This is a genomic window from Brevibacillus fluminis, assembly GCF_003710825.1.
In the GTDB taxonomy this organism is placed as follows: Bacteria; Bacillota; Bacilli; order Brevibacillales; family Brevibacillaceae; genus Brevibacillus_D; species Brevibacillus_D fluminis.
The window spans coordinates 57,672-115,342 of the sequence record NZ_RHHQ01000021.1 but is presented as its reverse complement, the minus strand read 5'-3'; the positions used below and the strand labels follow the sequence as shown (position 1 = coordinate 115,342).

General features: G+C 51.3%; 59 protein-coding genes (2 of these 59 cut by a window edge). All 59 read right to left on the bottom strand.

What is annotated here, in order from left to right:
- Positions 1-151: the start of a M23 family metallopeptidase gene (locus tag EDM56_RS24690; protein ID WP_122920597.1), read on the bottom strand. The gene continues 578 nt to the left of window position 1, outside the view; only the first 151 of its 729 coding nucleotides appear in the window; it begins with the start codon at positions 149-151; its stop codon lies beyond the left edge, outside the window.
- Between the two features lie 77 nt (positions 152-228).
- Entirely contained in the window at positions 229-1,239 is a 1,011-nt protein-coding gene (spoIID, locus tag EDM56_RS24685) for a stage II sporulation protein D (RefSeq protein ID WP_122920627.1), read from the bottom strand.
- 110 nt (positions 1,240-1,349) lie between these two features.
- Positions 1,350-2,528, bottom strand: a complete 1,179-nt coding sequence (locus EDM56_RS24680) for an aminotransferase (RefSeq protein WP_122920596.1) — start codon at positions 2,526-2,528, stop codon at positions 1,350-1,352.
- Positions 2,528-3,028, bottom strand: a complete 501-nt coding sequence (locus tag EDM56_RS24675; protein ID WP_122920626.1) for an Lrp/AsnC family transcriptional regulator — start codon at positions 3,026-3,028, stop codon at positions 2,528-2,530. Before EDM56_RS24675 ends, EDM56_RS24680 begins: the two co-directional genes overlap by 1 nt.
- A 78-nt stretch (positions 3,029-3,106) precedes the next feature.
- Positions 3,107-4,438 (bottom strand): UDP-N-acetylglucosamine 1-carboxyvinyltransferase, encoded by a 1,332-nt coding sequence (gene murA, locus EDM56_RS24670; RefSeq protein WP_122920595.1) that lies wholly within the window; start codon positions 4,436-4,438, stop codon positions 3,107-3,109.
- A 25-nt stretch (positions 4,439-4,463) separates the two neighbouring features.
- Positions 4,464-5,213 (bottom strand): YwmB family TATA-box binding protein, encoded by a 750-nt coding sequence (locus EDM56_RS24665; protein ID WP_183192580.1) that lies wholly within the window; start codon positions 5,211-5,213, stop codon positions 4,464-4,466.
- Positions 5,214-5,326: 113 nt separating this feature from the next.
- Positions 5,327-5,557 (bottom strand): DUF1146 family protein, encoded by a 231-nt coding sequence (locus EDM56_RS24660; protein WP_122920593.1) that lies wholly within the window; start codon positions 5,555-5,557, stop codon positions 5,327-5,329.
- 108 nt (positions 5,558-5,665) lie between these two features.
- Entirely contained in the window at positions 5,666-7,195 is a 1,530-nt protein-coding gene (nuoN, locus tag EDM56_RS24655) for an NADH-quinone oxidoreductase subunit NuoN (protein ID WP_122920592.1), read from the bottom strand.
- 3 nt (positions 7,196-7,198) lie between these two features.
- Complete coding sequence (locus EDM56_RS24650) at positions 7,199-8,740, bottom strand: complex I subunit 4 family protein (RefSeq protein ID WP_122920625.1); 1,542 nt, start codon at positions 8,738-8,740, stop codon at positions 7,199-7,201.
- A gap of 1 nt (position 8,741) precedes the next feature.
- Positions 8,742-10,658, bottom strand: coding sequence for an NADH-quinone oxidoreductase subunit L (gene nuoL / locus EDM56_RS24645; RefSeq protein WP_122920591.1), 1,917 nt, complete (start codon positions 10,656-10,658; stop codon positions 8,742-8,744).
- Positions 10,659-10,679: 21 nt separating this feature from the next.
- A complete protein-coding gene (nuoK, locus tag EDM56_RS24640) occupies positions 10,680-10,991 on the bottom strand; it encodes an NADH-quinone oxidoreductase subunit NuoK (protein ID WP_122920624.1) in 312 nt (103 codons plus the stop codon).
- Positions 10,991-11,503: an NADH-quinone oxidoreductase subunit J gene (locus tag EDM56_RS24635; RefSeq protein WP_122920590.1), complete on the bottom strand. Its 513-nt coding sequence runs from the start codon at positions 11,501-11,503 to the stop codon at positions 10,991-10,993. The genes nuoK and EDM56_RS24635 overlap by 1 nt, the downstream gene beginning before the upstream one ends.
- Positions 11,504-11,505: 2 nt before the next feature.
- Positions 11,506-11,919: an NADH-quinone oxidoreductase subunit NuoI gene (gene nuoI / locus EDM56_RS24630; RefSeq protein WP_122920589.1), complete on the bottom strand. Its 414-nt coding sequence runs from the start codon at positions 11,917-11,919 to the stop codon at positions 11,506-11,508.
- Between the two features lie 43 nt (positions 11,920-11,962).
- Positions 11,963-12,973: an NADH-quinone oxidoreductase subunit NuoH gene (gene nuoH / locus EDM56_RS24625; RefSeq protein ID WP_122920588.1), complete on the bottom strand. Its 1,011-nt coding sequence runs from the start codon at positions 12,971-12,973 to the stop codon at positions 11,963-11,965.
- The gene (locus tag EDM56_RS24620; protein ID WP_122920587.1) at positions 12,973-14,121 is read right to left on the bottom strand and encodes an NADH-quinone oxidoreductase subunit D; all 1,149 of its coding nucleotides are present in this window, start codon (positions 14,119-14,121) and stop codon (positions 12,973-12,975) included. The genes nuoH and EDM56_RS24620 overlap by 1 nt, the downstream gene beginning before the upstream one ends.
- A 3-nt stretch (positions 14,122-14,124) precedes the next feature.
- Positions 14,125-15,387, bottom strand: a complete 1,263-nt coding sequence (locus EDM56_RS24615; RefSeq protein WP_122920586.1) for an NADH-quinone oxidoreductase subunit C — start codon at positions 15,385-15,387, stop codon at positions 14,125-14,127.
- Positions 15,384-15,902: a NuoB/complex I 20 kDa subunit family protein gene (locus EDM56_RS24610; RefSeq protein ID WP_122920585.1), complete on the bottom strand. Its 519-nt coding sequence runs from the start codon at positions 15,900-15,902 to the stop codon at positions 15,384-15,386. The genes EDM56_RS24615 and EDM56_RS24610 overlap by 4 nt, the downstream gene beginning before the upstream one ends.
- Positions 15,893-16,264, bottom strand: coding sequence for an NADH-quinone oxidoreductase subunit A (locus EDM56_RS24605; protein ID WP_122920584.1), 372 nt, complete (start codon positions 16,262-16,264; stop codon positions 15,893-15,895). The genes EDM56_RS24610 and EDM56_RS24605 overlap by 10 nt, the downstream gene beginning before the upstream one ends.
- A gap of 179 nt (positions 16,265-16,443) precedes the next feature.
- Positions 16,444-17,184 carry a DUF6042 family protein gene (locus EDM56_RS24600; protein WP_122920583.1) on the bottom strand — a complete coding sequence of 247 codons (741 nt, stop codon included), beginning with the start codon at positions 17,182-17,184 and terminating at the stop codon, positions 16,444-16,446.
- 183 nt (positions 17,185-17,367) lie between these two features.
- Positions 17,368-17,772 carry a F0F1 ATP synthase subunit epsilon gene (locus EDM56_RS24595; protein ID WP_122920582.1) on the bottom strand — a complete coding sequence of 135 codons (405 nt, stop codon included), beginning with the start codon at positions 17,770-17,772 and terminating at the stop codon, positions 17,368-17,370.
- Positions 17,773-17,799: 27 nt separating this feature from the next.
- Positions 17,800-19,209, bottom strand: a complete 1,410-nt coding sequence (gene atpD, locus EDM56_RS24590) for a F0F1 ATP synthase subunit beta (protein ID WP_122920581.1) — start codon at positions 19,207-19,209, stop codon at positions 17,800-17,802.
- 51 nt (positions 19,210-19,260) lie between these two features.
- Positions 19,261-20,121, bottom strand: a complete 861-nt coding sequence (atpG, locus tag EDM56_RS24585) for an ATP synthase F1 subunit gamma (RefSeq protein WP_122920580.1) — start codon at positions 20,119-20,121, stop codon at positions 19,261-19,263.
- Between the two features lie 76 nt (positions 20,122-20,197).
- Entirely contained in the window at positions 20,198-21,709 is a 1,512-nt protein-coding gene (gene atpA / locus EDM56_RS24580) for a F0F1 ATP synthase subunit alpha (RefSeq protein WP_122920579.1), read from the bottom strand.
- 33 nt (positions 21,710-21,742) lie between these two features.
- Entirely contained in the window at positions 21,743-22,267 is a 525-nt protein-coding gene (locus tag EDM56_RS24575) for a F0F1 ATP synthase subunit delta (protein WP_122920578.1), read from the bottom strand.
- The gene (gene atpF, locus EDM56_RS24570) at positions 22,264-22,767 is read right to left on the bottom strand and encodes a F0F1 ATP synthase subunit B (protein ID WP_122920577.1); all 504 of its coding nucleotides are present in this window, start codon (positions 22,765-22,767) and stop codon (positions 22,264-22,266) included. Before atpF ends, EDM56_RS24575 begins: the two co-directional genes overlap by 4 nt.
- A 176-nt stretch (positions 22,768-22,943) precedes the next feature.
- Positions 22,944-23,159, bottom strand: a complete 216-nt coding sequence (gene atpE / locus EDM56_RS24565; protein ID WP_122920576.1) for a F0F1 ATP synthase subunit C — start codon at positions 23,157-23,159, stop codon at positions 22,944-22,946.
- Positions 23,160-23,228: 69 nt separating this feature from the next.
- Positions 23,229-24,038 carry a F0F1 ATP synthase subunit A gene (atpB, locus tag EDM56_RS24560; protein WP_122920575.1) on the bottom strand — a complete coding sequence of 270 codons (810 nt, stop codon included), beginning with the start codon at positions 24,036-24,038 and terminating at the stop codon, positions 23,229-23,231.
- A 77-nt stretch (positions 24,039-24,115) separates the two neighbouring features.
- Positions 24,116-24,472, bottom strand: a complete 357-nt coding sequence (locus EDM56_RS24555; RefSeq protein WP_122920574.1) for an ATP synthase subunit I — start codon at positions 24,470-24,472, stop codon at positions 24,116-24,118.
- 22 nt (positions 24,473-24,494) lie between these two features.
- Positions 24,495-24,704: an AtpZ/AtpI family protein gene (locus tag EDM56_RS24550; RefSeq protein ID WP_122920573.1), complete on the bottom strand. Its 210-nt coding sequence runs from the start codon at positions 24,702-24,704 to the stop codon at positions 24,495-24,497.
- Positions 24,705-24,832: 128 nt separating this feature from the next.
- A complete protein-coding gene (locus tag EDM56_RS24545) occupies positions 24,833-26,020 on the bottom strand; it encodes an acetyl-CoA C-acetyltransferase (RefSeq protein WP_122920572.1) in 1,188 nt (395 codons plus the stop codon).
- A 206-nt stretch (positions 26,021-26,226) separates the two neighbouring features.
- Positions 26,227-29,391: a phosphodiester glycosidase family protein gene (locus EDM56_RS24540; protein ID WP_122920571.1), complete on the bottom strand. Its 3,165-nt coding sequence runs from the start codon at positions 29,389-29,391 to the stop codon at positions 26,227-26,229.
- A gap of 252 nt (positions 29,392-29,643) precedes the next feature.
- The gene (gene wecB / locus EDM56_RS24535; protein ID WP_425456358.1) at positions 29,644-30,810 is read right to left on the bottom strand and encodes a non-hydrolyzing UDP-N-acetylglucosamine 2-epimerase; all 1,167 of its coding nucleotides are present in this window, start codon (positions 30,808-30,810) and stop codon (positions 29,644-29,646) included.
- Positions 30,811-30,818: 8 nt separating this feature from the next.
- A complete protein-coding gene (gene upp, locus EDM56_RS24530; protein ID WP_122920569.1) occupies positions 30,819-31,448 on the bottom strand; it encodes a uracil phosphoribosyltransferase in 630 nt (209 codons plus the stop codon).
- Between the two features lie 128 nt (positions 31,449-31,576).
- On the bottom strand, positions 31,577-32,827 hold the full coding sequence (locus EDM56_RS24525; protein ID WP_122920568.1) for a serine hydroxymethyltransferase: 1,251 nt from the start codon (positions 32,825-32,827) through the stop codon (positions 31,577-31,579).
- 41 nt (positions 32,828-32,868) lie between these two features.
- Complete coding sequence (locus EDM56_RS24520) at positions 32,869-33,438, bottom strand: TIGR01440 family protein (RefSeq protein WP_122920567.1); 570 nt, start codon at positions 33,436-33,438, stop codon at positions 32,869-32,871.
- A gap of 1 nt (position 33,439) precedes the next feature.
- Entirely contained in the window at positions 33,440-33,895 is a 456-nt protein-coding gene (rpiB, locus tag EDM56_RS24515) for a ribose 5-phosphate isomerase B (RefSeq protein ID WP_122920566.1), read from the bottom strand.
- A gap of 225 nt (positions 33,896-34,120) precedes the next feature.
- The gene (locus EDM56_RS24510) at positions 34,121-34,558 is read right to left on the bottom strand and encodes a low molecular weight protein arginine phosphatase (protein WP_122920565.1); all 438 of its coding nucleotides are present in this window, start codon (positions 34,556-34,558) and stop codon (positions 34,121-34,123) included.
- A 57-nt stretch (positions 34,559-34,615) separates the two neighbouring features.
- The gene (locus EDM56_RS24505; RefSeq protein ID WP_122920564.1) at positions 34,616-35,176 is read right to left on the bottom strand and encodes a manganese efflux pump MntP; all 561 of its coding nucleotides are present in this window, start codon (positions 35,174-35,176) and stop codon (positions 34,616-34,618) included.
- A gap of 56 nt (positions 35,177-35,232) precedes the next feature.
- Positions 35,233-36,312, bottom strand: a complete 1,080-nt coding sequence (locus tag EDM56_RS24500; protein ID WP_122920563.1) for an L-threonylcarbamoyladenylate synthase — start codon at positions 36,310-36,312, stop codon at positions 35,233-35,235.
- Between the two features lie 160 nt (positions 36,313-36,472).
- A complete protein-coding gene (spoIIR, locus tag EDM56_RS24495) occupies positions 36,473-37,318 on the bottom strand; it encodes a stage II sporulation protein R (RefSeq protein ID WP_122920562.1) in 846 nt (281 codons plus the stop codon).
- A gap of 101 nt (positions 37,319-37,419) precedes the next feature.
- Positions 37,420-38,307 (bottom strand): peptide chain release factor N(5)-glutamine methyltransferase, encoded by an 888-nt coding sequence (prmC, locus tag EDM56_RS24490; protein ID WP_122920561.1) that lies wholly within the window; start codon positions 38,305-38,307, stop codon positions 37,420-37,422.
- A gap of 1 nt (position 38,308) precedes the next feature.
- Entirely contained in the window at positions 38,309-39,382 is a 1,074-nt protein-coding gene (prfA, locus tag EDM56_RS24485; RefSeq protein ID WP_122920560.1) for a peptide chain release factor 1, read from the bottom strand.
- Positions 39,383-39,501: 119 nt separating this feature from the next.
- Positions 39,502-39,933 (bottom strand): sporulation protein, encoded by a 432-nt coding sequence (locus EDM56_RS24480; RefSeq protein ID WP_122920559.1) that lies wholly within the window; start codon positions 39,931-39,933, stop codon positions 39,502-39,504.
- A gap of 93 nt (positions 39,934-40,026) precedes the next feature.
- Positions 40,027-40,638, bottom strand: a complete 612-nt coding sequence (locus EDM56_RS24475; protein ID WP_122920558.1) for a thymidine kinase — start codon at positions 40,636-40,638, stop codon at positions 40,027-40,029.
- Between the two features lie 221 nt (positions 40,639-40,859).
- On the bottom strand, positions 40,860-41,060 hold the full coding sequence (gene rpmE, locus EDM56_RS24470; protein ID WP_122920557.1) for a 50S ribosomal protein L31: 201 nt from the start codon (positions 41,058-41,060) through the stop codon (positions 40,860-40,862).
- A 105-nt stretch (positions 41,061-41,165) separates the two neighbouring features.
- Positions 41,166-42,431 (bottom strand): radical SAM family protein, encoded by a 1,266-nt coding sequence (locus EDM56_RS24465; protein ID WP_122920556.1) that lies wholly within the window; start codon positions 42,429-42,431, stop codon positions 41,166-41,168.
- Positions 42,432-42,530: 99 nt separating this feature from the next.
- Positions 42,531-43,442 (bottom strand): peptidoglycan DD-metalloendopeptidase family protein, encoded by a 912-nt coding sequence (locus EDM56_RS24460; protein ID WP_122920555.1) that lies wholly within the window; start codon positions 43,440-43,442, stop codon positions 42,531-42,533.
- Positions 43,443-43,511: 69 nt separating this feature from the next.
- On the bottom strand, positions 43,512-44,795 hold the full coding sequence (gene rho / locus EDM56_RS24455) for a transcription termination factor Rho (protein ID WP_122920554.1): 1,284 nt from the start codon (positions 44,793-44,795) through the stop codon (positions 43,512-43,514).
- 16 nt (positions 44,796-44,811) lie between these two features.
- The gene (glpX, locus tag EDM56_RS24450; RefSeq protein ID WP_122920553.1) at positions 44,812-45,774 is read right to left on the bottom strand and encodes a class II fructose-bisphosphatase; all 963 of its coding nucleotides are present in this window, start codon (positions 45,772-45,774) and stop codon (positions 44,812-44,814) included.
- Between the two features lie 26 nt (positions 45,775-45,800).
- On the bottom strand, positions 45,801-47,075 hold the full coding sequence (locus tag EDM56_RS24445) for a UDP-N-acetylglucosamine 1-carboxyvinyltransferase (RefSeq protein ID WP_122920552.1): 1,275 nt from the start codon (positions 47,073-47,075) through the stop codon (positions 45,801-45,803).
- A gap of 222 nt (positions 47,076-47,297) precedes the next feature.
- Entirely contained in the window at positions 47,298-47,942 is a 645-nt protein-coding gene (gene fsa, locus EDM56_RS24440; RefSeq protein WP_122920551.1) for a fructose-6-phosphate aldolase, read from the bottom strand.
- A 14-nt stretch (positions 47,943-47,956) separates the two neighbouring features.
- Positions 47,957-48,811: a class II fructose-1,6-bisphosphate aldolase gene (fba, locus tag EDM56_RS24435; protein ID WP_122920550.1), complete on the bottom strand. Its 855-nt coding sequence runs from the start codon at positions 48,809-48,811 to the stop codon at positions 47,957-47,959.
- Positions 48,812-48,894: 83 nt separating this feature from the next.
- Positions 48,895-49,260 carry a response regulator gene (locus tag EDM56_RS24430; RefSeq protein WP_122920549.1) on the bottom strand — a complete coding sequence of 122 codons (366 nt, stop codon included), beginning with the start codon at positions 49,258-49,260 and terminating at the stop codon, positions 48,895-48,897.
- Positions 49,261-49,442: 182 nt separating this feature from the next.
- On the bottom strand, positions 49,443-51,047 hold the full coding sequence (locus EDM56_RS24425) for a CTP synthase (protein ID WP_122920548.1): 1,605 nt from the start codon (positions 51,045-51,047) through the stop codon (positions 49,443-49,445).
- Between the two features lie 219 nt (positions 51,048-51,266).
- Positions 51,267-51,809: a DNA-directed RNA polymerase subunit delta gene (rpoE, locus tag EDM56_RS24420; protein WP_122920547.1), complete on the bottom strand. Its 543-nt coding sequence runs from the start codon at positions 51,807-51,809 to the stop codon at positions 51,267-51,269.
- Between the two features lie 106 nt (positions 51,810-51,915).
- A complete protein-coding gene (icmF, locus tag EDM56_RS24415) occupies positions 51,916-55,170 on the bottom strand; it encodes a fused isobutyryl-CoA mutase/GTPase IcmF (protein ID WP_122920546.1) in 3,255 nt (1,084 codons plus the stop codon).
- Positions 55,171-55,228: 58 nt separating this feature from the next.
- On the bottom strand, positions 55,229-55,861 hold the full coding sequence (locus tag EDM56_RS24410) for a TetR/AcrR family transcriptional regulator (RefSeq protein WP_122920545.1): 633 nt from the start codon (positions 55,859-55,861) through the stop codon (positions 55,229-55,231).
- Positions 55,862-56,040: 179 nt separating this feature from the next.
- Positions 56,041-57,183, bottom strand: a complete 1,143-nt coding sequence (locus EDM56_RS24405) for an acyl-CoA dehydrogenase (RefSeq protein WP_122920544.1) — start codon at positions 57,181-57,183, stop codon at positions 56,041-56,043.
- Positions 57,184-57,213: 30 nt separating this feature from the next.
- Positions 57,214-57,671, bottom strand: the end of a protein-coding gene (locus EDM56_RS24400) for an acyl-CoA dehydrogenase (RefSeq protein WP_122920543.1). The gene runs 682 nt beyond the window's last position; 458 of the gene's 1,140 nt are visible here — the last part of the coding sequence; its start codon lies off the right edge, out of view; the stop codon is at positions 57,214-57,216.

The following is a 57,671-nucleotide window of genomic DNA, read 5'->3' as shown; positions in this document are numbered from 1 at the left end:
CGTTACCCTGATACCACATCACGAATGCGAGGATGATTGCTGCTAAGCCGATGTAGATTGCGGGAAACGCCCACTTCTTCCCCAGAAAGTTTTTCCAGGATTTTGACTTCTTCAAAGGAATCGGTTGATTTGGATTTTTTTGATCTTCCATTTTTTATCACCTCATCCACCAGTATCACCACTTTTTCGGTGCATAAACCTGATGGAATGGGGAAAAGTAAAAATTTGTTAACTTTTGAGCATTTTCCCGTAGTTTTCTAACGCAATCCCTTGATAGAAGTACTTTACGATCTGCTCGGCGCTCTTGCCTGCCTTAGCCATTCCGTTCGCCCCCCACTGGCTCATCCCCACGCCGTGACCATAGCCATTCGTGGTGATTTCCACGCCATTGCTTTTCAGCTGCATGGAAAATGCGGTTGAATTCAGCCCCAGTCGTTCCCTTAATTCCCGCCCGGAAAACTCCTTGTCGCCGACACGTACTTTCCCTACACGTTTGCCCGTTGTCTCGCTGAGAACGGTGTACCACCTGCCGCTATTTCCCTGCATCGCTGGCGTATCGAGTCGCACCCCGAGCTTCTGTTCGAATTCCACCAGCGGGATCGTCGTTTTTTGCAAATATCGCGGCGATTCACTGTCCCAGGGACTCGGGACGCTTTTGAGGTAAGGAATTTTCTCCGCCCAGTATTCATCCGCATTTTCGGTATAGCCATTGCTCGTCGAAAAAAACGTCGCATCGATCGGCTTGCCGCCATAGGTCAGCACTTCTCCCGCTGTCGCCAGCACAGCCTGCTGGATCTTTTTGCTTTTCCAGGCGTATTGCTCTCCCCAGCGCTCCCGCTGCTGTTTATCGTCGATAAAGACTTGATGCTGAACGGTATCTAACACCACCGCCCCCTTTGGCACATCGTTGAAAGCTCTTTCCTGCAAACGTCTGACGATGTAGGTCCGTGCGGCAAGCGCCTGTGCCTTCAATGCTTCCAGCTCGAACTCCGCCGGCATCTCGGCTGCCACCACGCCTTCGATATACGATTCGATGGGAAGTGTTTCAATCGTTTTCGTCGCGGTTCGGTACACGTTGATGGGGATTTGGGATGCTACGTTAATCGTAGTCGGAGTCACCTGCGGACTGGCAGGCTTGGGCGTGGGTGCAAATGTAGGCGCGTACTTGACGAGAAGGGCCGGAATTGCGACGATCACAAGCGGAATCGCAACTAGAAGAACAATCAGATAGTTTCGCATGCGCATATGCAAAAATCCTCCCCGATGCGTACTGGACAACTTAGACGATTACAGTCTATGTCCGCGTCGAGGAGGATAGAACGATAGAAACGAATTGCTATGTTTGCAAATTAAGAGAGGCGAGAGACAAAGCGGCCGATCCGCTCCATCGCTCTCTCCAGCTGTTCAAGCGAGGTCGCATACGAGCAGCGGATATGACCATAGCCGCTTTCACCGAATACATCGCCCGGCACGACAGCCACTTTCTCTTCCATCAGCAGTTGCTCGGCGAAATCAGCGGCAGTCAAGCCCGTCGATTTGACGGAAGGGAATGCGTAGAAAGCACCCTCCGGTTCGTGGCAGGCAAGACCCACTTGCTTGAACGCATGCACAATATAGTTGCGGCGTTGGCGATAGCTCTCTACCATCCGGTCCACTTCGCCTTGTCCATTTTTCATGGCTTCCAGCGCAGCCATCTGCGCCATTGTCGGCGCGCACAGCATGGTGTACTGGTGGATTTTGAGCATTCCTGCCAGCAGGTCAGGCGAGGCACACACATACCCCAAACGCCAGCCGGTCATCGCAAACGCCTTGGAGAATCCGGAAATCAGAATTGTGCGATCCTTCATCCCCGGCAGGGCAGCAAAGCTATAGTGGGAGCTGTCATACGTAAGCTCCGCATAAATCTCGTCGGAAATGACAAGAAGATCATGTTTTTCCAGGATCGGCGTGATTTTGAGCCATTCTTCCTTGCTCATCGTACTGCCGGTCGGGTTATTCGGATAGCAGAAAATCACCGCTTTGGTGCGGGAGGTGATTTTGGCCGACAGCTCTTCCGGAGTCAGCTTGAAGCTGTTTTCCGCTTTTGTCGTCAAAAAGACAGGGACGCCGCCCGCCAGTCTCACGATCGGTTCATAGGAGACATAACACGGTTCGACGATCAGCACCTCATCGCCAGGATTCAGCACCGCGCGCAAGGCGATGTCGATTGCTTCCGACGCGCCTACCGTGATTAAAATCTCCGTTTCCGGATGATAGGACACTTGATAACGCGTTTCGAGATAGTTGTTAATTTCTCTGCGAAGCTCGAGCAGACCGGCATTAGATGTGTACGCCGTATGGCCGCGCTCCAGCGAGGAGATGGACGCTTCGCGGAAACGCCATGGCGTGACGAAATCCGGTTCGCCCACACCGAGGGAAATTACCCCTTCCATCGAGGCCGCCAAATCAAAAAAACGGCGGATTCCCGACGGCTTTAGTTCTGCGACTGTCTTTGCTAGTCTTGTATTGGTTGCTGTCGCTTGCTTCATCACGGGGTCACCACCATCCGATGGTCGTCATCGCGCTCTTCGAACGAGATGCCATCATGTTTGTATCGTTTTAAAATAAAGTGTGTGGCTGTGGAAATGACCCCTTCAAAAGTGGCCAGCTTCTGTGAAACGAAATCCGCTACTTCGCGCATCGATTTGCCTTCCATCACGACAGACAAGTCGTAATTGGCGCCGGACATCAGATAGACCGCCTCCACTTCGGGAAAACGGGAGATTCGCTCCGCCACTTCGTTAAAGCCCACTTCGCGCTTCGGTGCAACTTTTACATCGATCATTGCTGTTACAAACGGATTGTCATTTACGCGTTCCCAGTTTACCAGGGCCGGAAATTTGACGATGATCTTCTCGTCGATCAACCGCTTGATTTCGTTCGCTACCTCTTCCGCTGCAACGCCCAATAGCGTCCCCATTTGTTCGTTGGTCAGACGGCTGTCTTCCTCTAACAAACGCAGGAGCTCTCTTTGTTTCTCTCTGTTCACAAGCCCCACTCCCTTCATTTTCTCCCCCATGATACCACACCGATTCTAAAAAAGAAAAAGACTTCCTGAATGGAAGTCTTAGGCAAAATTCGGTGATAGATTTACTTTTATGGGCTGATGCTTCGCTTCCATTTCCAATGCAGACTGCTTTTCTACGTTGATTCGCTCCACGTCCGCACCCAGCTTTTTCAGCTTCTCCGTAAAGTTGACATAGCCACGGTCCAGATGGTGCAGACCGGAAACCTCTGTGTCTCCTTCCGCAATCAGGCCAGCGAGTACCAATGCAGCACCTGCGCGCAAATCGGTTGCCGTAACTTTGCTTCCCGTCAGCTTCACGCCGCCTTCCACAATTGCGCTGCGACCCTCGATTTTGATGTTGGCGCTCATGCGGCGGAATTCTTCCACGTGCATAAAGCGGTTTTCGAAAACCGTTTCCGTCACAATGCTTGTCCCTTCCGAGGCCAACAGCAACGCCATCATCTGCGATTGCATGTCAGTTGGGAAACCCGGGTGCGGCAACGTTTTGACGTCCACCGTCTTCAGCGGCCCTTTGCGCCAAACGCGAATGCCGTTTTCCTGCTCATCGATGCCGACATTCATTTCGCGCAGCTTGGCCGAAACGGATTTCACATGGTCACAAATCGCGCCTTCAACGAACACGTCACCGCCTGTAATCGCAGCGGCAATCATGAAGGTTCCCGCTTCGATCCGGTCAGGAATCACATAGTGAACACAGCCGCGCATGCGCTCCACGCCTTCAATCCGAATGGAGCCTGTCCCTGCGCCGCGAATTTTCGCACCCATGCTGTTGAGGAAATTCGCCAGATCGACAATCTCCGGCTCTTCCGCAGCGTTTTCGATTACAGTCGTTCCTTCCGCCAATGCGGCGGCCATCATGATGTTTTCCGTAGCGCCCACACTTGGAATGTCCAAATAGATTTTGGCGCCCTTCAGACGGCCATCTACCGTCGCTTCAATAAAGCCCTGTCCGATCTCGATCTTGGCGCCCATTGCCTCGAACCCTTTCAGGTGCTGATCAATCGGGCGAGTTCCAATTGCACAACCTCCAGGCAATGCTACCCGCGCTCTGCCTTTTCGAGCAAGCAGTGGTCCCATGACCAAAAACGATGCGCGCATCTTGCGAACCAGATCATAAGAAGCTTCAATGCCCTTCAAACCGGTCGCGTCAACTGTCAACGTTTCATTATCATATGTAACGTTTACCTGTAATGATCGTATCAATTCACATATGGTATGGACATCATCCAAACCAGGAACTTCATGAATCAGGCATGTGCCTTCTTCAGCCAATATCGATGCCGCAATAATGGGAAGAACTGCGTTTTTTGCGCCCGATACTTTCACATTTCCCGCTAATGCCCTACCACCGCGGACAACGATTTTATCCAATGTGTACCCCTCCGCGTGCCAATGCTTAATATTCCGCTGTAATAATGGGGGTCCCGACCGTGAATCGAGTCAGTTTTTGCTCGACGTCACGATGGGCAGCCACCTGCAGATTCATTTTTTGATTATGAGAAAGAATTGCTTGATCCCACAAGCGAGTATAACCGGAGATACTGACCACCGTTTCGTCTTTGAGACGCTCTATCTCGCTTGCTTGGAGAGAGCGGAATAAGGAAAATATCCGTTCCTCCTGCTGATCAACACTCAGTGTATCATTGTATATTCCGGCAATACAAGTGCTAATTTGCGGAATCAAGGCTTGTCTTTGCAACAGTTTGATGACGTTTTGCTGTTTTTCCACTATATCTTGTAAATGGTTGCGTTTTCCCTTGACTGTCACCACAAGATATGCGTTCAGCTTCCCAGAATTGGGAACACCCACCAGCCGATATTGTAGCTCTTGGGCCGCGAAAACCGCAGTATTTTGATAAACAAACACACCGTTTTCCCTTTCCGCTGCTGGGTCGGGCGAAATCTGCAACGCAGCCGCCCACGCTTCGTTTTGCTCCGCTAGTTCTTTGGTACCAGAGAGCTTTGGCAAGGTTACCGACATGCGAACAGTCGCGTCCGTCACTGCTATGCTGTTTTGCTCAAGTTTTTCCGTGATGCTTGCAACTACCTCCGCTTCTTGCGTTTTCGCAGAAACGTTTCCGTAATAAGCCACCGCCGAAACCAGACAAACAAACAGCAAGCCGTACGTCCGCCAACCTCTCCTCATTTGGTACCTCCCCATATCAACACGCTTTTTCTATATAAGCTTAGTTTGCACAAAATACTGGAGGGATATACCAAATTTCACCTGCCGTTTTCCTGGCATTTCATACAACAATCTTAGAACAAGTCCCGCAGCAATAGGGATGAAGCGAGATATTCCATCAGAAACCGCGCCACACCGCTGCCAATTACGATGGAGAGCAGGATTTGGAGCAGCTTGGACTGTGCGCTATTCGCTTTTTTCACAAAGAGATCAAAGCGGAAAGACTGCAAAGCCCACCAGCTCGCCGCAATGCAGATGATGGAGACGATGATGTTGAGCAGGCCAGTCGTCGCGAGTGAACCCATGATTTTACCTCCTTTTAAAGTTGGTCACTGCCGAAGAAAAAAGGGAGGCGTCTGCGCCATCCCTTTTCTTTCTTTCGCAAACCTGTTTTCACTTTTTCCACCATTTGCTTATTTACTTGGCATTTGCATCCCGCCGAAATCAAAATTCGGATTGAAGTGCGTATGCAAGAAATCAAGCGCCACGCCAGGAACGATCCCAAATACGATGGTCGCCAGGACAGCGATGACGATGACCACGCCTGCGGTTCCCGGCACCTTCAGCTTGGCTTCCGTCAAGCCTGGGCGCATGTACATTTGGCGGATGAACCCAAAGTAATAAAAATACGATATCACACTGGTCGCGATCATGATACCCGAAAGCACGTAGCTGCTATGGAATATCGCGCTCATGAACAGATAAAATTTGCCGAAAAATCCGGCGCTGATCGGAATCCCGGCCAGTGACAAGAGGAAGAAGGTCATCGCAATCGCCACGAACGGCGCACGATGGTACAGACCGGCAAATGCCTTGATGTCCTCTGTCTTCTGGTCTTTCGTCACAATCATGATCACCGCAAAGGCCCCAAAGCTAACCAAAAGATATGCAAAGAGATAGAACAAGCTTTGCTCAAAGAAAAGCTGTGTCAGCGTCACAAACGGAACCAGAAGATAACCTGCTTGCGCCACGCCCGAGTAAGCCATCATTCTCTTCACGTTCGTCTGGCGCAGCGCCATGGTATTCCCGATGATCATGGAGAGTCCGGCGATGATCGACAGATACCAGCTCATCTCTGACATGAAGACGCGCTCGCCATTTGGACCGACCAAACCGATGTAAGCCGTGAACAAGAAGCGGAACACCAAGGCAAACCCTGCTGCTTTGGAGACAACCGCCAGGAATGCGGTCACCGGAGTCGGAGCGCCTTGATACACGTCAGGCGTCCACAGATGGTTCGGCACGACGGAAATTTTGAACGCCAGGCCAGCCACGATGAAGACAAACGAAAGAATGACCAGGAAGCTGTAGCCCGATGAATACGCCTCTGTTACCCGTTGGGAGATCTCAAACAGGTTGGTCGCCCCTGTTAAACCGTACAGATACGACATCCCGAACAGCGTGACAGCGGTGGCGATCCCGCCGGAAACGACATATTTCATCGCCGATTCGTTGCTTTGAATCGACTGCTTCCGCAAACCGACCAGGACGTAGGACGACAGCGAGAGCAATTCGAGCCCGACGAACAACGTGATCATGTCAGCGGAAGACGCCATCACCATCGCCCCGAGCAAGCCGGTCAGCAGCAAATAGTAATATTCGCTCTGATGGCTGACCTCATCGTTGTCCCGATTATTGGCAAGCGAGAGCAGCAAGGTGAACGCCATACCGCCCAAAAAGATGAGCTTGAAAGCATTGCCGAAATGATCGACGCGGAACATGTCGGCCATATAAGACACCGGATCTTTGACCGTCATTACATTATGAATGACAAAATATCCGGCAAGCAAAATGCCGATGAGAGACAGCCAGCCGATCAACGACCGTTTGACATGCTTCCCTAAAAAGAGATCCAGCAGCGACAGCACTGTCGCAAAGCCGAGCACCGTGAATTCAGGCAGAAGGTAGCTCCAGTTATATGAAAAAATCGTAATCGCGCCCATCGCTTACCCCCCTATCCCGGTGACGATTGGGACAATTGTTTTCAACGTTTGCTGCAGCGGGTCTGCCAGCACAGCTGGGTAAATCCCGATCAGAAGGATGAAGCCGAGCAGGATGACCATCGGAATGACTTCCATCGGCTGTGCATCAGCAGCGCCTTTCAACCGTTCTGCCGTCGGTCCGAAAGTGGTTTTGAGCACAGCGCGCAGCAGGTAGACTGCTGTCAAAATAATTCCCAGCGCTCCGATTGCCGCGATGACCGGCATCGAACCGAACAAGCCGAGGAAGGCGAGGAACTCGCTGATAAAGCCGGACATGCCTGGTAAGCCCAGCGACGCCATCGCGACCGTCAAGAAGATGCCGCTAGCAAATGGCATCGATTTGGCCATGCCGCCCAGCTCGCTGATCGTTGAGGTGCCGACCCGTTCCCAGATAACCCCGATGAGGAAGAACATCAGTGCAGAGATGAAACCGTGCGAGACAACCTGGAAGATCGCTCCCTGGAAGCCGATTGTATTCATCGCCGCGAACCCGAGCAAGACGATACCCATGTGGCTGATACTGGAGTAGGCCATAACCATTTTCATGTCCTTCTGTACAAAAGCAAGTACAGCGCCGTACAAAATGTTGATCACACCGAGCACAGCCATCCATGTCGCGAATTTATAGGCTTGTTCTGGAAAGAAGCCGATTCCCATGCGCAGTAAACCGTACGCACCCATTTTCAGCAAGATCCCGGAGTGGATCATAACGATCGCTGGCGGAGCCTGCACGTGCACCTTGAGCATCCACGTATGGAACGGGAAGATCGGGAGCTTGATTCCAAATGCGATGAAAAGTGCAAGGAACAGCCCGAATTTAAAACTTTCCGGTAGCTGAGCCAGCATCTGATTGTTCGGAGAAGTGAGCGCTTCCGTCAGCTGACTCATATTCATCGTCGGGTTGCCATCGACTCCAGGAATGGTCAGATAGATGATCAAAAAGGCGATCAGCATGATGGCCGAGCCGACCCCGTTATAAATCAGGAACTTGTTTGCCGCTTTTTCACGTTCGCCATATCCCCAAATGCCGATCAAAAAGAACATCGGCACAAGCGTCATCTCAAAGAAGATGAAAAACTGGAACAGGTTTTGCGAAGCGAATACGCCAAACATCCCGATCAACAGCACATTGAACAAAATGAAGTATTCCTTAAGGCGCTTCTTCATGCTCCAGGAAGCCACAGCGGCAAGCGTCGCGATTACTGCCGTCAAGACGATGAGCGGCATCGACAAACCGTCGACTCCCATCTCATACCCGATCTTGAACTCGAACACTTGCCCCGCCTGATCCGTGCCGACAGGTATAGAAATCCAGTCATGGTGCTCCGCATACTGCATGCCAGGCTGCTGATAATGAAAATTCGTAAACAGCATCAGCGACATGATGAGCGGCAAAAGCGTTCCGAGAATCCCAATCTGTTTGATTACGCCGCCCTGCTGCTTCGGAATGAACGCCAGGACGATAATCGCCAGAAGCGGCGAAAACGTAATCAACGATAGCAGCATATTATTTCCCAAGCGGAACACCTCCTTTTACCGTGAAGCCAATCAGGAGCAGCACGATGCCCACTAAGACGATGAGTCCGTATGTTTGCATCTGTCCGCTTTGCAGGCGCGCATGAACCGCACCGATTGCCTGCGTGAGTTTTGCGACCAAGCTCACCAAGCCGTCAACGATATAGCGGTCGAACGCATCAAGGACGTATCCAAGCCCTGCGAGTGGGCGAACAAACACAAAATGATAGAATTCATCGATGTAGTACTTGCGGTAGGACATTTGGTACGCCCAAGGGAAAGCGTCCTTGATGCTTGCAGGAGACACCGATTTTTTCGCATACATCAGGTAAGCGAGCCAGATACCCAAGAGCGAGACCAGGATCGCGACGATTTGCACCCATGCCGCGGCATGGCCTTCAGCATCGCCGAATACGCTTTTGATCGCTTCGCCCGTTGTTCCGCTCATCATCCATTCCTGCAGCACCGGCCCAAATGGCGTATTGATAAAACCGGCGACAATCGCGAGAATCGACAGCAAGATCATCGGCAGCGTCATGGTGCCAGGTGATTCATGCACATGCACGCTCTCCTTCACGTTCGACTTGCCGACAAAGGTAAGGAAGAAAAGACGGAACATATAAAACGCGGTGAAAAACGCCGCGATCAGCGCGAGTGCTAGCAAATCATAGCGATGGGCTGACGCGACTGCGCCCAAAATCGCTTCTTTCGACCAGAAACCGGCAAATGGCGGAATCCCGGCAATCGCCAGACAGCCGATCAAGAAAACCCAGCCAGTCACCTTCATTTTTTTCCACAAGCCGCCCATTTCGAAAATGTCTTGCGTATGTGCGGCATGAATCACGCTGCCCGCCGCGAGGAAAAGCAACGCCTTGAAGAACGCGTGTGTCATCAGATGGAATGTGCCTGCCACATAGCCAGCAGCGCCCGCTACGCCCAAAGCAAGCATCATGTACCCGAGCTGACTCACGGTCGAGTACGCCAACACGCGCTTGATATCGCGCTGGGTCAATCCGATGGAGGCGGCAAAAATCGCTGTGAAGCCGCCGACATAGGCAACGACAGTCAACGCCATAGTAGAAGCGATAAACAAAGGATACGCAGCTGCAACCAAGTACACGCCCGCCGCTACCATCGTCGCCGCGTGGATCAAGGCCGAAACCGGAGTCGGGCCTTCCATTGCGTCAGGCAACCAGGTGTGCAGTGGAAACTGACCTGATTTCCCCATCGCACCGATAAAAATCAGAATGGCCGCCAAGGTAATCATCCAAGGCTCCAACTTGCCAAGGGAAATGGCGTTAAAAATCTCCGTATATTCAAAGCTGCCCGTCCACCAGAAAAGGAGCGCAATCCCGATGAACAGCCCCACGTCCCCAATCCGAGTGACGATGAATGCCTTTTTAGCAGCCGCTTTGGCTTCCGGCTTGAAATAGTAGTAACCGACGAGCAGGAACGAACAAACCCCTACTAGTTCCCAGAAGATGTAGACCTGCAGCAGGTTCGGCGAAATGACCAAACCCAGCATCGAAAACGTAAACAGCGACAAATACTGATAAAAGACAGGGAACCGTTCGTCCCCATGCATATAGCCGCGGGAATAAATTTGCACCAGCAAGCTGACAAATGTAACGATCAACAGCATCATCGCATTGAGCTGGTTCACCTCAAAGCCCATGCGGACGACGATGTCGCCCATATGCAGCCATTCGATCGGGTATTTCACATCGACTGCGCCCTCTTGAAACCGGGCCATAAAGGTCATGAGCGCCAGCACGAACGAAGCACCTACCGCGAAAATTCCGACCCAGGCTGCTCCCTCTTTCAATTGTTTGCCGAACGAGACAATCAAAATGAACGCCAACAGCGGGAAAAGAGGGACGAGCCAAGCGTATTGCATGATTGTATCCATATGTTCACCTTTCCCTTTCCTCTAGCGTTTCATCGAGTCCATCTCATCGACATTGACCGTATCGCGATTGCGGTACAGAGCGATCAGCACCGCCAAACCGACGGCAACCTCAGCCGCAGCGATCGTCATGGTAAACAAGGTGAAAATTTGGCCGGTCAGCGCAGGGTGAAGCCCCATTTTGGCGAAGGCGACCAAGTTGATATTGACGGCATTGAGCATCAGCTCGATGGACAGCAGTACGATAACGGTGTTGCGCTTCGTCAAGGCGCCATACATGCCGACGCAAAAGAGAATCAAAGCCACAAGCAAATAGGAGGAGACCGGTACAGCTATCATTCTTTGCCCCCCTCTTTCTTGGCCATGATGATCGCGCCCACCAATGCGACAAGCAGCAACACAGACAACAGCTCAAACGGAATCACATAATTGGTGAAGACTGCCATACCGATCTGCTTGGCGTTGCTCACGTCAGTAGCAGCTTCCTGCGGCACATTCGGCCACACGGTGTTTTGAATGCCCCAGAAAACGATGATGAAAAAGACCGCTACGAACAATAAGCTCACATACTGTCTCTTTTTCAAGCTGCGGGAGCCCTCTTCCTTATCATCATGCTTGGTGAGCATGATCCCGAACAGCATCAGGATCGAAATCGCACCGGAGTAAACGAGAATTTGCGATACCGCAACAAACTCGGCCCCCAGCAGAATAAACAGACCTGCGATGGAGAGGAAGGAGATCCCGAGCGAGATGACCATATGTACGACTCGGTTAAAGCTGATCATGAAGACCGCTCCCCCGATCGTCAGGAGAGACAGGATAAAAAATGCAACAAACGAACCGCTCATCGCTAGTTCTCCTCCCTGACGTTCGTATTGTTGTCATCCAACCATTTCAAGTTCTTGTACAGCTCGTCGCGGCTGTAAGTCGCCAACTCGAAATTGTTGGTCATGACGATCGCCTCTGTCGGGCATACCTCTGTACAGAGATCGCACAGAATGCAGATCTCAAAGTTAATGTCGTACGTATCGATAATTTTACCTTTTTTCTCCGGGTCTGGATGGGGTCTGCCCGTAAGCTGGATGCATTCGGTCGGACAGATGCGCGCACACTGGTTGCACACAATGCATTTCTCCGGAGAAAAGTGCTGGATTCCGCGAAAACGCGGCGGCATTGGGAACGGCACATCCGGATAGAAGTGGGTCACTTTTTTCTCCGTGAGCTTTTTGAAGGTAAAGCCCAATCCTTTTGCCAAACCTAGCATATGTTTCACCCCTTTGGTGGTCGTTGGTTTTACTCAGGCGCGTTTACTGAAACATGCCGTGCTGGTACGAAATCACGACGGCGGTCAGCAAAATATTGAAAAGCGCCAGCGGCAACAAGCATTTCCATGCGAACGACATCAGTTGGTCGACACGCAGACGAGGCATTGTTGCACGAACCCAGAATTGGAAGAAGACGTAGAGTGAAAATTTGAGAATAAACCAAACGATGCCAGGGATGAACCCGAGCGCCGGATGAATCGGCAGCCAGCCACCAAGGAACAGAATCGTCACCAAGGAACCCATGCCGAACATATACACATACTCGGAGAGCATGAACATGGCAAAACGGAAACCCGAGTACTCGACATGGTAGCCCGCGACGAGCTCGGATTCGGCCTCCGGCAAGTCAAATGGCGAACGGTTCAGCTCGGCTTGCGCAGCAATGATGAAAACGACGAATCCGAGGAACTGCGGAATGATGTTCCACATGTCGGTCTGTGCTTCGACAATCTCACGCAAATTCATGCTGCCGGTCAAAAGCACGACGCCAACGATCGACATGACCAGTGGCACTTCATAGCTGATCATTTGCGCCGCTGCGCGCAAGCCACCGATCAGCGAGTATTTGTTATTGGAGGCCCAGCCTGCTGTGATGACGCCGAGCACCGTAATCCCTGACAAGGCTACATAGTACAAAACACCGATCCCGATGTCTGCAAACTGGATTTTGTCAGTGAACGGCATGATCGCCAGAACGGCAAAAGAAGGTGCATATGCCAGTACCGGAGCCAACGCGAACAAGGCTTTGTCAGCATGCTTGGGACGCGTGTCCTCTTTCAGCAAAAGCTTTGCTACGTCCGCGACCGTTTGCAAGAGACCAAGCGGGCCAACGCGGTTTGGACCGATCCGCAGCTGCATCCATCCAATGACTTTGCGTTCGAAATAGATGGCATATGTCACGAAGCCCAACACGACAAGGAGCAAAACGACAGCGGCAATCACAAACAGCGAAACGTTCCACAGGGATGTCGTCTGTTGCAGCAATTCTCTCACTACGCGTCAACCTCCCCGAGCACGATATCGATGCTGCCCAATATCGCCACCATGTTGGCGATGTTTGCGCCTTCAAGCAGCTTGGGCAAAATTTGCAGGTTATTAAACGATGGGCGGCGCAGCTTCAAGCGCCACGGCTTATCTTTGCCTTGGCTCGCGATGTACACGCCGATCTCGCCGCGCGGTGCTTCGATTCGCACGTATGTTTCGCCGACTGGTGGACGAATGACCCGAGGCACCTTGCCTAAGATCTCGCCCTCACTTGGGAATTGCTCGAGCGCTTGCTCCAAAATGCGGAGCGATTGTTCGATCTCTGCCATGCGCAGGTGATAGCGGGACATGCAGTCTCCTTCAGTAGCAACCGGCACATCAAACTCAAAACGGTCATAAATCGAATATGGCTCATCCTTACGCAAGTCCCACTTGATGCCTGTACTCCGCAGCATGACGCCGGAAAGCGAATAGTCGAGTGCCGTCTTCGCGTCAAACTTGCCGATTCCCTTGAGGCGGCTGATGAAAATTTCATTGCCAGTCACAAGATTGTGGTAGTTTTTCAGTTCTTTTTTCATGTATTGGACGAACTCTTTCACGCGATCGATCCAGCCTGGCGGAACATCCCATTTGACGCCGCCCACACGCATGTAGTTGAACGTCATCCGGGCGCCGCACAGCTCATTGAAGAAATCGAGGATTTTCTCGCGGTCGCGGAACGCATACAGGAACGGCCCCATTGCCCCGATATCAAGCAGGTACGTCCCCCACCAGACAAGGTGGCTGGCGACGCGGTTCAGCTCCATCGCGATCAAACGGATGAATTCAGCCCGCTCAGGAATTTGCAAGCCCAGCATGGTTTCAACTGCGTGGCAGAGCACATAGTTGTTTGTCATGGCCGAAACATAATCAAGACGGTCCGTATACGGGATGATTTGCGTGTAGTTTAAGTTTTCCGCCAATTTTTCTGTGCCGCGGTGCAGGTAGCCCATAACCGGAATCGCTTCCGTCACGGTCTCGCCATCGATCTTTACTACCAAACGGAACACACCGTGCGTGCTCGGATGCTGCGGTCCGACATTGAGCAGCATTTCTTCTGTGCGAATGCCCGTATCCGGGGAGGTATATGAATTGGTTGACGTGACTTCCAAGCTCATACCCTACACCTCCTCATCGTACTGTACATAGTCTTTGCGGAGCGGATACCCGACCCAGTCGTCTGGCAATAGGATGCGCGTCAGGTTGGTATGGCCCGGGAACTGGATACCCAGCAGGTCGTAGGTTTCCCGTTCGTTCCAGTCTGCGCCTTTCCACAAGTCCATTACGGATTGAACAGTCGGCTGCTCTCGGTTTGTTTTCACTTTCACTGCAAGGCTTTGACGATTTTTATAGGAGTAAAAATGATAGTAGACTTCCATCCGATCTTCATAGTCGACGCCATGCAAATTGGACAGGTAGTCAAAATGAAGCTGCTCGTCCGCCTTTAAATAATGGGCTACTTCATGCCAGCGTTCATTTTGAATCGTTAAGGTAGGTACGTCTTTCGCTAACTCGTTGATGTACGACGCCTCAATTACTTCGGCGCCAAACTTGTCGGCGATTGCTTTGACATATTTATCGAGGTACGGTTGGTTTTTTGATGGCTCTTTCGGCGCTTCCGGCGCTTCCGGCTCGGCTGCTCCTGCGTCCGCTGCGCCTCCAGCTGCTTTTGCCTTGGCTGCTGCTGCAGCTGCTGCTTTTGCCTTAGCCGCTGCTGCGGCTTTCGCTTTGGCATCATCGGCATCGGCGACTTCCGTGCCGTCTGTGCCTGCCGCTTCCCTGGCTGCTTTGGCTTTCGCTGCAGCTGCCGCTGCGGCTTTTGCTTTAGCTGCTGCTGCCGCCTTGGCTTTCGCGTCTGCATCAGCGCCTTCTGCCGCTGGCGTCGCCACTTCCCCCGCGCCCGCTTCTTGTGCTGCTTTGGCTTTTGCCGCTGCGGCCGCTGCGGCCTTGGCTTTAGCAGCTGCTGCCGCTTTTGCTTTGGCTAGCGCGAGATCATCATCTGCTGGCACTGCCTTTGCCTCACTATCGGCTTCCTCGGCGCTCGGTTCTGCCTTAGCGCTTTCAGCTTCTTTTTCCGCTTTTGCCTTTGCCGCCGCTGCTGCCGCGGCTTTTGCTTTGGCTGCTGCTGCGGCTTTTGCCTTGGCCAACGCAAGATCATCTTGCTGCGGAGCCTCTTTTGCCTCTTCAACTTTATTTTGGATGGAATCGCTTGATTCGTTGTTTTCTGTCGTCTCTGCGACCGGCGATGGCGCCTCTTCCGCTTGCTTTGGCGTCTCAAGCTCCTTTTGTTCTTTTAGCCGGCGCGCTTCCTCCGCTTTTGCGCGAGCTGCCGCTGCTGCTGCCGCCTTCTCTTCTGGCGTCGGCTTGCGTTTTTCATCGCTCATTGACTGGTCACCCGCTTTCCAGTCTTCGCTTCATACCGGATTTTTTCCTGCAGCTTGTTGATCCCATAGATGAGTGCCGCAGGGTTCGGCGGACAGCCTGGAATGTAAACGTCTACCGGCACGATTTGGTCTACACCCTTTACAACACTGTACGATTTCACATAAGGTCCGCCTGCAGTCGCACATGAACCCATGGCAATCACCCATTTCGGTTCTGCCATTTGATCATAAAGGCGACGAAGCAGAGGTGCCATTTTTTTCGTTACGGTTCCTGCCACAATCATCACGTCAGATTGACGAGGCGATGCACGGAAAATCACGCCGAAGCGGTCAAGGTCATAGTTGGCTCCACCGGTGCCCATCATTTCAATGGCGCAACAGGCCAAGCCAAACGTCAGCGGCCAAAGCGAGTTGCTGCGCACCCAGCCTTTCACGGTCTCCAGCGTGGTAAACATGACATTACGATTCAGCTCTTCTTGCAAATCAGGCGCAACGTTTCTGAGATCTAGTTCCATTCCAGCACCTTCTTTCTCCATGCATAGACAAGACCGATAACTAACAAAACAATGAAAATAACCATTTCAACCAGCGCAAAGAGGCCGAGCTGGTTATAGGCAACGGCCCATGGGTAAAGGAACAAGGTTTCTACATCAAAAATAACGAATAACAAGGCAAAGATGTAATACTTGACATTGAATCGAACCCAGCTATCCCCGACCGGAATGTTACCGCTCTCATAAGTGGTCGTCTTCTCAGCAGAAGGGTTACTGGGGCGTACGAGTGGCCCGATGATGCTTACGGTCGCAACCGGGAGCAGGACACCGAGCAGGATGAAGATGGCCACAATCACGTAATTGTTCGTGTAGATTGCACTCATCACCGTTACCTCCATTAAGCTGAAGTTATGTGGCACAAAGTCGAATTATGTCAAATTCGACACAGGAAAATACCTTCACCATTATAACAAATTGGTAAATATGTGTCTAACGATTGACAAAGGAAAAAGCCTAGAGAAGTCTTCTCTAAGCTGTCAATTTCACATGGTTGCACGGTGTCTTATTGTACGTTTTGTTGGTAGGTGCCGCCGAGGAAATCCTCGTATACTTTTTCCCACTCGACCGTGAACTCCATCGGGTCTGTATCGGAAAGATCCTGGAGATTTTCGATTGGTGCCTTCAAGTATGGAATCAATTTAACCAAGACTTCCATAAGCAGTGTATCTTCGATATCCAGCAGCTTTTTCATTTCTGCTTTTGTCATGCTGAAATGATTATCATCCTGTTCATGAAGATGCAGAATCAGCTTGCTGAAAATCGGATGAATCAGTGACTCCAGTTTCAGGTGATCCAACGCGAATTTCTCGCGTTCATTCAGAACAAAAATGTCCTGTGCTTCCGGGAATGGATGTACAGGCACGTCCCAAACATCGCCTTGATCCAGAACGAGACCCCACTTGATCATAAGCTCAATTGCTTCTTCTTTCGTTTGCGGGTACTCGTAGTTGGAACGCTTCAGAAATTCCTTATGGGTTTCCAATAGGTTTATGTAATTTTCATAGGACTCTTCTGATTTGAATTTTGCTTTATCCAACGTATCAAAGGTTCCGTTCAAAGCATTGATTTCACGGAATCCCTGAATCATCTCTTCCTTGCTGTCATACTTTGCTACCAGGTAGCATAAAGCATGAAACAACACGTTCATTTCATGCGGTAGTACACTGGACCAGCCATTGGCACGGTATCCGCCAGGTATAACCGTTTCTCCATTGTGTGTGCGCATTAGTCGAATCGTTTGCATGAGCTCACTCCCCTTCAGCCTTATTATATACATAAACAAGGGAATCTTTCCAAACAAAAACGGTCAGGTTCATTTTCTTGGAAAAATGTTGACCATAACCTTTTTATCCGGCGATCAAAAAAATTTATGTTGGAGTAGTATAAAAAATCCCCGCGCCTTGCCAGCTGCGGGGATTTTTTGACTTTAGATGTTTTTGGTGGCTTCGAGTCGCGAAATCGCACGTTGCAGCGCGCGTTCAGCGCGACGAATGTCGAGGTCAGGATGCTTTTCGTTCAAACGTTGCTCAGCGCGGCCTTTTGACTGCTTGGCACGTTCGACATCAATATCCTCAGGCAGTTCAGCGGACTCGGCCAAAATAGCCACTTGTGTACCGCGAACTTCCATGAAACCTCCGCTTACAGCGATTACCGTCTCTTTGTCGCCTACCGTTTTAATCCGAACAGGCGCAATTTTCAGCGGGGTAACGAGCGGCATGTGGTTCGGCATGATACCGACATCACCTTCAACGCCGCGCGCAATTACCATTGTTGCTTCACCGCTATAGACAACCCGTTCAGGAGTAACGACTTCAATTGTCAATTTGCTCACTTTCAGTCTCCCCCTTCAAGGGTTGTCTTACGCCATTTTCTTCGCTTTTTCTACTGCTTCTTCAATGGTTCCAACATAGAGGAACGCTGCTTCAGGCAGAGTGTCGTGTTTGCCATCGAGGATCTCTTTGAAGCTGCGAACTGTTTCTTTCAGTGGAACGTATTGACCTGGGTTACCAGTAAACTGTTCAGCAACGTGGAACGACTGGGACAGGAAACGTTGAATACGGCGTGCACGTGCTACAGACAATTTATCTTCATCGGACAACTCGTCCATACCAAGGATTGCGATGATATCTTGCAATTCTTTGTAGCGTTGCAGAACTTTTTGTACGCCGCGCGCTACATCATAGTGTTCTTGCCCGACAACTGCCGGAGACAGTGCGCGGGAAGTGGAAGCCAACGGGTCAACCGCTGGGAAGATACCCAACGACGCGATATCGCGGTCCAGGTTAGTTGTTGCGTCCAAGTGAGCGAACGTAGTCGCTGGAGCCGGGTCCGTGTAGTCATCCGCAGGAACGTAGATCGCCTGGATGGATGTTACAGAACCTTTTTTAGTGGAAGTGATACGCTCTTGCAATTGGCCCATCTCAGTTGCCAATGTTGGTTGGTAACCTACCGCGGACGGCATACGGCCCAAGAGAGCGGATACTTCAGAACCCGCTTGGGTAAAGCGGAAGATGTTGTCGATGAACAGCAGAACGTCGCGGCCTTCTTCATCACGGAAATATTCCGCCATGGTCAAACCGGTCAACGCTACGCGAAGACGCGCACCTGGTGGTTCGTTCATTTGTCCGAATACCATCGCTGTTTTTGGCAATACGCCAGCATCTTTCATCTCGTGGTACAGGTCGTTACCTTCACGGGTACGCTCACCTACACCAGCGAATACAGAGATACCGCCGTGCTCTTGTGCGATGTTGTTGATCAATTCCTGGATTGTTACGGTTTTACCTACACCGGCACCACCGAACAGACCGATTTTACCGCCCTTGATGTACGGAGCGAGCAAGTCGATAACTTTGATACCTGTTTCCAGAATTTCAACCGTTGTCGCTTGTTCAGCGAACTCAGGAGCTTTACGGTGGATTGGGTCACGACGAGATACGTCGCCCATTTCTTGCAGGTCAATCGGTTCACCCAGTACGTTAAATACGCGACCAAGCGTTACCGCACCTACTGGAACAGAGATTGGTCCGCCCAGGTCTGTCGCTTCCAAACCACGTACCAAACCGTCTGTGGAAGACATCGCTACACAACGAACGATGTTGTCGCCCAAGTGAGTCGCTGCTTCAACAGTCAGGTTGATTTCGCGCTCACCAGCTGCTGTTGCTTTATGTTCAATCTTAATCGCATTATAGATGGCAGGCAACGAGCCACGGTCGAATTCGATGTCGACGACCGGTCCCATTACCTGAACCACGCGCCCTTTCGCCATCTTCTCTCTTCCCTCCTAGAAGCTTATTGGAAGTTACGTTATCCAAATCTATTACGCCTGTGCGCTCGCACCTGCAACGATCTCGGAAATTTCCTGCGTGATCGCCGCTTGACGCGCACGGTTGTAGAACAGCGTTTGCTTGTTAATCATATCCGTCGCATTGTCAGTTGCGTTACCCATCGCTGTCATACGTGCACCATGCTCGGAAGCTTTCGCATCCAACAGTGCGCTGTACACCAATGTTTCCGCATACTGAGGCAGCAGAACTGCCAGCACTTCTTCGGAAGAAGGCTCGTATTCATAGTTAGCACCCTGTGCCGCACTTTCAACTGGTTCCAACGGCAACAATTTGTCCACAGAAGGAATCTGGGAAATCGCGCTTTGGAAACGGTTATAGCACAGGTAAAGCTCGTCAATCTTCTCTTCAGCAAAGAGAGAGACGGCTGCGCTGGCAATCTTTTTGATGTCAGCAAAATTCGGGTTTTCCGGCAAGCCAACGACTTCTTCAATCACAGGATAATTGCGTTTCTTAAAGAAATCGCGTCCCTTACGACCGATCACAAAGAGAACGTACTCGTCCTGCGACTTGTGCTTCTCATTGATCGCTTGCAGCACCTTGCGAATCATGTTCCCGTTATAGCCACCAGCCTGACCGCGGTCAGAAGTGATGACGATATAGCCGGTCTTTTTCACAGGGCGAACCTGCAGCATCGGGTGCTTGGAGCCGGACGTACCGCTGGCAATGTTTGCGATAACTTCCTGGATTTTGCGTGTATACGGACGTGCCGCTTCCGCCTTATCCTGTGCACGGCGAAGTTTCGCTACAGACATCATCTTCAGTGCCTTGGTAATTTGGCGCATGCTTTTAAAGCTATTGATACGGCGCTTAATCTCTTTCAAACCTAGAGCCACTCGTTTTCACCACCTTGGGGACGCATACCGGGAGGAAAACCGCCCGGCACGCATAAGATGTCTGTTGAGAGCAAAATTAACGGCTTACAGCAAAGCCCTTCTTGAACTCTTCGATCGCTGCATTCAAATCAGCTTCAGCAGGCAAATCTTTTGTTGAACGGATGTGTTCCACCAGCTGTGGCTTGTTGGAATCGATGAACGCCAGCAACTCTTTTTCGAAGCGAGTTACATCGCCAACCGGAATATCGTCAACATAGCCTTTTGTCGCCATGTAAATCGCAATAACTTGCTTTTCAACTGGCATTGGATCGTTGTTGCCTTGTTTCATGACTTCTACCAGGCGTTGACCGCGAGTCAAACGCGCCAGTGTTGCTTTATCCAAGTCGGAACCGAACTGCGCAAACGCAGCCAGCTCGCGGAATTGTGCCAATTCAAGCTTCAATGGACCAGCAACTTTTTTCATCGCTTTGATCTGTGCCGCACTACCTACGCGGGATACGGAGATACCCGCGTTCATCGCTGGGCGTTGACCTGCGTTGAACATGTCGGTCTCAAGGAAGATTTGACCATCCGTAATGGAAATTACGTTGGTTGGGATGTATGCGGATACGTCACCTGCTTGGGTCTCGATGAATGGCAATGCAGTCAAGGAACCTGCGCCCAAATCATCGGAGAGTTTCGCAGCGCGCTCCAGCAAACGGGAGTGCAAGTAGAATACGTCACCAGGATATGCTTCGCGGCCTGGAGGACGGCGGAGCAACAGGGACATTTCGCGGTATGCAGCCGCTTGTTTGGACAAGTCATCGTATACGCAAAGAACGTGTTGTCCTTTGTACATGAAGTACTCACCCATGGATACGCCTGTGTAAGGCGCCAAGTACAGAAGTGGAGCTGGATCGGAAGCAGTCGCGGATACAACGATTGTGTAATCCAGCGCACCGTGCTTACGCAGTGTTTCCACTACGCCTGCAACAGTGGATTGCTTTTGGCCGATCGCAACGTAGATACAAATCATGCCGTTGCCTTTTTGGTTGATGATCGTATCGAGCGCAACGGATGTTTTACCTGTTTGACGGTCACCGATGATCAACTCACGCTGACCGCGACCGATTGGAATCATCGAGTCAATCGCTTTGATACCAGTTTGCAACGGTTCATGTACCGATTTACGAGCCATTACGCCAGGCGCCGGGCTTTCGATCGGACGGAATTCAGTTGTGTTTACAGGACCCAAACCATCGATCGGTTGACCGAGCGGGTTAACAACGCGACCGAGCAACGCTTCGCCTACAGGCACTTCCATGATACGGCCTGTACGTTTTACGCTGTCGCCTTCTTTAATGCCGCGGAATGGACCGAGAATAACGACACCTACGTTGCCTTCTTCCAGGTTTTGCACCATTCCCATTACGCCGTTTTGGAATTCGACCAGTTCCCCAGCCATAACCTTCTCCAAACCGTGCACGCGAGCAATACCGTCACCGATTTGGATAACAGTACCGACGTCAACTACTTCAATTTCAGCTTTATAGTTAGCAATGCGCTCTTTCAAGAGCGAGCTAATTTCTTCCGGTCTGATTGCACTCACGTAAATGTCACCCCATTCATCAGAAACGTTTTATTATTGGTGCGCGAACTGTTCCAATTTGCGCTTGATGCTACCGTCATACAGACGGTCGCCAATTCGTACAACCACGCCACCGAGAATTGCTGGATCAACAACCGTTTGTACGCGGAGCGTCTTGTTTACCTTCTTGCCGAATTGTGCAGCAAGCTCGTTAACTTCTTCTTCGCCCAACGGTTTGGCAGTCGTTACAACCGCATCAGCAACGCCGCGCGCTTCATTCGCCATCGCGACATAGGCAGTTGCGATTTCACCCAGTTCGTGTTCACGACCATTGTCAATCAAAACGCTCAAAAAGTTCAGCGTCTCCGCTGCTACATGCGCGCCAAAGAGATCTTTGAGCAATTGCTCTTTCGACTCTATGGAGATTTGATTGTGGGTCAAGATTTTGCCCAACTCTTGATTTGACTCAACAGCGGCAACGATATCTTTTAATTCAGACTCAATTTGCTCGATCAGCCCGCGCTCTTTCGCTACTTCGAACAGTGCACGTGCGTAGCGTTTTGCAACACCGCTACTCATAGGCGATCTCCCGCTTGTTTCAGGAATTGGTCAATCGTGCTCTTTTGAGCGGCTTCATCCAATTCCTTCTCGATGATTTTGGAAGCCAGCAATACGGACAAGCCTGCCATTTGATCGCGCAGCTCCGCTTTAGCTTTTTCCACTTCACGCGCCAGATCAGCGCTAGCATCGGCTTTCAAACGCTCAGCAGATGTTTTTGCTTCTTCAACAATGCGAGTAGCTTCATCGCTTGCTTGTTTCGCAGCGCGATCCAGAATCGTTTTGGATTCTTGACGTGCTTCGTCAAGCAGACGGCGTTGCTCTGCCAACAGCTTTTCAGCTTCTTGGCGGTTTTGCTCCGCACCGGAAATCTCAGCTTCAATATGTTGGCGGCGTTTTTCCATAACTCCAAGCGCCGGGCCCAACGCGAATTTACGAACGAGTGCCAGCAACACCAAGAAAATGATGATCTGGAATATTAACGTTCCCCACTCGAGAGATACAGTCCCCAAGTCTACCATTTCAATTTCACTCCTTCCGGTCTAACAGGAGAATCCTAGTTACATAGAAAATCATTCAGTAAGCCTGTACAAAACGGTCGTAACCGCCTTGTTTTCAAGAGGAAAACGTTTCACACATTCTCCACATAAGAGAGGCGAAGGTCTAGCCCCCGCCACATCAGCTTGTTTGCACAAGCTTATTTATTCATGAATACGAAGGCCATAGCAACAGCGATGATTGGCAACGCCTCTACAAGACCCAGACCCAAGAACATGAGACCCATCAGGTTACCACGTGCTTCAGGTTGACGAGCAACACCTTCAATTGTGCTCTTAATAACCAAAGAGTTTCCGATGGCTGCACCTACAGCAGCGAGACCAAACATGATACCAGCAGCAAACAAACCAGTCATTACAAAATACCTCCTTAAAATGTTTGAAAATTAGTTTTTGTTGTAAAGCAATTCTTTCAGAAGAAAAACCTAGTGATCTTCGTTTACTTTTTGCGAGATGTACACCATCGTCAGCGTAGTAAAGATGTACGCTTGTACGGAACCGACGAATACGGAGTAACCCAGCCAAACAATCAATGGAAGCGTGGCTACCAGGACACCTGTGCCCAACAGTACGGAGATCAAGACCTCACCGGCAAAAATGTTACCGAACAAACGCAATGGGAGCGTCAGCGGCTTGATGATGAAATCCTCCATAATGTGCAGCAAGATCATCAATGGATGCGGTTCCACATAATGCTTGAAGTATTTGCCTGCACCTTTACGCAAACCGAGATAGTGAGAGTAAAGGAGAACAGCAAACGCCAGTGCAAATGTTACAGAAGGAGTAGCAGTCGGCGATTTCCACCAGGATACTGGCAGACCGTGCTCGCTTGCCAACTCTTCTTTAATCATTTCTTCTTTTGCATGAGCAGCTTCCGGCGTACCGGACAGTGTCAATTGGTTCATGAAGCTTTCACTGATTTGCCCATGGTAAGAGGTGGTGATATTAAGAACCAAGCCCAACTGGTTTCCGATGAAGATATACAGGAAAACGGTCAAGCCTAGCGCAACAACTCGGGACGCGTACTTCTTGTCCAAAAAGTTGCCGGAGATTCCACGAATGAAGTCGATCACCCATTCGATGAAATTTTGAGCTCCGCGAGGCACGCCAGTCGACATATTTCGTGTCAATCCAACCACGAGTAAAAATACTACCAGAGCGGTTACCACCATCATGATCATGGTAGGAATGTCGAATACCATACCTAACCATTCAAAGCGCGGAGATAAATGCATGTATTTCACCCCTTTCTATCGACAAAATTAAGATTTGTAAAGATTCCTTGTTAAGTGCATGTGAAAAACAACTGTATCTATTTAAAGGAGCGATAAACAAATAGAAGGCTGACCACTTGAATGAGGAAAAATCCTATAAGTGCACCAGATATGACGAATATTTCGGGGAATCGCACCGTCAGATATGCGAGAAATGCAACCATCACGAACCGCTGCAACATCCCCGTTCCTCTAGGACGGCTGTCCGGTTTCGTCGATTTCCACGCTTTGCTGAAAAGTACGGCATTGTTGATGGTGTTAGCAAACATACCTGCGAAGATACTCTGAAGAAAGACCTTATGCTCAGGCAACAGTGCCCAGAGTATCACAGAAGCAGCCATAAAAAAGAAGGCGAAGCGGAATGTTTGGCGCATTGCTGTCGTAAACTCTTGCATGCTCAATCTCCTAACTATCTCCTTACAAATACGAACGGATCAATCGATATACACTATAAATACCGATACCTAAACCCAAAAACAACCCGATGATCATGCATACGGGACTTGTTGCAAATTGTCGATCCAGATATTGTCCGAGCCATACACCCGCCATGACACAAATCGCCAAATCAATCCCGATAAAGCTGACAAAAATGATGGCTTGCCAAGGATTATCCAGCTTCGACATGCATCTGATCCCCTTTCGACATAAGGAGAGGGCATGTGGTCATACCCTTTGCCCTCATCCATATTAACGAAGATTTATCCGCTTTGTCAACTTCCAGTCAGACTGTACACAAACCGTTCACAATTGACTCAAATCTTCTCAATTATCGTTGCAACACCTTGACCGCCACCGATGCAAAGCGTTGCCAAACCGTATTTGCCGCCGCGCTTTTGGAGCTCATGGACAAGCGTGACGAGAATGCGTGCGCCGCTCGCTCCGATCGGATGTCCAAGCGCGATCGCGCCGCCGTTTACGTTCAGTTTTTCCTTGTCGAATCCTAGCTCTTTGCCAACCGAAAGGGATTGAACCGCGAATGCCTCATTCGCTTCAATCAGATCGATGTCTTCCAGAGACAGGCCTGCTTTTTCCAGCGCTCGCTTGGTCGCAGGAACCGGTCCGATCCCCATGATGCTAGGATCAACACCAGCGCTGGCGTTTGCGACAATCCGAGCGATCGGCTTTAAGCCCAATTCATCTGCTTTCTCCCGGGACATGATCAGCAGTGCTGCTGCACCGTCATTAATACCCGAAGCGTTGCCAGCTGTTACGCAACCGTCTTTTTTGAATGCTGGGCGCAGCTTGCCGAGCGATTCTGCTGTGACGCCCGCGCGCGGGAATTCGTCGGTTGCGAACAGGACCGGGTCTCCTTTTCTCTGTGGAATCGGCACTGGAACGATCTCATCTGCAAAACGTCCGGCTGCAATTGCCGCCACTGCTTTCTCTTGGCTCCATGCTGCGAATTCATCCTGTTCCTCACGTGTGATCTGATACTTTTCTCCCAAGTTCTCCGCGGTAATTCCCATATGGTAATCGTTAAATGCGCACCACAGTCCATCGCGAATCATCGAATCCACCACTTTTTGATCGCCCATTCGATAGCCGTTGCGGGCGCCCTCCATCAAATAAGGCGCTTGGCTCATGTTTTCCATACCGCCTGCAAGAATGACGTCCGTATCTCCTGCGAGGATGGATTGGACAGCAAGATGGACGGCTTTCAAGCCGGAACCGCACACTTTGTTGATGGTCATGGCAGGAACCGCATGCTCGAGACCAGCCTGAATCGCCGCCTGGCGCGCAGGATTTTGGCCAAGGCCCGCTTGGAGTACGTTCCCCAAAATGACCTCACCGACTTGCTCTTTCCCTACTCCAGCCTTCTCAAGCGCTGCCTCCAGCACCAAAGCGCCCAGTTTGGTAGCGGACACACCGGCTAGTCCCCCTTGAAAGCTCCCGATTGCGGTACGCACTGCACTGACAATCACAACTTCCTTTTTACTCATCGCTCCCACTCCTCGCTTGTTTATATCGGCTTAGCCACACTGTGGCATCCTTCCATTATAAGGGAAGAAGGTTACAAAAATGATTAAAAAAACTTTAAGTTATGTCTCGTAACTGTTCGAAAACGTGGGTCAAAACGCAACTCCCCCATAAAAACAAATCCGCATCCTGCCTCATCGGAGGTGGATGCGGATTTCGCCTGAACTCACTATTTCTTCTGCAAGATTCGATAGAGCGCTACTGCTGTCACAGCCCGTGTAGTTGGTTTGTTCGGTTCGAACTTGCCGTTCTGGTTATCCATCAGCCCTTGGCCCGCCACGTTGTTGATCGCAGCTGACGCCCATTGTGGCCACGCCTTCTTATCGGCTGGCGCTTGGACAGGCTGGGCTTTCTTTTGCAGAATGCGGTCGAGAATGACGGCCGCCTCCGCCCGAGTCACAGCTTGATCAGGTCTAAACGTTTTATCGGTGTAGCCTTTCACCAAGCCTTTGGTCAACGCGACCTGCACAGGTCCTTGCGCATAGTCAGGAATCGCGTCCTTAAAGGAGAGCTTTGGTTTGGCTGGCAGCTCCCACGCGAAGACGCGGGCCAACAGCGTGACAAACTGCGCTCTTGTCAACGAATTTTCCGGTCCGAACAATTCGTTGGTAATCCCTTTGACCAAACCTTTCTGAGCCATATAGGTGATCTCATCTTTGGCCGGATGGTTGATAATGTCGACAAACGGCACATCGGCCGGCTTATCGAGATAATACGGGATGTAGGTTCCATACGCGTTAACCGGATAGACCCACTTTCCTTGGTCGTCGACTTGGCCGATCAATGGATCAAATGTCTGGTTCGCCTCATTCACATAGAGCAAGCCGATTCCTTTTCCTTTGATCCAGTTTTTCGCGGTCAGCTTCACCGTGGATGTCGTGTTGCCGAATTGGTCCTGCTTGCCCGCTTTTAGCGCTCCCGGCTTCACTGTAAACGCATAGTCTGCCGGTACATAGCCAGGCAGCTGCTGGTTGATGATCGAATTCACACCAAGCGAGACGGTATCCAAGAAGCTCGACGTGGCTGCGAACGAATAGCTCATGTCGAGTTCTGCACCCAACGAGAGGGTTCCTGGCGTGCTGGTTTGCACTGTTTTGCCGCTAGGCTTCACAGCGCTCTCCGCTGGATAGAGCAGGGACGCTTCATCAAAGTAAACCGTTCCGCTTTCCGGCAGGATCTCATTGTTTTCTGCAGGGTCGACGACATAGATGCTGCGCAGTTGCAATGGATACGTCGCTGCTGCTGGGAAGTATCCTTTCACCTGCTGCCATCCTGTCCAATCGATGCGCTTGGCCAGATCGACGTAATAGACTTTTCCTTTTGCGTCGAGCACTTCTGCGCGCAACCAGTGATTGCTGCTGTCGCCATATACCCACAGGCCCATACCAAACGGCTTGCCCGGGATATCTTCAGGCTTGGAGCCGAGTCGACCATATGCGATACGGGAATCGCTTTCAGGCGCACCGGCAAAATTGTATGTCAGCTTCGCTGCTTTTTTCGTACGGAACACCGGATCGTTTCCGCCGGCACTCACTGCCGTGAAGGAACCGTGCGAGCTGAGCGAATCCGGATAAGCGGTATGGTACATGGACGGCTGGTTGTCAAACGTTAGCCACGGCTGCTCAAATGCGCCGATATTCACTGGCACAGTTGTGCTGATCCCGTCGTATGTAACCTTCAGGTTGGCTTTCCCGACCTGGTCGCCCGCAATAAGCTGGAGCTTGTCGTTGACCGAAGCCAACGGTGAATCAACCGAAATGGTTACGCTTTTCGGTGTTGCCGCAATCATCTGGCCTTTTTTAGTTTTCAGCTTGATATCAAGCCCAAGCGTTTGACCAGGCGCGATATTGATCGGGTTCGGGCCGACGATGATTTGCGCGATGTCCTTACCTGTTATGACGCTCACATCGCGTTTTTGTGAGACATTGCCGACTGTGGCCGTAATCGTCGTCGTGCCGGAACGGCTCGGGATAAACTTGTTTTGCTCGAACGTTCCCGCATCCGCTCCGACCTGCCAGTTGATCTGGTCAGGCTTGATCGTGTAGGGCAAATAATGCGTATCGTATGCTTTGGTCGAAAATTCGGCAGCTTGTCCGATCAGCACCTCTGTCGGACCATTGATCTGAAAACCGAGCAAATCACCTGGAGGCGCCGTATTGTAGATCGCAAGTCCCGTCGGCACGCGACGCTCCGCTCCACCTTTAGGCGTGTTGATCGCCCGCACATCCGTCTCACCTAGCATACGCGCGGACATCGTGGTGGAACCGCCGCCATCGAAATTGACTGCTTTGTACGCGCCAATCTCCACCATGATCTGCGCCAGCTCTTCGAGACTTAAACCCGAGCTGCTGGCCGTGTCGACGGCCACCATGTACATGGTTTTGCCATCCTGGGAAACCCCTACCGCCGTCCGCGCATTCAAACCTTTAACCGAGCTGTCTACATTAAAGGAAGTGATCGCCTTACCCTGGTTGACCAGCAGCAGCTGACCTCCTACCGCCTGCATCCAGTTCCGGTCGGTCGGGGCATTTTGGTAATCAACCTGCGCTGTCGAGCCTACAGGGAATTGCTGCAGCAAAAAGTTGGCAGCTGCTCCTTGTCCCCAAAGCACATAGCCGTTTGGCGGAATCACCGCACCCGGCTGATTGATTCGCACTTCTTTTGCCACGTTGTTGTCAAAGACCACTTCCACGATGTTTTGGTAGCCGGATATTGTCCCAAGGCTTGTCTTGCCGAATTTGGGCGTGTACATGTTCAGCTGATCCAAATGGCTTTTGCCTTTTGTCGTGTTGTACTCTTCCTTGTTGATTCCACGCAGCGGGAACGTCACGCCGCTTGGAGCTGTAACTTTACCGGAAAATGTGAAGTGCTCGATCGCCGCCGTTTTGTCGTCGGTAATCCCGAGGCTGTACCAGTAATCGATCTGCCCCATTGACGAAATGACCTCGCCATCCTTGAGCACCTGCCCAAACGGCGCACCGCGTTTTGTCATGTTGAAAAAGTCGGCATTGATCGCCGAGATGGCGCCTGTTTCGCGAGCCATCTGGGTGACTGTTTGCTTTTGCGTCAACAAGCCGTCGGTGCCGTACACCGGCTTCACTTCAAGATACTGATTGTTGAGGTCCGCTTTGGTGACAAAGACCGTCACCTGTTGATCGCCGAAAGATTTGGTATATTTTATCAGCGAGGCTCCTTCACCAATCGTCTGCTGCCACATGATCGACAGCGGACTGGTCACAACTCGCGCTTCCGCCACGTTTGCCGCCAACGGAAAAATCGCTCCCCACGCGATTACGCTAGCCGTGACGAGCGACAAGACCTTATGCTTTTTCACGGTGCAAACTCCTCTCCTCAGGAGAAAACTATCTCTCTTTTTATGAAAAACGTCACTCCGATTTTCATGGAAACCCAACACAAAACAGCCGAAGCCGTCTCGTGTGCAAAATTATCCATATTCGTTTGACGCGCATTTTGTCTGTTTGGTTTCATCGAATCCGTCGATTTTTTCTGGTAAATTTCGACAATCGCAAAAAGTCTCTATGTAGCTGCGAAAGGAAAAAGAGGCGTCATCAAACGCCTCATCCTTTTATTTTACGCTGCCTGGCTGAAATGGCGCCGGGCGCTCGCTCTTGTATCCGAAATGGTAGAGAATCGCTTCCACGATGCGCTCGGAGGCTTTGCCGTCGCCATACGGATTGGCTGCTTTCGCCATTTTCTCATAGGCTGCAGCATCGCGGAGAAGCTCGTCCGCCAGACGGTACACTTGATCTTCATCGGTCCCGGCAAGCTTCAACGTGCCTGCTTCGATGCCTTCCGGACGCTCTGTCGTATCACGCAGAACGAGGACAGGCACGCCAAGCGAAGGCGCTTCTTCTTGCACACCGCCGGAATCGGTCAGAATCAGGTGGGCGCGACGCGCAAAGTTATGGAAGTCGAATGCATCCAGCGGTTCGATCAGATGGATGCGCTCGTGGCTCCCCAAAATTTCCTGAGCCACTTCCTGTACAGCCGGATTCAAGTGTACCGGATACACAACGGCAATATCCGCATGCTCGTCAACCAGACGGCGGACAGCGCGGAAAATGCGGCGCATCGGTTCACCCAGATTTTCACGGCGATGAGCGGTCATGAGCACCATCTTTTTGCCTGCCGTTTTGCTTAAGACCGGATGCTCGTAGTCAGCGCGCACCGTTGTTTGCAACGCATCGATCGCTGTGTTGCCTGTGATATAGATTGCTTCCTCCGACTTGTTTTCGCGGCGGAGGTTATCTGCTGCTCCATCGGTCGGTGAAAAATGCAGGTCTGCCATCACACCTGTCAGCTGTCGATTCATCTCTTCAGGGAATGGCGAGTATTTGTCCCATGTACGAAGGCCTGCCTCGACATGGCCGATCGCCACTTGATTGTAAAACGCGGCGAGGCTCGCCACAAAAGTCGTTGTCGTATCTCCATGCACGAGCACGATGTCCGGCTTCTGCTCCTTGATGACTTCATCCAACGCTTCCAGCGCACGGGTTGTAATTTGCAGGAGAGTCTGGCGATCTTTCATGATGTTCAAATCTATATCCGGGGTGATGCTGAAGATTTCCAGCACCTGATCCAGCATTTGCCGATGCTGTGCAGTCACACAGACAATCGATTGGATCTGCTCAGGATGTTTGCCGAGTTCGTGGACAAGCGGCGCCATCTTGATGGCTTCCGGTCTTGTCCCGAATACGGTCATCACTTTGAGTTGTTTACGGTTTTCACTCATCATCGCACCTACTTCGTTCCGTAGAGACGGTCACCTGCGTCGCCCAACCCTGGTACGATATATCCATGGTCATTCAACTGCTCATCGACTGCAGCAACAAAAATGTCTACGTCCGGATGATCTTCCTGCACCACTTTGATTCCCTCAGGAGCGGCGATCAGGCACATCAGCTTCATGTTTTTCGCGCCGCGCTTTTTCAAAGCCGTAATCGCGACGGAAGCAGAACCGCCGGTAGCGAGCATCGGATCGATGACGATCAGCTCACGCTCCTCGATATCGGTCGGCAGCTTGGCATAATACTCAACTGGCTTCAATGTTTCAGGATCGCGGTACAAGCCGATATGGCCCACTTTTGCAGCAGGGATCAGATTCAACACGCCGTCAACCATGCCGAGGCCAGCGCGCAGGATCGGAATCAAGCCGATTTTTTTACCAGCGAGCACCTTGGATTTGCAGGTGGTGACCGGCGTCTCGATTTCGGTTTCTTGCAATGGCATGTCGCGGGTAATCTCGTACGCCATCAAAGTCGCAACTTCATCTACCAATTCGCGGAATTCTTTCGTTCCCGTATTTTTGTCACGAATAAACGTCAATTTATGCTGGATTAAGGGGTGGTCGAACACATATACACGACTCATGTATGTTCCTCCGTTTCTGCTTTGCGGACATCCTACTTATAATAGCGTTTGAGACCGCAACCGTCAATTTCGGTTGAAAACATGAAAACAGGCCTACGGCATTACGCCGTTGGGCCTGTTTGATTCTTTTAGTATTGCAAGCCTTCGTAGAGCGGGAAGCGTGCGCACAGTGCTGCCACGCGAGCGCGGGCTTCTTCATGCTTCGCTGCATCTTGCGGGTTTTTCAATGTCAGTGCGATGATAGCGGCAACCTCTTTCATCGCTTCTTCATCAAAGCCGCGGCTTGTCACCGCTGGCGTACCCATGCGTACACCGCTCGTTACGAACGGGCTAGCCGGATCGTAAGGAATCGTGTTTTTGTTCGTTGTAATCGATACTTCATCCAGCAGATGCTCCGCTTCTTTACCGGACAGACCTGTGCTGCGTACATCAACCAGCACGAGATGGTTGTCCGTACCGCCGGATACGAGTGTCAAACCTTCAGCTGTCAACGCTTCTGCAAATGCTTTCGCGTTTTTCACGATACGGCTTGCGTAGTCTTTGAATTCCGGTTTCAGCGCTTCGCCGAAAGCGACTGCTTTGGCAGCGATCACGTGCATCAAAGGACCGCCTTGTACACCCGGGAACATGGATTTGTCGATCGCTTTGGCAAACTCTTCTTTGCAGAGGATGATACCGCCGCGAGGACCGCGCAATGTTTTATGTGTAGTGGAGGTGACAAAGTGTGCATATGGCACTGGGTTCGGATGCAAGCCTGCAGCAACCAGACCGGCGATGTGCGCCATGTCTACCATGAAGTAAGCGCCGACTTCATCTGCGATTTCACGGAATTTGGCAAAATCGATTTCACGCGGATATGCGCTCGCACCTGCAACGATCAGCTTCGGTTTGTGTTCCAACGCTTTAGCGCGAACAACATCATAGTCAATGCGGTGATTGGTTTCATCCACGCCGTATTCTACGAAATTGTAAAGGGATCCTGAGAAGTTAACAGGGCTACCATGCGTCAAGTGACCGCCATGGGACAGATTCATCCCAAGTACAGTGTCGCCAGGTTGGAGAATGGTGAAGTAAACGCCCATGTTCGCCTGTGCACCGGAGTGCGGCTGTACGTTGGCATGCTCAGCACCAAAAATTTCTTTCAGGCGATCGCGAGCGATATCCTCAACGATATCGACATATTCACAGCCGCCGTAGTAGCGACGACCTGGATAGCCTTCCGCATACTTGTTGGTCAAAACTGTTCCCATCGCTTCCATAACAGCGCGGCTTACGAAGTTTTCGGATGCGATCAATTCGATTTTGTCGCGTTGTCTTCCCAATTCCTGACTCATTGCTGCCATTACTTGCGGGTCTTGCTCTTTCAAGAATTCAAACATGGCTTGGTAGCCTCCTATCGCTTCTTTTTTCTATATAGTGATTATGAACAGCTGTTATTTGCATCCGTCAGCTCGTAGACGGCTCGCGAACCGCCAATCAGCTTCGGCCTGGTTTGCGCTGCAGTCACATGCGCTTCCCCAATCTGCCGCAAGCTTGGCCGAATCGGCACCGCCACATGTCGCAAATGCATGCCGATAAAGGTATCACCGATATCGATTCCTGCATGCGCTTGAATATGCTCGACCATGACGGGATCTTTCAATTGTCGGTACGCATAAGCTGCCATCGCTCCGCCGGCTGTCGGAACCGGGACGACCGTCACCTCATCCAGACCAAGTCGCTCCATGCTTGTCCGCTCGATCACCAGCGCGCGGTTCAGATGCTCGCAGCACTGGAAGGCCACATCAAAGCCATGCGCCTCCTGCACTTCGCGAATGCCGCTGTAAAGCGCGGCTGCCACCTCTCCACTGCCCGCTTTGCCGATCTGCTTGCCCAGCACTTCACTGGTACTGCAGCCGATAACCAGCAGGCGTCCGGCTCCCAGTTTGGCGCTTTGCTGCACTTCCGCCACGATGGTCTTGACCTGTTGCTTCAATACGTCCAGGTCCATCTTATTTCACTCCCGCGTGCTTGGCTTCAATCTCCTTGATTTTGTCCACACGGCGTTCATGGCGACCGCCTAAAAATTCAGTCTCCAGCCAAATCTTCACGATGTCCAATGCAAGGCCTGGTCCGATAACTCGCTCGCCCATCGCCAATACGTTTGAATCGTTGTGCTCACGTGTTGCTTTTGCCGAAAATGTGTCATGCACCAGCGCGCAGCGGATGCCGCGAACCTTGTTGGCAGCAATCGACATGCCGATACCTGTGCCGCAAACCAGAATACCCCGATCAAATTCGCCAGATGCCACTTTTTCAGCCACCGGCAGCGCGTAATCCGGATAATCAACCGACGTTTCACACTCGCAGCCAAAGTCTTCATAGCTGATATTCATCGACTCCAGAAGCGATTTAATCTCTTGTTTCAGCTTAAATCCGCCGTGATCGGCAGCCAATGCAACTTTCATGTGAGTTCCCTCGCTTTTTCGTAATTCATGCTTATTATACCGCTAATCCCGAAGATATGTCACTGTATTTTGTTAGAACTAGGGCAAAACCTGTTACATTACTGTAAAAAAACCTAAAAACGTTCGGTTAACGCCTACTTTTTAGTGGAACCCGGCTTGTCCTTCACCAAAATACTGACAGCTAGGAACTATGATACCATCCTACCTGTATAAAAAGGGACTGGTTTATAACCAGCCCCGCAATTTTTCATGCAGCTTGTCGAGCGTTTGCTCCAATTCGGTAGCACAATGCTGATAAAGGGTGAAATCACCACCGTACGGATCGGCGACCTCCCCGGATTCACCAACGAATTCTTTCAAAGTATACAGTTTGTGCGCCACGCCGGGAAAATACTGCTGGATCATGGCTTTATGTCCATGGGTCATGGTCAAAATCAGATCGGCCCAGGCAATCAGATGATCGTCAACACGCTGCGCAGCATGGTCGTGTGCGATGCCGCGAAGCTCCAGAACCTTTCTGGCGTGTTCCGATGCACGTTGCCCCACATAAGCAGAGACGCCAGCTGATTTGACTTCGAATCCGCCTTCCGTCTTGTCCCGAAACAATGCTTCCGCCATGGGGCTACGGCAAGTGTTTCCGGTACAAACAAACAGCACCTTCATCTGTTACCCTCCTTTTTCAATATGGTTTGTCCTATTATACGCACGTTTCCAAGGGACTTACCAGAGGAATTTGCACCCGAACAGGATCAGGATGACGCCACCGATGATTTCGCTGTAGTCACCCAGCCATCCCCCGAAACTGCGTCCGATCATTAGGCCGCAGCCAGCCATCAAACCGCCAGTGACACCAAAGAGCGTGACCGCCAGAAGCTGGTTCACCTCGATCAAACCGAATGAAAAGCCAACCGAAAGCGCGTCTAGGCTGACGCTAACCGCAAATAGGATCAAACCGAAGCCTTTGGTGTAAAGCTGGCTCTGTTTTTCTTCTTGTGTGAAACCACTCCATAACATATGTATGCCAAGCGCGATCAGGACCCCGCCGCCGATCAATATGGCTATATCCCCAACGACGCTGGAAAGCGTATGACCAATCCAGATCCCCAAAAGCGGCATGGCTACATGAAACAACCCGATCGTTGTGCTGATGGAGAGCACTTCACGCAGTCGCAGTTTACCCATTCCGACGCCAATCCCCAAAGAAAAGGCATCCATCCCGAGCGCTAGCGAGATCAGCAGCAAGGTAATAAACTGCCCCCATTGAAACAATGAGATATCCACGTTTCCTCCCCCTCCTGTCTCTTCACCATATGCGGACAAGAGGGGAAACATTCATCTTAGGCGGTAACCACGCGTCCGCCTGCCGCTTTCTCCAATCGGTTCATGACGGCAAGCCCCATGCCTTTACGTGGGAAGACCGGCGCTACCATGAACTGCACTCCAAGGCTATCAAACTGGCGCAAAACCCCGTACAAATCGCGGGCGACGCTGCCCAGATCGGACAAGGAACCACAGGAAAGAACCGCATCGGCACAACCGCTGCCTTCCCATTCCGCCGCATTCTCCGAAGTGACGAGTACTCCTGTTTTGCAACCCATCTGCCGGGCTTCACGGAGCATGCTCTCCATCCGTTTTCGGACAGCCTCCCGCTCGCCGTTTACCAACCAAAGCTCACCTTCCGGCGCATAGTGTGTATATTTCATGCCTGGCGAACGCGGACTTTCCTCCGCCCCCAGCAAAAAGGCCGGATCTATCTCTACTGTTCCCAAAACCGCCTGCAACTGTTCAAACGTGACGCCACCCGGACGCAAGATCATCGCCGGCTTCACAGTCATGTCGATAACGGTCGATTCCACACCGACACCAGTCGCTCCACCGTCCACAATCGCCGCAATCCGCCCCTCCAGATCTCCGCGCACATGCTGAGCGGTTGTCGGGCTTGGCTTGCCCGAAAGGTTGGCGCTCGGCGCGGCAATCGGCATACCCGCTGCGTTGATCAACGACAAGGCGACAGGATGATCCGGCATCCGTACGCCGACTGTTTCTAAACCAGCTGTCACCAAGTCGGCAACCGTATCCTGCTTCGGCAAAATCAACGTCAGCGGGCCGGGCCAAAATGCTTCAATCAGACGCTTTGCATCGTCCGTGACCTGCGAAACCACCGTCTCCAGCTGCCCGATTCTGCCGATATGCACGATCAGCGGATTGTCGCTCGGTCTCCCCTTGGCCACAAATATTTTTTCCACAGCTTGATTGGACAATGCATCCGCACCGAGTCCATAAACAGTCTCCGTCGGGAACGCAACAACCTCTCCCTGCTGGATCAATCGGGCTGCATCCACAATCTGTGCACAAGTCTCCAGATCTTCCACACCTTTATCCACAGTCCACATCTTTGTAACCATCGGTAATAACATTGTTAAAAATCCTTTCCAGCCACTGTCTAAATACAGTTTGTGCCCCTAGTATAAAAGCTCCCCAAAAAGTTTTCAACAACCTGTGGGTAACTTGTGGATAAACCAACGAAAAAAACCTACCTCGAAAGGTAGGGGAGGGGGAGCATCGTTAGGTACTGCGTTAAAACAAGGCGGCCAGTTTGTCCCAGAGGAAAAACCGCACTTCCACCTTTGGCGCTGGTTGCTCGACCGTCATCGCAGTTGCAATCGGTTCAGTTTTTGCTTCCAGCTCAACGTTTGCTGCACGTGGCTCGCTTGTCTCAGGTGTCGTTTCCGCTTTCGTTTCACCTTCGCTGTGGACAAGTTCAGCTGGCTGCATCCAACGCTCTGCCCGCAATAGCGAGCGCTCTTCATCTATGCTTTGATACGTGTCATCCATTTTTTCTTGGCCTGCCTTCTGTTCGAAAGACGATGGCTCGTTTGAAGATGCCGATTGTTGGGATTTTGCTCCCGACTTCTCTTCGGCATGTGCTACCGCATCGCCATTGGCCATATCGATGAAGCACAGTGGCGGAAACAACACACACCACCAGTTTTGGCCTTCCGCTTCACCAATTCGCACACGGAGCGCTTCATAATTGCCAGCTGGATACACATAGGAACCGTACAGCTTGGTCGGGAACGGCACTTGACCAAAATCAACCACAGCTGGGTAGGAAAATCCGCGGGCTTTGATGGTTTTATCCACAAGCTTTTGCAGTTCCGGCAAACGCTTGGCCACCACTTGGCGCGCTTCGTCATAGGAGCCGATTTCTTTGACCCAGGTGTTCATCTGGGCGACGATCGCGTCTCTTACTTCACGTTTTAACCATTGGTCTGTAACAGAATCACTATTGGCAATGATGCGCAAACGAATGGATTCCTGCGGGATCGGCCCGTTATCCAGCACATTGGCTGACGAACGCTGCTGCTCCCAGCACATCGTGGCGATTACCAACGAAAACACTACCAGTAAGAACCGTTTCATCTTTCATCGTCTCCCCTCAAATACTGACGCTTGTTTTTGTTTCTCTTGTATCTCTCTAGTCGTCAGTATGGACAGGCAATGGAAGGAATATACACACAGTTTTAACTTTTTTGTTTTCGTACACCTACTACAATGCGGTCGATGCCCGCCAAGTCAGGAACGATAGCCGTTTCGTCGATCACACCGCTTGCCATCATCAGCCGGGCAACGTCCTGGGCTTGGTGAATCCCCACCTCAAATGCCACCAACGCCTGCTCCTTCAACACGGCAGGCAGCGCCTCACATAAGCGTCGATAGCAATTTAAGCCGTCTTCACCACCGTCAAGCGCGAGCAACGGCTCGTACTCCTTCACTTCACGATCGAGCTCCAATACATCGCTGCTTGGGATATACGGTGGATTGGAGACAAGCACATCGACCTGTTCCCCATGCAAAAGGAGCGGCTCCAGCAAGTCGCCATGTAAAAATCTCACCTTATCCCCAAGCCCAAGTCGTTTGGCGTTGTCGCGGGCAATCTCGATCGCATCTGTGGACAAGTCGACGGTTGAAACCGCCCAAAGTGGTCTCTCGCTTGCTAGTGTCAACGCGATCGCGCCGCTGCCCGTGCCGATATCCACAGCCGCAAGCTCGCTTTCCTTTGTCCACATCCTGTCCGCGTACTGGAGCACCTTCTCGATGAGGATTTCTGTTTCCGGCCGCGGAATCAGCACACCGGGACGAACGAGAAATTCACGCCCGAAAAACTCTTGGGTCCCGATCACATACTGCAGCGGTTCTTGTGCTGCCCGGCGCTCACAAAGCGCTTGGAACCGCTCAGCCGCTCCATCCGGCATCGGGTCAGGCAATGAGGCGAGAAAGCTTGCCCGCTCCATGTCGAGCACATGACGCAGCAGCAGCTCGGCCTCAAACCGCGGGTCCCTGCAGCCATGCTCCTGTAAAAAGGAAGAAGCCCGGAGCAGGGCTTCTCGAATTGTTGTTGGCTGTACCATATTACACGACACCTTGGCTTTGCAAAAGCTCAGTTTGCTCATGCATGATCAAGTTGTCGATCACTTCATCCAGCTCGCCGGACAAAATGCTTTCCAAACGGTGGAGCGTCATGCCGATGCGGTGATCAGTCACGCGGCTTTGCGGGAAGTTATAGGTGCGAATCCGTTCCGAACGGTCACCTGTCCCCACCAAGCTTTTGCGTGTTGCGTCTTGCTCGGCCATCGCTTGCTGCTGATGGAAGTCAAACAGACGCGCACGCAGTACACGCAACGCTTTATCCTTGTTGGAGTGCTGCGATTTCTCATCCTGGCAAGATACGACGATACCCGTCGGGATGTGAGTCACACGAACAGCGGACTTGGTCGTATTGACGCTCTGTCCGCCGGCACCGCTGGAACAGAACGTATCGATCCGGATATCCTTTTCGTTCACTTCCACTTCCACTTCTTCCGCCTCAGGCAAAACGAGCACGGTCGAGGTAGACGTATGGATGCGACCGCCCGATTCGGTCGAAGGAATACGCTGCACGCGATGCGCGCCGCTTTCGAATTTCAGCTTGCTGTAAGCGCCTTGTCCGCTCACAGAGAAAATGATCTCCTTGTAGCCACCAAGCTCTGTCTCGTTGGCTTCGATCACTTCGACTTTAAAGCCCTGACGCTCAGCATAGCGGGTGTACATGCGGTACAGATCGGATGCAAACAGTGCGGCTTCATCGCCGCCAGCTGCCCCGCGAACCTCAACGATTACGTTCTTGTCGTCGTTAGGGTCTTTAGGAAGCAGCAGAATTTTCAGTTTGTGCTCCAGCTGTTCCTTCTGCTTGTTCAAATCAGCAATCTCGGACTTCACCATTTCGCGCATTTCATCGTCGAGCTTGTCGTCCAGCATCATTTTGGCGCCATCCAACTGCTCTGTGACAGATTTATATTCACGATAAACGGTAACCGTTTCTTCCAAGGAACGCTGTTCAATCGATAATTCACGCAAACGCTTTGTATCGCTGATGACATCGGGGTCACACAATAAGTTATTCACTTCTTCATAACGCTCTTCAACTGCTGATAAGCGATCAAACACTGCACTTCACCCCATGTAAGATGAATGATGGTTAACATTAAAATTATAGGAAAAAACCCTTGAAAAGTCAAAGAAAAAAGCTGTCAATGCCAAGGCATCAACAACTCGGATTGCGTGCGTTACGGTGTCACATGTACGCCATCGTTGGAGGTCAAATGATAGTCGTAGCGCGGCGCCTTCTGGACTAGATTCGCAATGACCTGCCGCTCGATGTCCCGGGCATGTTGCGCCGTAACGTTTGGGGCGAGATCCAGCGTCACATAGGCGTTTCCGCCGCTGACTGAAACGCGTGCGCCTTCAACACCAGGCACGCTCTTCACCACCATCTCCAGGTTTTTTTCATCGACAGAATAATTGCGGACGCTATGCTTCCCAACCAGAATGTTTGGGTTTTGATTACGCCCCATCAACGTTTCACGATTGGCCCCAGGTGTCGCCGACTGTTCGTTTTGCTGGGCCCGATACGTATTGCAGCCGCCAAGCACGGTCAGGGACAGCACGGCAGTTATAAGTAAGACAGTACTTTTATGCAGACGGGAATTTGTACCCATGCAAAAAGCCACCTCCTGTTTTGCCTAGTGTGCGCAATGAAGAACACGCCCATGCAAAAAAGAAAAGTGGCTTTTTGGCTGACAAATGATGAATTAGGCTTGTTTCGCCGCTTCCTTGACGAGCCCTGGTTTCCCCGGGATTTGGTGGCAATGACGGCATCTGGCTTCATAGCTCTCCGCCGTCCCAACCAAGATGATCGGGTCGTGGTAATCAGCCGGCTCATTGTTCAAGAGGCGCTGCGTGCGCGTAGCGGGGCTGCCACAAACGGCGCAGATCGCTTCCAGCTTAGTCGTGTACTCGGCTACTGCAAGGAGGATCGGCGTCACCCCGAACGGCTCTCCGCGGAAATCTTGGTCAAGTCCAGCACAGATGACACGGACGCCACTGTCCGCCAGATACTGGCACACTTCAATGATTTCGTCGTCAAAAAACTGAACTTCATCAAACGCCACGACATCGGTGTCCGGCTTCACAAGCTCCAGCACGTCCCGTGCAGAACTAACGGCTACCGCATCTTCCATGACACCATTATGGGACACGACCGCCATTGCATGGTACCGATCATCAATGCGCGGTTTAAATACTTGCACCCGCAGCTTCGCAATTTTGGCGCGACGAATCCGGCGAATCAGCTCCTCGCTTTTGCCGGAAAACATACAGCCGCAGATGACTTCAATCCAACCGTTCTGTTTCATAAAGTACATGGAATCATCACCAATATTTACAAAGTATTCAAGAATGCTCATGATCGCTTGTCCATCATAGCATCTCGCGTCAGATTCGCCAATCGTTCGAACTATTTATTTCCCAACTTTTTTGCTTGTGAAAATCGTTCGATCGCATCAACCAGTTTGTCGCATGACCGAAAAAACAAGACCAGATAGCTTTCACTATCTGGCCTTGTTTGCTTTCCAGTCGTTGCCGATTAGGAAAGGTTGTATTTGCGTTTGAAGCGGTCTACACGTCCACCAGCATCAACGAATTTTTGTTTACCAGTAAAGAACGGGTGGCAGTTGGAGCAAATCTCTACGCGGAGAGCTTGCTTAACGGAACCGGATTCGAATTCGTTACCGCATGCACACGTTACTTTTACGAGATTGTACTTAGGATGAATACCTTGTTTCATTCTTCTCGCCTCTTTCCGCCCTGAATCGTTTCCCGAAACAGAGTTAATTTACACAATAAAAGAATACTAACATGCAAAATGGTCGAATGCAAGAGCCAGCTTTTGCTACACCATCTTTTTCCTTCTCTGCAATTCGGAAGGAGGAACATGGGTGAAGGAGCCGATGATAACATCCGGCAATTCTTCCTGATAGATTTCGATCGCTTGCTTCATCCCGAATACTTCGCCCTGCGCTTTCGGGATCATCGCCAGATAGCTCTCCGGATCGATATTCAGATTACGCATTTGAATCAGCTTGATGCCTGTCCGTTTGATGAAGCTGATCATCGCTTCCATCTCTTCTTCACGGTCGAAGACGCCAGGGAAGCAGAGATAGTTGATCGAGGTGTACACCCCTTTTGCCGCAGCGTACTCGGCTGATCGCGCGACGTTCTCAAGCGTATAGCCGCGCGGTCGGTAATACGCATTATAATGCTCGTCGATTGCGCTAATAATACTGATGCGCATCAGATCAAGCCCGGCATCCACGATCCCTTTAATATGATCGGTCAGGCCTGCATTCGTGTTGATGTTGATAAAGCCCATGTCAGTCTGGGCACGCACGCGCCGCATGGCTGGTACAATGATGGACGCCATCGTGGACGGCTCGCCTTCGCAGCCTTGGCCGAAACTGATGATACTCTCCGGCGTCTGAAGATGATGAAGCATCACTTCCACCAGCTCATCTTCCGTTGGCTTGAAATTCATGCGCGTCTGCGGCGACGGGAAGCCGCTGTCATCCGGCTGTTCGGAAATGCATCCGTAACAGCCCGCGTTACAGGTATACGATACCGGCAAGCTTCCTTCCCAACGGTGGAAAAAGTTATTGGATGCCGTCAAGCATTCATATTCAAGTGCGCAATGGGAAAGATGGTTCAAAATCCTGTTTTCCGGAAATTGCTTGAGCGTACTCTCTACACGGGAACGCAGCTCGTCCATCGGGAAATTCATCGGGTTCCATTTGTGCGGTTCATCGCTTTTGCGGGCAGCCACCCAAAAACCGCCGTCTTTCCACACAACTGCTGTATAGCCGAACAGGGGCATCTTCGATTCCTTAGACGTTTTGATATAACCAGGCAGGAGAAGACGGGTAAACCCTTGTGGCACCAAAGCGCCGACTGCGCTGCAGCCGTCCAGCTTGGTCATCTCTCCGGTTTCCGGATCCATTCCCACCGGAACGGTATCAGGCAAACTCACCATCGTCGAGCCTTCCGGAAGCGGAATTAGCTCTTCCTCCAAAACTTCTGTCAATATATCTCCATTTCGTGCGATCGCCCATAAACCGGGATGATCGTACACTTGTCCGTTCTGATCCGCATATACCAAATACATGAAAAATCGCCTCACTTCTTTGCTTCCGCCATTGTAACGTACTGGGAAGGCAAAGTAAACTGAGGCGGTGCATGTACGATTTTCCTTAGCAAACCTTCCCTAGCGCGGTAAAAACGGCAGCGGATTGACCGGTATGTTATCCTGCCGAATCTCAAAATGAAGATGATAGCCTGTGGCATCCCCGGTTCGTCCCATATAGCCCAGAACATCTCCCGCCAGCACGGCCTGCCCGACGGAGACGCCGATTTTCCCCATATGCGCATAGTAGCTCTGCAAGCCGTTGCCATGGTCGATGATGACCAAATCACCGTAGTCGCTATGAACGCCCGCCTCCACGACAATCCCTGCCCGCGCCGCCGTAATCGGCGTGTTTTCTTCTTTTTCATTCCACAGGTCAACACCCTTATGCATCTTTCCCCACCGCGCTCCAAATCCACTCGTAATCGTCGGTTCGGCAACCGGCCACTTCATCCGCAGACCGCGCATGGCCAAGCGGTTGGCCGCTTCCGCCATTTCTCGTCTCGCTTGAAAGCTTCCGGCTTGCACGGAAGGAGCCTCAGGCGTCGGTATGTAAATTTTTTGGCCGACGTACAGCTGGTTGTCCAATATTTTCACGAGCGGGTTGCGCACAATGATTTCCTCCGCAGAAATTCCATAACGCTGTGCGATACGTTCCAGCGTCTCCCCCTGGCTTACCATGTGCACGATCCCGTCTTTTCGAATCGTAAGCCGCATCCCGATGCTAACCAGATTGGGATTGTCGATTTTATTTTGAGCCATCAACTCACTGAGCGTCATCCCATATGTCCCCGCGATCGAGGAAAGGGTGTCCCCCGACTGCACCGCATACATCATCACGGTCGATCTTTGCTGTTGATCCGGCTTATTTCCCTTCTGCCAGGATGAAAACGGATTGAGCGCTTGTGCGAGCGTCTGCTCAATGACGAAGCGCTTCGCTTCCCCCTGGTCGGTCCAATTCGGCATATCCGCAGCAATCCCAACGCCACCCATCTAGCAGCCCCCTTAGTCGAATCTACTCTATCAGTCTATTCATCCGTCTAAAAAAAATGACGGTGAGCGTTAACTCACCGTCGGGTTGCCAGACTGTTTCGCCGTCGATCTCGCAGGCGCGGTTTCCAGCGTTTGCATGAACTCAGCGTTCGTCTTGGTATCTCCTAGCTTTTTGATGAAATTATCGATGAAGTCGTGGCTTTCGTTCATGTTTTTACGAATCGCCCACAGCTTTTCCAGTTCTTCTTTGGACAAAAGCAGTTCCTCACGACGCGTTCCCGAACGACGAATATCGATCGCCGGGAAAATACGGCGCTCTGCCAGCTTGCGATCCAAATGAAGCTCCATGTTACCTGTTCCCTTAAACTCCTCGTAAATCACGTCGTCCATCCGGGAGCCAGTTTCGACCAGAGCAGTCGCCAAAATCGTCAGGCTACCGCCCTCTTCAATGTTGCGGGCCGAACCGAAGAACCGTTTGGGACGGTGGAACGCAGCTGGATCAATACCGCCAGACAGTGTCCGTCCGCTTGGAGGAATCACCAGGTTATACGCACGCGCAAGGCGGGTAATGGAATCAAGCAGGATGACGACGTCCTTTTTGTGCTCAACCAAACGTTTTGCCCGTTCCAATACCAATTCCGCCACTTTGATGTGGTTTTCCGGAAGTTCATCGAAGGTCGAAGCGACGACCTCACCTTTTACGGAGCGCTGCATATCGGTCACTTCTTCCGGACGTTCATCGATCAGGAGAACGAACAAATGAATATCGGGATGGTTTTCCGTAATGCTGTTGGCGATTTCTTTTAACAGCATGGTTTTTCCCGCTTTCGGAGGCGCTACGATCAGACCGCGTTGCCCTAAGCCGACAGGCGCGATCAAATCCATCAAGCGAACGGAAAGCTTGGAAGGTGCCGTTTCGAGAACGAGCTTTTTCTGAGGATAGAGCGGTGTTAAGGCGGGGAAGTGCAGACGCTCGGATGCCTGTTCAGGGTCTTCTCCGTTGACGGCTTCCACTTGCAAAAGCCCGAAATACCGTTCGTTTTCTTTTGGCGGACGCGCTTTACCCGATACCACATCGCCCATCCGCAGATCAAATCTGCGGATCTGCGATTGGGAAATGTAGATATCCTCGGAACTCGGGAGATAATTGATCGGACGCAGGAAGCCGTACCCTTCCGACAAAATCTCTAAAACGCCTTCCATAAACATCAAGCCGTCACGTTCAGCACGTGCCCGCAAAATCGCAAATATCAGCTCTTTCTTCTTCATTTGCGAATAGTACGGAATCTGAAACTCCTTAGCCAGCTTGTACAGCTCCGTTAATTTCTTTTCTTCCAATTCCGATAGAAGCACCTAGATAATCCTCCTCCTATAGACCCAAGCGCGGTTTACGCTCCAACCGATGGTTACCTTCAATGAAGCGGATCGTTCCCGTCTTCGCACGCATGACGACAGAATGTGTGGTCGCGCGCATCCCTTGGAAGCGAACACCACGCAAGAGCTCGCCATCGGTTACGCCTGTCGCCGCAAAAATCGCGTCATCGCCCTTCACCATATCTTCCATACGCAGCACTTGGTGCGGATTCACCAGCCCCATTTGTTTGCAGCGTTCCAGCTCAGCTGCATCCTGCGGAAGCAATTTCCCTTGAATTTCTCCACCTAAACATTTCAATGCAACGGCAGCCAGAACCCCCTCCGGAGCACCGCCAGATCCGAACAAAATGTCGACACCCGTATTTTCAAACGCAGTGTTGATTGCCGCTGCCACATCGCCGTCCGGAATCAGCTTGATTCGCGCGCCTGCTGCACGAACTTCATGAATGATGCGGCTATGGCGATCGCGGTCCAAAACGATCGCGACCAGATCGCTTAGATCTTTGCCGTTCGCCTGCGCCACCGCTTTTAAGTTATCGATGATCGGCGCATCGATGTCGACTTTTCCGACTGCCTTCGGTCCAACTGCGATTTTTTCCATGTACATGTCTGGAGCGTGCAACAGATTGCCACGGTCCGCAATCGCGATAACCGAGATCGCATTCCACGTCCCTTTCGCCACGATGTTGGTCCCTTCCAACGGGTCAACCGCAACGTCTACAAAAGGTGCCACGCCTTGTCCCAGCTTTTCACCAATATACAGCATCGGCGCTTCGTCCATTTCCCCTTCACCGATGACGACAATGCCGTCCATCGGGATGTTGTTGAACTCATCGCGCATTGCGGTCGTCGCCGCTCCATCCGCCTCGTCCTTTTTACCCAATCCCATCCAACGCGCCGAAGCAAGCGCTGCTGCCTCTGTTACGCGAACCAATTCCATTGTTAAACTGCGTTCCATGATTTCGTTCCTCCCTGTCGGCTATTCTATCGCTCTCGTGCCGATTCTGGTGATTTTCTTCTTATGATAGACGCACCCAGCTTTTGCAGCTTCTCGACCAAGTTTTCGTAGCCGCGATCAATATGCTCCAGACCGTCTACCTCGGTAATTCCGTTAGTAGCAAGTCCACTGATCACTAACGCAGCGCCAGCCCGCAAATCGGATGCGATGACTTTCGCGCCCATCAGCTGCTTTCCGCCTTCAATCAAGGCCGAACGACCCTCTACCTTAATGGAGGCACCCATGCGGCGCAATTCATCCACATGGCGGAAGCGCGCACCATAAATGTTATCGGTGACAATGCTGATGCCTTTGGCTTGCGTCAACAGAGCTGTGATCGGCTGCTGCAAATCGGTTGGAAACCCTGGGTACGGATTGGTCTTCACATCGATGGCGCGATATTTCTCTTGTCCACACACGGTGATAGAATCCCCATCTACCTCCACGTTTACGCCAATCTCTCTCAATTTGGCCGTTACCGATTCCAAATGTTTCGGAATCACATTTTCCAATGTCACAGTCCCTCTTGTCGCTGCGGCCGCAATCATATACGTCCCCGCTTCAATCCGGTCGGGAATGATCGTATGGCGGCATCCGCTCAATCGCTTGACGCCTTCGATACGGATTTTATCGGTACCTGCCCCTTTGATATTGGCCCCCATATTATTCAGCAGCGTGGCCACATCCACGATCTCCGGTTCCCTCGCAGCATTCTCGATGACAGTGACACCTTCAGCCTTTGCTGCAGCCAGCATGATATTGATTGTGGCCCCGACGCTGACCAGGTCCAGATAAATCCGTGCCCCTTTTAGCTGCTTGGCTTTGATCGTTAAGACACCGTTTTGATTTTCGACTGTGGCGCCGAGCGCCTCAAACCCTTTGATATGCAAATCGATCGGCCGCGGGCCCAAATCACAGCCCCCAGGCAACCCGACGTGCGCTTCGCCAAACTTCCCAAGCATGGCTCCCCACAAATAGTAGGAGGCACGCAATTTTTTTACGCGTCCATTCGGCAAATACATAGGCTTCAGCGGTCGTCCGTCAATTTCCATCCAATCGTCTTCAAACAGAACATCCGCACCCATCTCGCGCAATAGGTCGAAATAGATTTGAACATCTTGAATCCTCGGCAAGTTTTCAATGACAACCGGGCCATCGGCCAACAAAGCAGCGGGAATCAGCGCAACTGCACTGTTTTTTGCGCCGCTCACGGTGACAGACCCATTGAGCGCACGTCCCCCGCTAATGATAAGCTTATCCATAAACCGCTCTCCTCAGGCATATCTTTATACATTGATATCTACTTGATCGTTGATCGTGAAGAAACTGACACTTGTATGGGCATTGACCCTTCGATAAAAGCAAGAAAAGCTTCCTCCTTCCAAGGAAAACGTTTTTTCCTAAGAGGCTGATAGAGAAGCTTTTCTTGAAAGAAGCACCTTCTCCGACGGAAAAGGTGCTCGCGAACCGCTGATGATCAGCTTTTACTTTTGCATGTTGGCCCAGTCGGCCAGGAACTTTTGCAGTCCGCTGTCGGTCAGCGGGTGTTGCAGAAGCTGTTTGAAAACCTTGTAAGGGATCGTCGCAAAATGCGAGCCGCGCTTAGCCGCTTCCGTCACATGGATCGGGTGGCGAATGCTCGCTGCGATGATTTCTGTATCCAAACCATGAACCTCGAAAATTTCCGCAATGTCGGAAATCAGCTGCAAGCCGTCTTGGCCGATGTCGTCAAGACGTCCGAGGAACGGGGACACATACGTAGCGCCCGCACGCGCAGCAAGAAGCGCTTGGTTTGCGTTAAAGATCAAGGTTACGTTTGTTTTGATTTTTTTCTTGGAGAACACTTTGACTGCCTTCAGACCTTCTTCAGTCATCGGCACTTTCACCACGATGTTTTTGGACAGTGCAGCCAGCTTTTCGCCTTCTTCGATCATGCCTTTGGCATCGACGCTGATCACTTCCGCGCTGATTGGACCATCGATGGTGTCGATGATTTCATTCAGCGTATCAATGAAATCGCGCCCTTCCTTGGCAACGAGCGAAGGGTTGGTTGTAACACCAGCCAAAACGCCCCATTCGTGAATATCGCGGATTTCTTCTACATTTGCTGTATCAATTAAGAATCGCATGGTTATCCTCCTGCTTACGCGCGGTTGTTGCTGCCGAAAAGACGAATCTTACCTTTTACAACTTCCTTGATTGCATCTCGAGCAGGCGTCAGATATTTGCGTGGATCGATTTCGTTTGGTTTTGCAGCAAGCACTTCGCGGATTACCGCTGTGCAAGCAACCTGGTTCTCGGTGTTCACGTTGATCTTGCCTACACCGCAGCTGATCGCTTTTCTGATCGCTTCATCAGGAACGCCGGAGCCGCCATGCAATACGACAGGCGCACCGATGTTTTTCGCTACTTCTTCAATAATATCAAAGTGGATTTTTGGCTCGCCTTTGTACATGCCATGAGCTGTACCTACAGCGATCGCCAAATAGTCAACCTTGGTTTCTTCCCAGAAGCGGATCGCTTCAGCAGGCTTCGCCAACGTTGCAGCATCTTCATCCACATTCACGTCGTCTTCGACACCGCCGATTGTTCCAAGCTCACCTTCGACAGAAACACCTACAGCATGAGCTGCTTCAACTACTTGCTTGGTCAAGCGGATATTGTCTTCAAAAGAATGGTGGGAACCATCAAACATTACGGAAGAGAATCCTGCACGGATGCATTTCATGACAACTTCAAAACTACTGCCATGGTCCAAGTGCAAAGCAATTGGTACGCCAGCCATTTCGGAAGCAGCCTTAGCCATTGCTACGGTGTACTCAAGACCCATGTAGCGCATAGCGCCTTCGGACACGCCGAAGATTACTGGGGACTTTTCCTCGATAGCAGCCTGTGTGATCGCTTGAACGAACTCTAAGTTGTTGATGTTGAACTGACCTACGGCATATTTATTCTTTTTAGCATCTTCCAGAAACGCGGTCATCGGTACAAGTGGCATGTGAAAAAAATCCTCCCTCTTGTGGTTCAGGTGATTTTGCTTGGCTTATTATACCACAAGCTATGTAGGGTTAACAGTTGCGTTTAACTTACCAATTGTTTGCTGACAGCCAATCGCAGTTCATCGATATCGAACGGCTTAGTGAAATGGGTGGACGCCCCGAGCTGGGTCGCTTCCTTAATCATGTCCAATTCACCGTAGGCGGTCATCATGATCACCTTGATATCCTTATTGATTTTTTTAATATGCTTTAAAATTTCAATGCCGTCCATGCCAGGAATTTTCATATCGAGAATAACAAGATCCGGAGATTCCTTCTCAACGATTTCCAGCGCCTTTTTACCGTTCGCTGCTTGGAACGTCGTGTAGCCCTCTTTTCCGAGTACTTCGAACAACAGGATGCGAATGCCATATTGATCATCTACGATTAAAATTTTCTTCTCCCGCATCGTAACACGTCCCCCTGATCTCCACGATTTTACTAATTGACTAGAGTTCGCCCAGCATTTAGGAAAATCCTCCCTATTCTTATAAAAATTCGCTCGTATTCTCGATTTATTGATAGAAAAAAATCTATCCCCCTGACAGCGGCTGGCACTCGCAGACCCTGTCAAAGAGGATAGACGTGGAATTACTTCAATTTGTTGCTAAGCGATGCTTTTACAAAATCGCGGAACAATGGTTGCGGGCGATTTGGACGGGAAGTGAACTCCGGATGGAACTGGGTAGCCAGGTACCAAGGATGATCTGGAATTTCAACGATCTCAACCAAACGTCCGTCAGGAGACGTACCGGCAAAATTCATGCCCAGCTGCTCCAACTGCTCGCGGTATTCGTTGTTAACTTCATAGCGATGGCGATGGCGTTCGTAAACGAGCGAATTGCCGTACGCCTTCTCTGTCAGGCTGCCTGCTGCAACCTTCGTTGGATCCAGACCCAAACGCATGGTGCCGCCTTTGTCCTCAATCTCTTTTTGTTCAGGCAACAGGTCGATAACCGGGTATTTTGTTTCCGGATTGATTTCGGAGCTATTCGCGCCGTCGAAACCTGCTACATGGCGTGCAAATTCGATGACAGACACTTGCATACCCAAGCAGATGCCCAGGAATGGGATTTTGTTTTCACGTGCATAGCGAGTCGCTGCGATTTTCCCTTCGATACCGCGATCACCGAATCCACCCGGTACCAAAATGCCATCGACATCGCCGAGCAGCTCAGCTGCGTTTTGATGGGTAACGTCTTCAGCGCTAACCCATTTGATGTCAATGTCCGTATCGTTGAAGTATCCGCCGTGGTACAGCGCTTCTGCTACGGACAGATACGCATCGTGCAGTTCGACATACTTACCGACGATTGCGATACGCGTCGTATGTTTCAAGTTTTTGATTTGCTCAACCAATGCTTTCCACTCAGTCATATCAGCTTGCTTGCACTCAAGGCCCAGATGGCGGCAAACATAGTCGTCCAGCCCTTGCTCTTGCAGCAACAGCGGAACTTCATACAGTGTCTCCGCATCAACACATTCGATTACTGCATTTTTGTCGATATCGCAGAAGAGAGCAAGCTTTTCTTTCATGTCCGCTTGAAGCGGGAACTCGGTGCGCGTCACGATCACGTTTGGCTGAATACCCAAGCTGCGCAGCTCTTTAACGCTATGCTGTGTCGGCTTGGTTTTCATTTCGCCTGCAGCGCGGATGTAAGGAACCAACGTCACGTGGATGTACATCACGTTTTCGCGGCCGATATCACTTTTCACCTGACGAATCGCTTCGAGGAACGGCAAGCTCTCGATGTCGCCGACAGTACCGCCGACCTCAGTGATGACAACGTCCGCTCCCGTTTCCTTGCCTGCGCGGTAAACGCGCTCTTTGATCTCATTGGTAATGTGTGGGATAACCTGAACCGTACCACCCAAGTAGTCGCCGCGGCGCTCTTTGGAAATGACTGACGAGTAAATTTTACCAGTCGTCACATTAGAGTTGGCGCTTAGGTTAATGTCGATAAAACGCTCGTAGTGTCCCAAGTCCAAGTCAGTTTCCGCTCCGTCGTCGGTAACGAATACCTCACCGTGCTGATATGGACTCATAGTGCCCGGGTCGACGTTGATGTAAGGATCGAACTTTTGGATCGTTACTTTCAATCCTCTGTTTTTCAGAAGTCTACCGAGAGATGCTGCTGTGATACCTTTACCGAGTGAGGATACAACCCCGCCCGTAACAAAAATGTACTTCGCCATTGCGTGCGTCCTCTCTTTCCCTATTCCGATATCGATCATGAATAAGTGCTGTCGTTATGTGGTGGAAAGCAACACAAAAGAAAAAACAAAAGCGACGATACCTATCCCGTGTGTAAACGGGTAGGGGCACTTTTGTTTTATAGTTTTCCTTATTTAACCGATCTTCATGTGAAGCCCAAAAAGTATTTTATAATGCGGGACAGCGGAAGTCAAGACAAGTTAGCGATCTTCTTCCTCGTCTTCTTCGCTCTCATCGGTCTCATCCTCTTCCGACTCTTCCTCATCTTCAAAGGCTTCTTCTTCGTCGATAATCTCTTCGTCGTCCTCTTCGGCTTCTTCTTCGAACTCGTCGTCGAGGAAATCATCTTCCGTTTCTTCGAAGGTAGTGTCTTCTTCTTCGAATTCTGCCTCAGCTTCATCTTCAATATCGTAATCATCGAAGTCGTCGTCAAGCACAACTTTCTTCTTCTTGCCGCCACCCTCTTGGGTTTCTTCGATCGTTTCGGTTGGATACCAGCGTTTCAATCCCCAGGTATTGTCACCGATGCAGATAAAGCGTCCATCGATGTTAACCTCTGTATACACCTGTGCGATAATGGACATTGTCTGCTCAGTTGTCAAACCACGCATGGCGGAAATCTCATCCATTATTTCGCGAAAGTTAAATGTACGTTTGGTTTCTCTCAGTATCTCATATGCGATGTCAACCATCGCCATCTCGCTTAGTCGTTCCGCTTCAATATGCTTGAGTAATTGGCTCAACCTTGGCACGTCCTTTCACAACAATAACTTGGCTAACTTACAGTATTCCTTATTTTAGCCGATAATGCAAGGTTTTCAACCCTATTTGCGTGAAAAACGTCCAACGCTACATATTCCGACGATATTGGCCGCCAACCTCGTAAAGCGCTGCGCTGATTTGTCCAAGGGACGCCACCTTCACCGTCTCCATCAGTTCGGCAAAAATGTTGCCGCCCGAAACAGCCGCTTGTTGCAAACGATGCAAAGCTTGCACCGCAACATCCCTATGCTCCTCCTGGAAGGCACGCAAATTGAGAATCTGCTGTTCCTTCTCCTCCTCGGAAGCACGTGCCAATTCGATCTCGTAATCGTCCTCGGAAGCATTCGGATTCAGGAATGTATTCACGCCGATGATCGGTAGCTCGCCTGTATGCTTTTTCATTTCATAGTACATCGATTCATCCTGGATTTTGCCACGTTGATATTGCGTCTCCATAGCGCCGAGCACGCCGCCACGGGAACCTAGGCGCTCGAACTCTTGCAGAACAGCCTCTTCCACCAGGTCCGTCAATTCTTCGATGATGAACGCACCTTGCAGCGGGTTCTCGTTTTTCGCCAAACCGAGCTCCTTGTTGATGATCATCTGAATGGCCATTGCGCGACGTACGGAGTTTTCCGTCGGTGTCGTGATCGCCTCGTCATATGCGTTGGTGTGCAGTGAGTTGCAGTTGTCATAAATAGCGACCAGGGCTTGCAGCGTCGTACGGATATCGTTGAAGTCCATTTCCTGCGCATGCAAGGAACGTCCGGACGTTTGAATATGGTACTTCAGCTTTTGGCTGCGATCATTTGCCCCATATTTGTTTTTCAAAGTCGTTGCCCAAATACGGCGCGCCACACGGCCGATCACGGTGTATTCCGGATCGAGTCCATTGGAGAAGAAGAATGATAGATTCGGCGCAAAATCATCGATATTCATGCCGCGACTCAAGTAATACTCCAAGTACGTAAATCCGTTCGCCAGTGTAAACGCCAGCTGCGAGATCGGGTTGGCGCCCGCCTCCGCGATATGGTACCCGGAGATGGATACCGAATAGTAGTTGCGCACTTTATGGTCGATGAAATACTGCTGAATGTCCCCCATCATCCGCAAAGCGAACTCCGTCGAGAAAATGCACGTATTTTGCCCTTGGTCTTCTTTCAAAATATCCGCTTGCACCGTACCGCGAACGTTGGCGAGGGTGTACGCCTTGATTTGCGCAGCTTCCTCTTCGTTCGGCTGGCGTCCTTCCCTTGCTACGAACTTGGCGATTTGTTGTTCGATCGCTGCATTCATGAACATCGCCAAAATCATCGGAGCCGGACCGTTGATGGTCATGGACACAGATGTGCTTGGCGCACACAGATCAAAGCCTGCGTACAGCTTCTTCATGTCATCGAGCGTGCAAACGCTGACGCCGCTCGTACCGATCTTGCCGTAAATGTCAGGGCGATGGTCAGGGTCCTCCCCGTACAAAGTGACACTGTCGAATGCCGTGCTGAGTCGCTTCGCCTCGTCGTTTTGCGACAGGAAGTGAAAGCGTCGATTCGTTCTCTCCGGCGTCCCCTCGCCCGCAAACTGACGTTTCGGGTCCTCACCTTCCCGCTTGAAGGGAAACACGCCTGCCGTATACGGGAATTCGCCCGGCACGTTTTCGCGCAGCAGCCATTTCAAAATTTCGCCCCAATCGACAAACTGCGGAACGCTCACCTTCGGAATCCGCGTGCCTGACAAGGAGGTGGTAAATAGCTTGGTGACCAATTCCTTATCGCGTACCTTCGTAACCAGTTGGTCTTGTTGATAGGCAGCCTTTTGCGTCGGCCACTTGGCGAGCAGCTTGCGGCATTCGGGATGAAGCTGCTCTTCAAAATGGCTGATCTGCTGATCAAGCAAGGCTACAAGCTCTCCGGACAACGCCTCGCCGGAAGCGAGCAGCGTCTCTTTCGCACCGTGAAGCTGGAACAGCTTGCGTGCCAGGCCCGATTGCTGCTCGACAAATGCGCCGTAATCACGCACGGTTTGGGCGATTTCCTGCAAGTAGTTCACACGGTCGGCAGGAATCAGCGATTTTTTGTAGATTTCCACTGGTTTGACGTCGAGAGAAGCGACGTCCCAATCGACATCCGTTTTCCGAGCGAGCGCTCGCATGGTGGCTGCAAAAAAGACATTCGTGCCCGCATCGTTGAACTGGCTGGCAATCGTGCCATAGACAGGAATTTCTTCGTCCGCAAGCTCAAAGGCATTGTGGTTGCGACGGTACTGCTTGCGAACCTCGCGCAGCGCATCCTCCGATCCTTTGCGGTCAAACTTATTGATCGCGATCAAATCGGCAAAATCAAGCATGTCGATTTTCTCCAGCTGGGAAGGCGCACCGAACTCAGATGTCATGACATACACGGAGACGTCGCAGACATCAGTGATTTGCGCATCACCTTGGCCAATCCCGCTCGTTTCCACAATAATCAGATCAAAGTCGGCAGCTTTTGCCACCTTTATCGCATCGGTTACCGCAGCTGACAGCTCCGAGCCCGATTTACGGGTTGCCAAAGAACGCATGTAAACGCGCGGGCTGTTGATCGCATTCATGCGAATCCGGTCACCCAGCAGCGCCCCGCCTGTTTTTTGCTTGGATGGGTCGACGGAAAGGATCGCGATCGTTTTGTTTTTATATTGATAAAGGAAACGGCGTACCAATTCGTCGGTCAGCGAGCTTTTTCCCGCGCCGCCCGTACCGGTAATTCCCATCACAGGAATGGTTCTGCCTGAATCTGTCGCGAGCTTATCTTCCACCTCTGCAAAAGCGCCCGGATTGCTCACTGCATATTCCGCAACGGAAATCAGACGGGCCACAGCATCGTGCTTTTGCTCCTTAACAAGCTCGCACTCACTTTGCAGCTGCTTGACCGTCGGAAAATCGGTCTGGCGCAGCATGTCGTTGATCATTCCTTGCAAGCCAAACTTGCGCCCATCGTCAGGCGAATAAATTTTGGCTACCCCGTACTCTTCCAGCTCGCGGATTTCGCGGGGGACGATGACGCCGCCCCCGCCGCCAAATACGCGAATATGACCGGCCCCGCGCTCACGAAGCAGGTCGATCATATATTTGAAATATTCCACATGTCCGCCTTGATACGAGCTGATTGCAATTCCTTGCACATCTTCCTGGATCGCGGCCGTTACCACCTCGTCGACGGAACGGTTATGGCCGAGGTGAATCACCTCAGCTCCGGACGATTGCAGGATTCTCCGCATGATGTTGATTGAGGCGTCATGCCCGTCATAGAGGCTGGCAGCCGTCACAAATCTGATTTTATTGACAGGACGATAGCTTTGCGTTTCCATCGCAGTTTCCCCTCGCTTCTCTCAATTACACTTTGTTGACGGCGCGCAGCTGTGTAAGCTATTTCTCGTTGCTCATTTCGCCTAATAGAAGCGCCGTTTGCTTCTCGATGAATTCATCCAACGAATAATGCTTGTGCAGAGCCCAGCGGCGGAATACCCACATTTCCCCCAGCACCATGATGTTGTCAGCCATCAGCTTGACATGCTTCTCATCGATATGGATCGAGCTGTCGGCAATCCCTTTCCGCAAAATTTCCTCGAAAATCCCGCTAATCGCTTCCTCGCGTCCGAGAACATAGCGCAACGTTTCCTTCGGCAGCGATTTGGCTTCCTGATAAATCAAAAGCACACGATCGCTCATTTGATCCATCACGCGGAAAAAGCTGCGCAGCGCCAGCTTCAAAATTTTCAGCCCGCTGCCATTGAAGTTGATCGCCTCACGAAGTCGATTTTCCACCTCGGCATGGATCGCGTCGCACACAAGGTACAGCACGTCTTCCTTGGACTCGATATATTCATACAGCGTCCCGATGCTAAAGCCCGAAGCGCGGGCAATCTCACGGGTCGTTGTTTTGTAAAAGCCTTTATTGATGAAAAGGTCAACAGCTGCCTCGATAATCTGCTCGCGACGCTTTTCAATTAGTTTCGGGTCCTTCACCAAAGAAGGGATGGTTTTCTTACGTTCTGACACAATGGGCCCACCTTTCATACTGACTGAGCGTTTGGTCAGAAATTTTAAAATAGTGCGACCAATCACTCTCGCTTCCTATCATTATACGATGAGTGGAATGGAAGTCACAATCCCCATTCTTGTTTTTGGCGAGGAATTGGTGGCATGCCTTGCTTGATCTGCATGCCACCGTCCGCTATCTACTCTTTGAGCAGCATATTGCTGATAACGACGCGCTGTATTTCGTTCGTACCTTCGTAAATTTGCGTAATTTTGGCATCGCGCATGAAGCGCTCGACCGGATAATCACGCGTATAGCCGTAGCCGCCAAACACTTGCACCGCTTCGGTCGTAACTTCCATCGCTGTGTCGCCGGCGAACACTTTGGAAATCGCCGAAGCTTTGCCGTAAGGGAGTCCTTGATCTTCCAGCCATGCCGCTTGGTAGGTCAGCAGGCGGGCCGCTTCGATCTTGGTCGCCATGTCAGCCAGCTTGAACTGGATGGCTTGCAGCGCACTGATCGGTTTGCCGAACTGCACGCGTTCCTTGGCGTAGTTGAGCGCGGCCTCATAAGCGCCTTGCGCAATCCCTAATGCTTGGGCAGCGATTCCGTTGCGGCCGCCATCAAGTGTCATCATGGCGATCTTGAAGCCGTGGCCTTCTTCGCCGAGCAAGTTTTCTTTCGGCACACGCACATTGTCAAAGTGAACTGCCAGTGTTAAGGAAGAACGAATCCCGAGCTTCTTCTCCTTTTTCCCCATCGTGAACCCGGGCATGCCTTTCTCCACGATGAAGGCGCTGACGCCTTTATGCTTCGCTGCCGGATCGGTAACGGCGAATACAATGTACGTTTCTGCTTCTCCAGCATTGGTGATGAAGATTTTGCTGCCGTTTAAAATGTATTCGTCTCCGTCCTTCACCGCTGTGGTACGCATTCCTGCGGAGTCAGAACCGGAGCCCGGCTCTGTCAGACAGTACGCGCCCATCTTTTTGCCTTCCGCCAGTGGGCGCAGGAATTTTTGCTTCTGCTCCTCGGTACCGAACTTGTAGATCGGCCAGCTTGCCAGCGAGACGTGAGCCGAAAGCGTGACCCCGATCGATGCGTCGACGCGGGACAGCTCTTCTACGGCAATGACATAGCTTTGGTAGTCAGCGCCTGCACCGCCGTACTCCTCCGGCCATGGAATGCCGGTCAAGCCCAGCTCCGCCATTTGCTCAAAAATGTCGCGGTCGAACCGCTCTTCCTCATCGCGCTCTGTCGCAGTCGGCGCCACTTGGTTTTCCGAGAATTCCCGAACCATTTTGCGAATCATTTCTTGCTCTTCTGTTAAACGAAAATCCATGCCGGTCTCCCCCTCATGTATCCATTTGTGTTAGGAAAGCAGATGCTTTGCAATTACGAGACGCTGTATTTCGTTGGTTCCTTCATAAATTTGGGTGACCTTGGCATCGCGGAACAGCCGCTCCACCGGATATTCCCGGGTATAGCCGTAGCCGCCGTAAACCTGCACCGCTTCCGTCGCTGTTTTCATCGCTGTGTCAGAAGCAAACCGCTTGGCCATGGCCGCTTCCCGTCCGCACGGCAGGCCCTCGCTTTGCAACCAGGCTGCGCGATAGACTAACAAGCGCGCGGCTTCGACCTCTGTTGCCATGTCAGCCAGCTTGAAGCCGATTGCCTGATGGGATGCGATCGGTTTGCCGAATTGCTTCCGCTCTTTCGCATAGCTGTTCGCCAGCTCGAAAGCTGCCTCTGCGATTCCAAGTGCTTGCGCCGCGATCCCGATACGCCCTCGGTCCAGGTTGGCCAGTGCAATTTTGAATCCTTCGCCTT

Excerpts from the sequence above, each read along its gene's own strand:
- nuoN (WP_122920592.1), bottom strand. The coding sequence starts at position 7,195 with ATGGGCGCGATTACGATTTTTTCATATAACTGGAGCTACCTTCTGCCT.
- rpiB (WP_122920566.1), bottom strand. The coding sequence starts at position 33,895 with ATGAAAGTTGCATTGGCTGCCGATCACGGCGGATTTAAGCTGAAACAA.
- EDM56_RS24610 (WP_122920585.1), bottom strand. The coding sequence starts at position 15,902 with ATGGAACTAGATCTCAGAAACGTTGCGCCTGATTTGCAAGAAGAGCTG.
- EDM56_RS24465 (WP_122920556.1), bottom strand. The coding sequence starts at position 42,431 with ATGTATTTGGTATATGCGGATCAGAACGGACAAGTGTACGATCATCCC.
- EDM56_RS24545 (WP_122920572.1), bottom strand. The coding sequence starts at position 26,020 with ATGAGTAAAAAGGAAGTTGTGATTGTCAGTGCAGTGCGTACCGCAATC.
- icmF (WP_122920546.1), bottom strand. The coding sequence starts at position 55,170 with ATGGAAACGCAAAGCTATCGTCCTGTCAATAAAATCAGATTTGTGACG.
- rpmE (WP_122920557.1), bottom strand. The coding sequence starts at position 41,060 with ATGAAACAAGGTATTCATCCTAAGTACAATCTCGTAAAAGTAACGTGT.
- EDM56_RS24635 (WP_122920590.1), bottom strand. The coding sequence starts at position 11,503 with ATGAGCGGTTCGTTTGTTGCATTTTTTATCCTGTCTCTCCTGACGATC.
- EDM56_RS24460 (WP_122920555.1), bottom strand. The coding sequence starts at position 43,442 with ATGGGTGGCGTTGGGATTGCTGCGGATATGCCGAATTGGACCGACCAG.
- atpD (WP_122920581.1), bottom strand. The coding sequence starts at position 19,209 with ATGGCGAAAGGGCGCGTGGTTCAGGTAATGGGACCGGTCGTCGACATC.
- spoIIR (WP_122920562.1), bottom strand. The coding sequence starts at position 37,318 with ATGAAACGGTTCTTACTGGTAGTGTTTTCGTTGGTAATCGCCACGATG.
- EDM56_RS24520 (WP_122920567.1), bottom strand. The coding sequence starts at position 33,438 with ATGGACCTGGACGTATTGAAGCAACAGGTCAAGACCATCGTGGCGGAA.
- EDM56_RS24605 (WP_122920584.1), bottom strand. The coding sequence starts at position 16,264 with ATGAGTGCAATCTACACGAACAATTACGTGATTGTGGCCATCTTCATC.
- nuoI (WP_122920589.1), bottom strand. The coding sequence starts at position 11,919 with ATGCTAGGTTTGGCAAAAGGATTGGGCTTTACCTTCAAAAAGCTCACG.
- EDM56_RS24650 (WP_122920625.1), bottom strand. The coding sequence starts at position 8,740 with ATGCTGCTATCGTTGATTACGTTTTCGCCGCTTCTGGCGATTATCGTC.
- EDM56_RS24510 (WP_122920565.1), bottom strand. The coding sequence starts at position 34,558 with ATGAAGGTGCTGTTTGTTTGTACCGGAAACACTTGCCGTAGCCCCATG.
- EDM56_RS24480 (WP_122920559.1), bottom strand. The coding sequence starts at position 39,933 with ATGGGTACAAATTCCCGTCTGCATAAAAGTACTGTCTTACTTATAACT.
- EDM56_RS24475 (WP_122920558.1), bottom strand. The coding sequence starts at position 40,638 with ATGTACTTTATGAAACAGAACGGTTGGATTGAAGTCATCTGCGGCTGT.
- EDM56_RS24620 (WP_122920587.1), bottom strand. The coding sequence starts at position 14,121 with ATGAGCTTGGAAGTCACGTCAACCAATTCATATACCTCCCCGGATACG.
- fba (WP_122920550.1), bottom strand. The coding sequence starts at position 48,811 with ATGCCACTTGTACCGATGACCGCGTTTCTGGAAGATGCTAAAAAGAAT.
- EDM56_RS24500 (WP_122920563.1), bottom strand. The coding sequence starts at position 36,312 with ATGTTATTACCGATGGTTACAAAGATGTGGACTGTGGATAAAGGTGTG.
- glpX (WP_122920553.1), bottom strand. The coding sequence starts at position 45,774 with ATGGAACGCAGTTTAACAATGGAATTGGTTCGCGTAACAGAGGCAGCA.
- atpF (WP_122920577.1), bottom strand. The coding sequence starts at position 22,767 with ATGGTAGACTTGGGGACTGTATCTCTCGAGTGGGGAACGTTAATATTC.
- wecB (WP_425456358.1), bottom strand. The coding sequence starts at position 30,810 with ATGAGTGAAAACCGTAAACAACTCAAAGTGATGACCGTATTCGGGACA.
- EDM56_RS24430 (WP_122920549.1), bottom strand. The coding sequence starts at position 49,260 with ATGCGGGAGAAGAAAATTTTAATCGTAGATGATCAATATGGCATTCGC.
- prmC (WP_122920561.1), bottom strand. The coding sequence starts at position 38,307 with ATGGTACAGCCAACAACAATTCGAGAAGCCCTGCTCCGGGCTTCTTCC.
- EDM56_RS24445 (WP_122920552.1), bottom strand. The coding sequence starts at position 47,075 with ATGGATAAGCTTATCATTAGCGGGGGACGTGCGCTCAATGGGTCTGTC.
- fsa (WP_122920551.1), bottom strand. The coding sequence starts at position 47,942 with ATGCGATTCTTAATTGATACAGCAAATGTAGAAGAAATCCGCGATATT.
- EDM56_RS24575 (WP_122920578.1), bottom strand. The coding sequence starts at position 22,267 with ATGAGTAGCGGTGTTGCAAAACGCTACGCACGTGCACTGTTCGAAGTA.
- EDM56_RS24405 (WP_122920544.1), bottom strand. The coding sequence starts at position 57,183 with ATGGATTTTCGTTTAACAGAAGAGCAAGAAATGATTCGCAAAATGGTT.
- EDM56_RS24525 (WP_122920568.1), bottom strand. The coding sequence starts at position 32,827 with ATGTTTGAATTCTTGAAAGAGCAAGACCCGCAAGTAATGGCAGCAATG.
- spoIID (WP_122920627.1), bottom strand. The coding sequence starts at position 1,239 with ATGCGAAACTATCTGATTGTTCTTCTAGTTGCGATTCCGCTTGTGATC.
- EDM56_RS24680 (WP_122920596.1), bottom strand. The coding sequence starts at position 2,528 with ATGAAGCAAGCGACAGCAACCAATACAAGACTAGCAAAGACAGTCGCA.
- EDM56_RS24615 (WP_122920586.1), bottom strand. The coding sequence starts at position 15,387 with ATGAGCGATGAAAAACGCAAGCCGACGCCAGAAGAGAAGGCGGCAGCA.
- nuoL (WP_122920591.1), bottom strand. The coding sequence starts at position 10,658 with ATGGATACAATCATGCAATACGCTTGGCTCGTCCCTCTTTTCCCGCTG.
- atpE (WP_122920576.1), bottom strand. The coding sequence starts at position 23,159 with ATGACTGGTTTGTTTGCTGCTGGTATCATGTTTGGTCTCGCTGCTGTA.
- atpB (WP_122920575.1), bottom strand. The coding sequence starts at position 24,038 with ATGCATTTATCTCCGCGCTTTGAATGGTTAGGTATGGTATTCGACATT.
- EDM56_RS24665 (WP_183192580.1), bottom strand. The coding sequence starts at position 5,213 with ATGAGGAGAGGTTGGCGGACGTACGGCTTGCTGTTTGTTTGTCTGGTT.
- upp (WP_122920569.1), bottom strand. The coding sequence starts at position 31,448 with ATGAGTCGTGTATATGTGTTCGACCACCCCTTAATCCAGCATAAATTG.
- EDM56_RS24550 (WP_122920573.1), bottom strand. The coding sequence starts at position 24,704 with ATGTCGAAGCTGGATAATCCTTGGCAAGCCATCATTTTTGTCAGCTTT.
- EDM56_RS24555 (WP_122920574.1), bottom strand. The coding sequence starts at position 24,472 with ATGCAAGAGTTTACGACAGCAATGCGCCAAACATTCCGCTTCGCCTTC.
- EDM56_RS24600 (WP_122920583.1), bottom strand. The coding sequence starts at position 17,184 with ATGCAAACGATTCGACTAATGCGCACACACAATGGAGAAACGGTTATA.
- EDM56_RS24425 (WP_122920548.1), bottom strand. The coding sequence starts at position 51,047 with ATGGCGAAGTACATTTTTGTTACGGGCGGGGTTGTATCCTCACTCGGT.
- EDM56_RS24660 (WP_122920593.1), bottom strand. The coding sequence starts at position 5,557 with ATGGGTTCACTCGCGACGACTGGCCTGCTCAACATCATCGTCTCCATC.